Source organism: Arthrobacter sp. Bi26, from assembly GCF_918697925.1.
Lineage (GTDB): Bacteria > Actinomycetota > Actinomycetes > Actinomycetales > Micrococcaceae > Arthrobacter.
In genome coordinates this window covers 1-43305 of the sequence record NZ_CAKKMF010000039.1, presented here as the reverse complement: position 1 = coordinate 43305, position 43305 = coordinate 1, and the positions used below count along the sequence as shown (strand labels likewise).

Below are 43305 nucleotides of genomic sequence, written 5' to 3'. Positions count from 1 at the left end.
TGGCTGGCCCTGCCGCGGGAGGTCAGCGACATGCTGCGTCCCAGGATGCCCGGCATCGTCGAGGCGATCATCGAGGCCGTCCCCCAGCTCGTTCCGGCGTACGCCAGGCCGATTGAGGGGCGCTTCGGCAGGGGCCTGAGAAGGGGCGTGGCCGCGGCGCTGGACCGGTTCCTGCAACTGCCCGGGACCCGGCTGCCGGCGTTGTCCGAGGAAAGCCGGGAGCTGGTGGCCGGGCTGGGCAGCGGCGAGTTCCGGCAGGGGCGGAGCATGGACGCGCTCCTGAGCGCCTACCGGATGGGTGCCCGCGTGACCTTCCGGGAAATGTCCAAGGTTTCCGTGGAACACCACCTGGGCCAGGGCGTCGTGGTGGATCTGGGCGAATCGATCCTCGCGTACATCGATGAGCTGTCGGCGGTCAGCGCCGAGGCCTACGCCTTTGAACAATCCGAACGCGCCGGAGCGGTGGACCGGCGACGCACAGAACTGCTGGACCTGCTCCTGCTCGGCCAGGCCGACGAGGCGGCCCTGCGCCAGACGGCGGCGATGGCGGACTGGTCCCTGCCCCAGCGCATGGCGGTGGTGACGCTTCCGCTGGACCGGGCAGCCGGGCTGCGGCTGCGCCTCGGTCCAGGCACCCTAGTGATTGAGCGCGAGACCGACGTCGTGGCCCTGGTTCCGGCGCGGAAATCGCAGTCCGCCCGGGAGGACCTGGACCGTGCCCTGAAGGGGCGCGGCGCCTCCGTGGGGCCGTCCGGCGGCTGGGAGAGGGTTCCGGATTCACTGCGGCTGGCCGTGCTGGCGGCCGCGGCGCTGCCTCCGCGCGAAGGGCCGGACGATCCCCCGATCTGGGCCGACGAGCATTTGGCGCAGGTGATTCTCGGAGCGGAGCCCTCGGCAATCACCGAACTGGCCACCCGGCGGCTCGCGCCGCTCGAAGGGCTCCGGCCCGCGCAACGCGAGCGGCTCGCCGAAACGCTGCTCTCCTGGCTGCGGCACTGGGGCCAGCGGGCACCTGTGGCCGCCGAGCTCGGGATCCACCCGCAGACCGTGGGCTACCGGGCCGCGCAGCTGCGCGAGCTCTTCGGCGACGCCCTCGAGGATCCAACGGCGCGCTTCGAACTCGAACTGGCCCTGCACGCCGGCCGGCGGTAGGCGGCCGGGCGAGGCCGGCGTTCGACGGCGGGCCCCGGATTACCCGGCGAGCGCCCGCCGGCTGTGGAGCCGCAGCTCCAGGTCGTGCATCACGAGCGCCGCCAGGTCCTCCAGCGCAGCGGTGTCCTCATCGCTGAAGTCTCGGGGCTCACGGTCCAGGATGCACAAGGTGCCCAGGTTGTAGCCGTCCGGAGTGCGCAACGGCACCCCTGCATAGAACTGCAGGCCGAACTCGCCGGCCACGAGAGGGTTGGACAGCGTCCGGGGATCGTTGATGGCGTCCCGGACAATCCAGGCATCCCCTTGGAGGACGGCGGAGGCGCACAACCCGGGGTCCCGGCCGATCTCGGTAACGTCCGTGCCGTGGTGGGACTTGAACCAGATCCGGTCATGGTCCACAACACTGACAATTGCCACGGGCACCGAGAACATGCGTGCGGCCAGCGCCGCGATCCGGTCGAAGGCGCCATCCGCGGGAGTGTCGAGGATCCCGTACCGCCCGACCGCCTGCATCCGCCCGTCTTCGTCGGTCAGCAGCGCGGCCGCTTCCCTGCGGTGGCGACCCGCGCCATTGATGACTTCCTGGCGCAGGGCCAGGGACACTTCCCGGGCCGGCGGGCGGGCCGCCGGATCCCTGTCCAGCATGGAGGTCAGCAGGACCGACCACAGGGGCGCCAGCTCTTCGGGGATGTGCGGGTCCTGGAGCAGCCGGGCCAGGGCGGACTGGACCGGCGCGCCGGGGTACGCCATTTTCCCGGTCAGGCCTTCCAGCAGGACCAGCCCCAGCGAATAGACATCGCTGGCAGGGCCGGCCGGTTCACCGGCGGCCTGTTCGGGGCTGAGGTAGGCGGGGGTGCCGGAGCTGTCGTCGGGGTCGCCGCAGTGGCCCTCGCGGACGGTGATGGCCACGCCGAAGTCGCTGAGTTTGGCGCGTGGACGCCGGTCCTCGGCGCTGTAGTCCACCAGCAGGATGTTGGCCGGTTTGACGTCCCGGTGGATGATGCCGTGGTGGTGGATGTGCGCCAGTCCGTCGGCGAGATCGTGCCCGATCAGCGCCATGTGGGCCGCCGAAAGCGGGCCCTCGGCCGAGCGGCGCCGGAGGTCGGGGCCGCGGACGAGTTCCATCACCAGATAGCTGAGCCGGCGGCTCGGGTCACTCAGGTCGGTCCCGGCGTCGAACAGTGTCACGAGGGCGTGGTGGGCCATCCCTGCCAGGATCCGCACTTCCTCGCTTTGCCTGCGGGTCCGTTCCTCGTCCACAGTGCCGTCGCGGAAAAGTTTGACCGCCACTTCGCGTCCCAGGACCTCGTCCGTGGCACGGTACACACTCGATTGGCTGCCCCGGCCAATGAGTTCTTCGATCCGGTAGCGCCCGCTGAGCAGGAAACCGGGGTCCATGGTTGTCAAAAGGTCTACGTGGTCCCTCTAATGGGGCCGCCGCTGGAATCGGGCGGATCAGTCCAAAGCCGGAAAACTGATCCCGGCACCCGCATCATAAGCAAGCTTACTTATGATAGCGCGGAAACCGGATTTCGGAAGACGTCCGGGCGGTCTTCCGGCCCGGCGTCCTGCCGCTATTTCGCGGGGTTGTGGGTCCCGATCGGCACCAGGGTGAGGTCAGGGTGGTTCTTTTCGATCCGGCGCAGGGCCCAGACGTCGTTGAACAGGGCCAGATATTCCCCGTCAGAGCGCAACAGGACTTCGGCGCCGGGGACGTTGGCCAGCGCCGGCATGGCGTCGGCGGTCGAGATCCGGGCCATGGAATACGGGAGTCGTTCCAGCCGCATCGGGGCGCTGAAGTCGTGTGCCATGCGGTCTTCGACGACTTCGAACTGCATGGGGCCGACGGCGGCAAGGACGGGCGCCTGGTCGCCGCGGATATCGGAGCGGAGCACCTGGATAACGCCCTCGTGCTCGAGTTGTTCGATGCCGCGGCGGAACTGCTTGAACCGGCTAGGGTCCTTGGAGCGCGCCACCTGGAAGTGCTCCGGGGCGAACAGCGGGATCGCCGGGAACTCCACCGGCTGGTCCAGGAACAGGCTGTCCCCCACCCGGAGGGAGGAGGCGTTGACGAGGCCAACCACATCGCCCGGGAATGCCTCGTCGATCACCTCGCGTTCGCGGCCGAAGACCTGCTGGGCGTATTTGGTGGCGAAGGATTTCCCTGTCCGGCTCTGGGTGACCACCATGCCGCGCTCAAACATGCCGGAGCAGACCCGGATGAAGGCAACGTGGTCCCGGTGGGCCTTGTTCATGCCGGCCTGGACCTTGAAGACGAATCCGGCGAACGGGGCATCGACCGGGCGGGGCTCGCCTTCGACGTCGGGCCGCGGGGCAGCGGGCGGCGCAAAGTCGACGAGGGCGTCGAGGATTTCCTTTACGCCGAAGTTCAGCGCGGCCGAGCTGAAGAGGATCGGCGTCGCCTTGCCGGCATGGAAGGCCTGGACGTCGAACGCCAGGTTGGATTCGATGACCAGCCCGGCCTCGTCCACGGCGTTGGACCAGTCCTCGCCCTGGCTGGCCGCGGCCTCGTCCGGGGTGAAGTATTCGGTGAGGGCGATGTTGGCGCCGGAGTTGTTCCGCTTGAACTGCGCGAAGCGGTCGTTGCGCAGGTCCCAGACGCCCCGGAAGTCGCCGGAGATGCCCACGGCCCAGGTCAGCGGCATGGGCTGCAGTCCGGTGCGCTCGGTGATCTCGTCCATGAGGGCCAGGGCGTCCAGGCCGGGCCGGTCCCACTTGTTGATGACCGTGATGATGGGCAGGTTCCGCTGCTTGCAGACCTCGAAGAGCTTCATGGTCTGGGTTTCCAGGCCCTTCGCGGCGTCGACCAGCATGACGGCGCAGTCCACGGCTGCGAGCACGCGGTAGGTGTCCTCGGAGAAGTCCGCGTGGCCCGGGGTGTCCAGGAGGTTGATGACGGTGTCCCGGTAGCCGAACTGCAGGGCGGCGGAGCTGATGGAGATGCCGCGGTCCTTTTCCATCTGCATCCAGTCCGAGACCGTTTCCTTGCGGTTGGCCTTGCCGCTGGAGGCGCCGGCCGTGCCGATCACCTTTGCGTGCAGCGCAAGGGCCTCCGTCAGGGTGGATTTGCCGGCGTCGGGGTGCGAAATGACCGCGAAAGTCCGGCGCCGGGCCGCCTGCTTGTGAATCTCCTGGACTCGGGCGGGGCTGAGGACTTCTTGAGACACGATGCTACTTTCGCTGCGGCTGTGGACGGGTCACGGCGCGGAGAGCCCGCGGTACACCCAAGGACTCAAGTTTATCGCAGGCCGCGGACCGCGCACGAAGCGGCGGCCATTCAGCGCCAAAATGCCTTCGCGGACGGGACCCGGGACAGCCGTTCCGGGGGCTTCCGGCGGCATGCCGCAATGGACCACTTTAAGGCTTGCCTGTGCGGAAGTTGCGGTACTTTGCCCCTATCATGGGGAGAGCGGGGAACTGAGTACTTTTGATCCTGCCGGGGGACCCTGGAAACCGGCGCACTTGCAGGCTCTCGCCTGCACCTTTGAAGGGGAAATCTATGGCTCGGAGCCCTGAAGATGCGCTCAAGGCGACTCTGGCCAGGGTGGCACCGGGCACAGCCCTCCGCGACGGCCTGGAACGCATCCTCCGCGGACGGACCGGCGCGCTGATCGTGCTGGGCATCGACAGGACCATCGAGTCCATCTGTTCGGGCGGCTTCGAGATCGGCATCGACTTCTCCCCCACCCGGCTGCGGGAACTGGCGAAGATGGACGGTGCCATTGTCTGCGACAAGGATGCCAGCAACATCCTGCGCGCGGCGGTCCAGCTCGTCCCGGACTCGAGCATCGAAACGCAGGAATCGGGCACCAGGCACCGGACCGCGGAACGAGTGGCCATCCAGACGGGTGTCCCGGTCATCTCAGTCAGCCAGTCAATGCAGATCATCGCCCTGTACGTGCACGGACTACGCCACGTCCTGGAGGGCTCCGAGAAAGTCCTGGCCCGCGCCAACCAGGCCCTGGCAACCCTGGAACGCTACCGCTCGCGCCTGGACCAGGTGACCAGCTCGCTCTCCGCCCTGGAAATCGAGGCCATGGTGACGGTCCGCGACGTCGCGGTCACGCTTCAGCGCCAGGAAATGGTGCGCAGGATCTCCGAGGAAATCTCCCAGTACGTCCTGGAACTGGGCGAGGACGGCCGCCTGCTCTCCCTGCAGCTGGACGAGCTCACCGTGGGCCGCGGCCCGGGCAGCGACGTCATCATCCGCGACTACTCCGGCCCGGCCGCAACGGCGGAGGACATCGACGACGCGGTCAAAGCCCTTGTCAGCCTGGGCCCAACCGAGCTGATTGACCTCGGCAAGATCGCCGGGATCGTCGGCTTCGCCGGCGGCGAGGCCAACCTCGACGCCGTCGTCCAGCCGCGCGGCTACCGGCTGCTCTCCGGCCTTAAGGCCGTGCCGAAGGCAGTCGCCGACCGGCTCGTCGACCACTTTGGCGGCCTGCAGTTCCTGATGGCGGCAACGATCGATGACCTCATGACCGTGGACGGGATCGGTGACCAGCGCGCCAGGACCGTCAGGGAGGGCCTGAGCCGCATGGCCGAGGCCAGCCTGCTGGACCGGTTCCTCTAACCCTCTCCAATACCCGTTAACCCCCTCCAACACCCGTCGGTTGCTCCCCGCCGGCCCCCTCGCCTCGCAAGCTCGGCCAGGGAACCCTGCCGGCGTGGGCCCAGATGCCCTTTTGATCGCCCAAAAGGGCACCTACCGACGGGGGTTAGCGGGGCTGACTGGGGTTAGTTGAGTTGAAACACGGCCTTGGGGCTGGTCTTGTTCGCCAGCCGGGCGGTGAAGACATAGTAGGCGCCGCCGGCACCGGGCTCGGCCTCGACGGGTTCGCAGCCCTGCACCGTGCGGTTGCGCTGCCACGGGAAGTTGGCGGTCTCGCTCTTGCCCGGCGCAATGGTCTTCGTCAGGTCCGTGCTCTCCGCCTGACAGTCCTTGGAAGAGAAAATCCGGTCCGAGCCGCTGGTGATCATGTATTCCATCTGGGAAGTGCCGATGTTGACCTCGCACGGCACTTTGTTGTTGTTAGTCACCTTGAGGCTCAGCAGCGGCTTCTCCCCCGCGGCATAGACCTGCTTGTCGGTGGCAGCTGTGACTATCACCAGGTTCTGCTCGCAGCCATCGCCCGATGATGCGGCGGGTGACGCCGAAGGATCCCTGGACGCCTTGGGGCTACCGGACGCGGACGCGGCCGGCAGGCTCGCCGGCGCCGCTCCGGACGGCTGGTCGCCAGAAGACTGGCCGCCGCTCATGGCACTCGAGACCGCGACGAAGCCACCGAAGACCACGGCGATGACGAGCAGCAGGACCAGGCCAGCAAACAGCCGGCGACGGCGGTATACCGGGCGGAGTGGTGGCCGTCCGGTTTTCCGCCCGGATTGTCCTGGGGGCGAACCTTTCGTCCTCGAACCGCCCGTTCCTGAATTGCCTTGCCTGACCATTCTTCTAGCCTAGAGAACCGTGCGGGCTATGGCGCCCGACCACGCCGCGGGACCTGCCGCCGTCCCGATCCGTTACCCCGATCTATTACGCTGAATGGATCGAAACTCTAACCCCAACGCCCCCCGTATCCGCTCCGGCACAGCGGCAACCCCTGCCCGCCGGGCCGCGCGCCCGCGCCGCCGATCTCACCGCGCTTCATGCCGCCTTGGACGACTGGTTCGCAGCCAATGCAAGGGAACTGCCATGGCGGGCTGCGGAGTGCACGCCCTGGGGCGTGCTGGTCAGCGAGGTCATGCTCCAGCAGACGCCGGTGGTCCGGGTCCTGCCGGTCTGGGAGGAATGGCTGCGCCGCTGGCCGGAGCCGTCCGATCTGGCGCGCGAGCCCGCCGGGGAAGCCGTCCGGTCCTGGGGCCGGCTGGGGTATCCCCGGCGCGCCCTGCGCCTGCACGCGGCCGCCGTCGCCATCAGGGACAGCCACGACGGCGCCGTCCCCGACGCCTACACCGAGCTCCTGGATCTCCCCGGCGTGGGCAGCTACACGGCCGCGGCCGTCGCGGCGTTCGCCTACGGACGCCGCGAAACAGTGGTGGACACGAACATCCGCCGGGTCCATGCGCGGCTTCTCACCGGCTCGGCCCTGCCGGCGCAGGCCCTGACCGCTGCCGAAATGCGGCTGGCGGCGTCCCTGCTCCCGGACGACCCCGGCGCCTCGGTGCGCTGGAACGCCTCCGTCATGGAACTCGGTGCACTGGTCTGCACGGCGCGGGCCCCCAAGTGCGGCCAGTGCCCTGTCCGGGAGTCCTGCGCCTGGCTGGCTGCCGGCGAGCCGCCGCCAACGTACACGCCCAAGGGACAGGCCTGGCACGGCACGGACCGGCAGGTGCGCGGCGCCGTGATGGCCGTCCTGCGCGTAGCCGAGGACCCCGTGTCGCCGGTGCTGTTCCACGAGGCCCCTGCGGACCTGGGCTTCGAACCGCAGGGAATCGGGATCCCGCTCGCGGCCCTGCACCGGCTCAACGCGGCTCCCGAGCAGCTGGAACGGGCGCTGGCCGGCCTGCTGGGCGACGGCCTCGCGGAACTGCACCGGGGCGGCTTCCGGCTTCCGGGCTGAGGATCTACGCTGGAGCATGCGCAAGCTGGCGGCCGCGGCCGCACTGGCCCTCACCGCCGTCCTGGTAACCTCGTGCCGGCCGGAGGCCGCCTGCCCGGCGATCGCTCAGGCGCCCGTCGTGTCCCTGACCGTGGACCGGGAATACGCACCGTCGGTGCGGACCATCCACCTTTTGGCCTGCCAGGACGGCCGCTGCAAGGAAGCGGACCTGGAACTGGTTCCCGGGAGCACCACCGTGGACCAACGCTGCGAACCCGGCCGTTACGGCGGCGACGGCGTCTGTTCGGCCACGTCTTCGCCCGACGGCACCCTGACCGGCATGTTGATGATGGAGACGCTGACGGCCAGCCCCATCGGGGTGACGGCCACGGGCACGGATACCGCCGGGAACCCGCTGCCGGCACGGACCGCGGCCTTCACGCCCCGCGCGGCGCAGCCGTTTGGCGAGCAGTGCGGAACCTTCATCACGGCCGGCGTGGTGCTGGACGCGGCCGGCCTTCGGCAGGCACCCTAACCCCGGCACCCCGGAACCCCAGCCCCGGACGCTCGGCCAGCCAGACCCGCACGGCCCGCCAGGTTTGCCTGCGAAATCCAGGCCCCGCCTACGGTTCTCCGAACCCCGAACTGACCAGGCGCTCCAGGTAGCCGACCGCCTTGGCGGCGTCCGGGCCGCTGGCCTCCACATGCAGGACTGTTCCCTTGCCCGCGGCGAGCATCATGAGCTCGGTCATGGAGGCGCCATCGGCGCCGTTGACGGTCACGTCGGCGTCCATGGCGGACAGGCCGCCGGCAATCTTCGCCGCCGGCCGGGCGTGCATGCCAGCCTGGTTGACGAGCTCGAAGTCCCCCGTGGCGTCCGGCGGCTGCTGGTGTACGTGCTCGGCCTCCGCGGGGTGGGCCGGGGGCCGGTAGACGGCCTCGGCCGCGTCCTTCACCGCCGCCGCTTCGGCCCCCGCCTGGGCAGCCACCGCTGCTGCAACCAGTCCTTCCACCAGGGGTGCGTCCGCGAGCAGCACCGATCCCGGATCCGGCGCGAACTCCGCTGCGGACTCGGCCGTCATCACGGCGGATCCGAGGTCCGTGAGTACCACGACGCCGTCACCGGCGGCCTGCTCGAGCGCAGCCATGACCTTCTCCAGGCTCGTGCCGATCCGGCCGTCGTTGGTACCACCGGCGGGGAGGATCAGGACGTCGGGGGCCATCTGGGCAGCGAGCTCGGCGGCGCCGTCCGCGATCTTGGCGCTGTGCGAGACAACGACTAGCCGGACTGTCATTCGGCTGCCCCGGCGGCGGCGCGCAGGATCAGTGCGCTGGAGACCGCTCCCGGGTCACGGTGGCCGATGCTGCGCTCCCCGAGGTAGCTGGCGCGGCCCTTGCGGGCGAGCATCGGATCCGTGGACACGGCGCCGGCTTCGGCGGCCTCCGCCGCGGCAAGCAGCACCTTCCGGACGTCGCCGTCGCCAGCCGCGGCAGCGGCGGCCTCGATCGCGGGCGTCCACGCGTCCACCATGGTCTTGTCCCCGGACTCGGCCTTACCGCGGACGACGATGCCGTCGCGGGCGGCCTGCAGGGCGGCGGCCAAGGTGGCGGCGTCGACGTCGGAGGTGTTGCCCAGCGCTGTGGCGGCCCGCAGGAATGCCGTGCCGTACAGCGGACCGGCCGCCCCTCCCACCTTGGACATCAGCGTCATGGCCGTCAGTTTCAGGGCGGCGCCCGGGGTTTCCGGCGGTGTCTCGGCGAGTTTGTCCATCACGGCCTTGAAGCCGCGGTCCATGTTCTCACCGTGGTCCGAGTCCCCGATAGGCCGGTCCAGCTCGATCAGCTCCACCCGGTGATCCGCCATGGCCTGCGCCGAAAGGGTCAGCCAGCGCACGGCCCAGCCGACATCCAGCCCCACCGTCAGACGCCCCAGCGGAGGGCCGGAGTGTGGACGGGAGCGTCCCAGAGCGACGTCATTTCGTCATCGAGGCGCAGGACCGTGATGGAGCAGCCCTGCATTTCCAGGGACGTGATGTAGTTGCCCACGAGGGAGCGTGCCACGGTGACGCCCTGCTCCGCCAGTCTCTGCGCGGCCCGGCGGTACACGATGTACAGCTCGCTTGCCGGGGTGCCGCCCATGCCGTTGACGAAGAGGAGCACCTGGTCCCCGGAGCTAAGTCCGAGGTCGCTGACCACCGGGTCCAGGAGGCGGTCGGTGATGCCGTCGGCGTTTTCCATGGCAATCTTGTGCCGTCCCGGCTCGCCGTGGATGCCGATCCCGATCTCGATCTCGTTTTCCTCGAGCTCGAAGCTGGGGACTCCCGCGTGCGGAACGGTGCAGGCGGACAAAGCAACGCCCATGCTGCGCACGTTCTGGTTGACGCGGTCACCGATCGCGGCGACGGCGTCCAGGTTGTCGCCGCGTTCGGCGGCCGCCCCGGCGATCTTCTCGACCAGGACAGTACCGCCGACGCCCCGGCGGCCGGCCGTGTACAGCGAATCCTGCACGGCGACGTCGTCGTTGACCAGGACGGTGCGGACCTCGACGCCTTCTGCTTGCGCGAGTTCGGCGGCGGTTTCGAAGTTCAGGACGTCACCGGTGTAGTTCTTCACGATGTGCACGACGCCGGCGCCGGAGTTCACGGCCAGCGTGGCCGGCAGGATCTGGTCCGGGGTGGGCGAGGTGAACACGGCGCCCGGAACGGCGGCGTCGAGCATGCCCATTCCCACGTAGCCGCCGTGCAGCGGCTCATGTCCGCTGCCGCCGCCGGAGACGAGTCCGACTTTCCCCGCCACGGGCGCGTCTTTGCGCACGATGTATTTCGGGTCCGGAAAGACGGTCACGAGGTCGGCGTGTGCAAGCCCGAACCCTTCCACTGACTCGTCGACCACGGCTTTGGGATCATTGATGAGTTTCTTCATGGCGGTGCTCCCTGGATGGTGTCCTGGCTGCTTGCTTAGACCCTACTACCGGGGCACGGCCGGCGGTAGGCTCCCGATTCCCTCGGCCCGGGGGCTCCTGGCGGGGCTTCGAATCCCGGACCGGCGGGTTGTTGCGGTGCGTTCCTGCGGATGCTTCAGGCTTGTTTGTCGGCCCACGCCGGGAAATGCGGCCAGGCGTCGACGCCCAGCCATGAGAACGGCGGCGCTGCGAGCCGGCCTTTGCGGGCGCGGGACGTGGCCGGTGGCGCTGCGGCTGCAGGCGCCGGGCCAGCGGTTTGTCCCGTCACGGGAGCACCCGTGCCGGGCGAGGAGCGGTTGGTGGATTCTACCGGTGGCGCTTCCAGCGGCTGGCCGGGCAGCTGGACCGGCGGCACTGCCGGAGCGCTGGCTATTGTCCTGTGAACGGCGGAGAAATCGGGAAAAATCACGTCTTTATGCAATTTTTTGCCTCCGAAAGTATGGCGGCCCACCCCCTGGGCCGGGATCAGTTTATCCACCAAATTTATTGAAGGGAAGCCCCGGGCGGACGTCGTGTTCCAGGCGGCTGCGGGTGCCGGCCGGAATCCGCCGAAAGTTCCCCGGACGGGCACAGCCGGCGGGCGCTACAGCTCCTTGATCATCCTGGTGTTGCCGAGCGTGTTCGGCTTGACCCGGGCCAGGTCCAGGAACTCGGCCACGCCTTCGTCATGCGAGCGCAGGAGTTCGGAGTACACCACGGGATCGACCGCGCTCTGGTCAGCCATGACTTCAAAGCCGTGTTTCTTGAAGAAATCCACTTCGAACGTCAGGCAGAAGACGCGCGAGACTCCCAGCGCGCGGGCATCCCCCAGCAGACGCTCCACCAGCGCGTGGCCCACGCCCTTGCCGCGCCAGGCATCCGAAGCCGCGAGGGTGCGCACCTCGGCGAGATCCTCCCACATGACATGCAGCGCTCCGCAGCCGATCACCTCGCCGTCTTGCGATTCGGCGATCCGGAATTCCTGCAGGCTTTCGTAGTAGGCCACGGTTTCTTTGGCCATGAGGATCCGCTGGTCGGCCAGCGGCGCCACGAGCGTCTTGATGGCGCCAACGTCGCCGGTGCGGGCAGGGCGGATGCGGATCGTCTCAGTCGCGGTCTCAGTCACGGTCTCAGTCACAGCCCAATCTTACGGGTGCCCCGGGTCCGGCCGGCTCGCGGCCGGTCCCGGGGACGGAGTGTCAGAGACCCAGTTCGTCGGGGACGGGAATGTCCTTGTCCAGCAGGTTCCTGGCCAGGAAGTGCTCCACCACGCCGTACCAGACCTTGGCGTGCTGCGGCTGCAGGATCCAGTGGTTCTCGTCCGGGAAGTACAGGAAACGGTGGTCCGTTTCGCCGTTCCCGTCTGCCGCCAGTTGTGACTTGGCGAGCAGCTCGTACCAAAGCCGGAGCCCCTCACCGATCGGGACACGGTAGTCCTTGTCGCCATGGATGACCAGCATGGGAGTCCGGATGTTTTCCACGTGCAGATGCGGGGAGTTCTCCAGCGCCATCTCGGCCGTCATCTCCTTGAGCCAGTACTGCGCGGCGTCGGTGGTGGGACCGAACTGGTCGAGGGCCCAGAGGCTGGCGTGCGTGACGATTGCCTTGAAGCGGTCCGTATGCCCGGCTACCCAGTTGGCTATGTACCCGCCGAAGGAACCGCCCATGGCGGCGGTACGCGTCTCGTCGATGTCCGGGCGCTGCACGACGGCGTCGGTGATGGCCATCAGGTCGGTGAAGGGAGCCTTGCCCCATTCCCCCCAGCCGCGCTGGATGTGCTCCTGGCCGTAGCCGGTGGAGAGGGCAGGGTCCGGGAGCAGCACCGCGTAACCGCGGGCCACCAGCAGCCACGGGTTCCAGCGCCAGGTCCAGGCGTTCCAGGATCCCAGCGGGCCGCCATGGATCCACAGCAGCAGCGGGGCCGGGCTCGCGGCGGACGCGCCCTCGGGCAGGGCCAGGTACGCGGGCACACGGGCGCCGTCGGCCGCCGTCGTCTCCACGCGCTCCAGCGTCCCCGTGAAGTGCGGGCGCTCAGCGGGTGCGGGCAGGCGGACGACGCCGCCGCCGGCGAGGTCGATCCGCACAGGTTCGGCGGGGAATTCGTAGGAGCTGCGCAGGGCGTAGGCGCTGCGTCCGTCCGGCGAGACGACGACGTCGGTGTACGCGGCGGCGTCGTCCGTCAGGCGGAGCACCTGGCCAGCCTGGCCCGGGTCCCCCGCGACACCGATCCGGAATACCGGCGATGCGCCGTCCTCGTCGGCGGTGACCAGCAGGGCCGATCCGTCCGGCAGCCACGCGGCGGGGCGGGCCCAGCGGTCCCAGTCATGGGCGAGCGGCGTCAGGGCGGCCTCGCCTGTTGCCGGGCCGGCGACGTCGAGGAGGTGCAGCTTGACCTGCGGGGCCGCCAGCGGCGTGGTGTCGCTTTCACTGACCACCACCAGGCTCCGCCCGTCCGGACTGACCGGGCCCGGGAAGTAGCTCAGGCCTTCCGTGTCCAGCAGAACCGTCCGGGTGCCGGTGGCGACGTCGATGGCGACCAGCACGGAACGTGAATCGGCGTTCGCGAGGGGCTTGGCGAAGCTGCTGTAAATCATCGTGCCGTCCGGGCTGACCACCGATTCGGCGTCCCTGAGCCGGGTGCCGGCGTCGGGCGTCAGGTTGCGGAGCTTCAGCGGCGGCGCGGCGTCGACGGTGGTCGGCTTACCGGCCTCCACCGGCTCGCCGGGTTCGACCGCGAACAGCCGCGGCTGCGCCGGGCCCAGGTCCGCGTCCCAGTAGCGGACGGGGTAGCCGCTGTGCAGGATGGCCGCGACCTTGTTGTCTTTGCGCGCCTTGCGGCGTTCTTCGTCATTGTCCTCGTCCGTGGAGCCGGCCAGCACCGAGGCCGCGACCACCACGGTGTCGGCGTCCTTGGCGGCGTGGACCCCGCCGATTCCGCCGGCGCGGGACAGGGCCACCCGGGCTTCGCCGCCGTCGGCCGGGAGTATCCAGAGGGCGCTGACGGGGTCAGCCTCGGGGCTCTCCGGATCGGGACGGGCCGAGGTGAAGTAGAGGTCGCCGTTGGCGGCAAACACCGCACCCGCCTCCCCCTTGGCGCTGCGCGTGATCCGGCGGGCCTTTTTGACCCCGCCCGGGTCCACTTCCCACAGCGCGGTGCAGTATTCGGTGCCCTTCGCGCCGAGTGTCGCCACAGTGGTGACCAGCCGGTCACCGTCCGGGCTCAGCGTTAAACCACTCACTTTGGGGATGGCGAGGTAGTGGTCCAGATCATGGAAGGGGGTCTCGGGTTGTTCGCTCAGGGTCTCTGAGTCCTTGGCAGCCATGCACCGATTCAACACTGTATGTGGCATCGATCACAGAAAGTTCACTGAGAGTGAAACGGTGCTTTCAGAGTACGAGCGGGCACTCCGGTCTAAGCACGTGCGATCACCGCCGGGACGCGCAGGCGCCACAGACCCGCGTATGAGGCGCTACAGGTCAGCGAATTGACGACGATGGCCGCTACGCCCGGCCCCTTAGCGGCCATCTCTGGCAAATGGCCCAGACACGTGGGGCGCTGGCAGCCCCGGTCCCCAGAACCCCCACGGAGCGCGGCCCGGGAAGAGCAAACGCGAAGGCCCCGCCGTCCTTGACAGGACAGCGGGGCCTTGGTCTTGATGCTTAGACGCTCGGAGCGATCTCCGGGATGCGCGGCTTGGCGTTGCCGGCGAAGGTGAACTTCGCGTCGTCGCCTTCGCCCTCCACATCCACCACCACGATGTCGCCGGAGTGCAGTTCGCCGAAGAGGATCTTCTCGGAGAGCTGGTCCTCGATCTCGCGCTGGATGGTGCGGCGCAGCGGCCGGGCACCCATGGCGGGGTCGTAGCCGCGGGTTGCCAGGAGCACCTTGGCCGCGGACGTGAGCTCGATGCCCATGTCCTTGTCCTTCAGGCGCTTCTCGAGGCGGCCAACGAACATGTCCACGATCTCGATGATCTCGTCCTGGGTCAGCTGCGGGAAGACCACAACATCGTCAACACGGTTCAGGAACTCGGGGCGGAAGTGCTGCTTGAGCTCCTCCGTGACCCGGGCGCGCATCCGGTTGTAGCCGGTCTGGGTGTCCGTGCCGGACTGGAAGCCCGTGGCAACACTCTTGGAGATGTCCCGGGTGCCGAGGTTCGTGGTCATGATGATCACGGTGTTCTTGAAGTCCACCACGCGGCCCTGGGAGTCGGTCAGGCGGCCGTCTTCCAGGATCTGCAGCAGCGAGTTGAAGAGATCGGCGTGCGCCTTCTCCACTTCATCGAACAGGACCACGGAGAACGGACGACGGCGGACCTTCTCGGTCAGCTGGCCGCCTTCCTCGTAGCCAACGTAGCCCGGAGGGGCACCGAAGAGCCGCGAGACCGTATGCTTCTCCGAGTACTCGGACATGTCCAGGGTGATCAGCGCGTCTTCTTCGCCGAACAGGAACTCGGCGAGGGCCTTGGCGAGCTCGGTCTTGCCGACGCCGGTGGGGCCGGCAAAGATGAACGAGCCGCCCGGACGCTTGGGGTCCTTGAGCCCTGCACGGGTGCGCCGGATCGCCTGGGACAGGGCCTTGATGGCCTCGTCCTGGCCGACCACACGCTTGTGCAGCTCATCTTCCATCTTCAGCAGGCGCGAGGACTCTTCCTCGGTCAGCTTGAAGACCGGGATGCCAGTGGAGTTCGCCAGCACCTCGGCGATCAGGTCCTCATCAACTTCGGAGATGTCGTCCATGCCGCCGGTCTTCCACTGGCGTTCCTTCTCGGCGCGCTCGGCAATGAGCTTCTGCTCCTTGTCGCGCAGCGACGCGGCGCCTTCGAAGTCCTGCGCGTCGATCGCGGATTCCTTCTCCAGCTTCATGGCGGCGATCTTCTCGTCCATGACCTTGAGCTCGGGCGGGGCGGTCATGCGGCGGATGCGCAGCCGTGCCCCGGCCTCGTCGATCAGGTCGATCGCCTTGTCCGGCAGGAACCGGTCCGAGATGTAGCGCTCGGAAAGGGCCGCCGCCGAGGCGAGGGCGCCGTCGGTGATGGTGACGCGGTGGTGTGCCTCATACCGGTCGCGGAGGCCCTTGAGGATCTCGATCGCGTGCGCAACGGAGGGTTCCTTGACCTGGATCGGCTGGAAGCGGCGCTCCAGGGCGGCGTCCTTCTCGATGTGCTTGCGGTATTCGTCCAGCGTGGTGGCACCGATGGTCTGCAGTTCGCCGCGGGCCAGCATGGGCTTCAGGATCGAGGCCGCATCGATGGCGCCTTCGGCGGCTCCGGCACCCACCAGGGTGTGGATCTCATCGATGAACAGGATGATGTCGCCGCGGGTGCGGATCTCCTTGAGGACCTTCTTCAGGCGTTCTTCAAAGTCGCCGCGGTAGCGGGAGCCGGCCACGAGGGACCCGAGGTCCAGGGTGTACAGCTGTTTGTCCTTGATGGTCTCAGGGACGTCCCCGCGGACGATCGCCTGGGCCAGGCCCTCGACGACGGCGGTCTTGCCGACGCCCGGCTCGCCGATCAGCACGGGGTTGTTCTTGGTGCGGCGGGAAAGGACCTGCATGACGCGTTCCATTTCCTGCTCGCGGCCGATCACGGGGTCCAGTTTGTTCTCGCGCGCCGCCTGGGTCAGGTTGCGGCCGAACTGGTCCAGGACCACGGAACCGGCGGGGGTGCCCTCGGCCTGGCCGGGGCCGACGCCGGCGCCGGTGGCCTCCTTGCCCTGGTAGCCCGAGAGCAGCTGGATGACCTGCTGGCGGACCCGGTTCAGGTCGGCGCCGAGCTTGACGAGCACCTGGGCGGCAACGCCCTCGCCCTCCCGGATGAGGCCGAGGAGGATGTGCTCGGTCCCGATGTAGTTGTGGCCCAGTTGCAGGGCCTCACGCAGCGAGAGCTCCAGGACCTTCTTGGCGCGAGGGGTAAAGGGGATGTGGCCGGAGGGGGCCTGCTGGCCCTGGCCGATGATCTCCTGGACCTGCTCGCGGACACCGTCGAGCGAAATGCTCAAGGATTCAAGGGCTTTGGCGGCAACACCTTCACCCTCATGGATCAGACCCAAGAGGATGTGTTCGGTACCAATGTAATTGTGGTTCAGCATGCGTGCCTCTTCTTGGGCAAGCACAACTACGCGACGGGCACGGTCCGTAAATCGCTCAAACATTTCGCCACACTCCTAGCTACGACGTACTTTGATGCTACGTGGCCGGGTTCCAGATTTGGGGCTTGTTCGCCACAGGGGAAACCGGAGGGTTTGCGCGCCCCTGCCCGGACCCCGTCCCCGGACGGGGCGGGAACCGTCCGGAAGCCTTCCCGGCGGGCGCAACCGGATGTCCCGGGCGGGACCCTCCGCCCCTTCCCGGCGGGCGCAACCGGACGTTCCGGCCCGGCCCGTCGGCGGGCCGGCGTGCGGTACGGGCGCACGGGCGCACGGGCGCACCGCCGTCGGCATGCAAATGCCCCCGCCAGATAACGGGGGCATTGGCATTTGACTGCGACTTCATTGGGACTTGATTGCGACCTGTTACTGGGTCCTGATACGGCACCCTGACGCGCGGTCCCGGCTAGGAATTAGCCTTTTGGTACGCTTCCTGAATTTCAGCCTGGATACGTCCGCGGCTGTTTACCGCATAGCCGTTGTCCCGTGCCCACTGACGGATCTGGGCAGAGTCCTGATTCCGTCCGCTGGAAATTTTCGTACGCGTGGCGCGTCCGCTTGACGTCTTGCGTGCGTGCACCACAAAACGCTCCACCGCGGAGCGCAGTTCTGAAGCATTGCTTGACGACAGGTCTATTTCGTAGCTCACGCCGTCAAGGCCAAACCGGACAGTTTCGTCCGCGGATCCCCCATCCAGATCATCAACGAGGATGATTTTTACTTTCTGTGCCATAAAGGACTCTCTTTCCAAAGATCGAGCGTTTAGAAAAGCAGGATGTATCTGGAATAAGTATCCTCCGCGTTACAGCAGGGAGTCAAAGCGCAAAACTCTGTTCAAAGGAAAACCACAGGCGGCAATAGGGGACTATTACTTTCCCGGGTAATTAGCCCCCGAGGGCCCGGAATCCTGCTCCTTGGTTTGAGCTACCGCTCGCGTTTCCGCTTCGGCATGGGCGCGGGCTTCTGCCTGCCGCTCTGATTTGTCGGCATTGAATATGGATTTCATGGCAAACCAGAAAAGCAGGCCCACCACGATGGGGGGCAGCAATACGGCGATATAGTCCATGCTCAGTGTCCTTCAGGCTTCAACAGGGGGAAGAGGATCGTTTCGCGGATGCCGGCGCCGGTGAAGAGCATCACGAGGCGGTCGATGCCCAGGCCGATCCCGCCCATGGGCGGCGCGCCGTACTCGAGCGCACGGAGGAAGTCTTCATCCAGCTGCATAGCCTCCACGTCGCCCGCGGCGGACCGGCGGGACTGTTCGGTGAGGCGTTCGCGCTGGATCACCGGGTCGATCAGTTCGGAGAACGCCGTGCCCCGCTCCATGCCGCCGATGATGAGGTCCCAGGCCTCGATCAGGCGGCCGTCTTCGCGGTGCTGGCGGGCCAGCGGCTGGGCGGACGGCGGATAGTTGTAAACGAACGTGGGGTTGAGCAAAGTGGGCTCCACCAGTTCGCCGAAGAGTTCGACGACGAGCTTCTCGGCTTCCCAGCCGGCGTCGACCTTGACGTCGTGCTTGGCGGCCAGTTCCAGCAGTTCGGCAACCGTGGTGTCCGGGGTTACTTCCTGGCCCACGAATTCGGACAGTCCCGGGTAGACGGCCAGCCAGGTCCAGTCACCGTCGAGGTTGATCTCCCCGGCTTCGGTCTGCAGCACGCGGCCCACACCGGCGGCGTCGGCGGCGTCCAGGATGATCTCCTTGATCCGGTCCGCCATGACGAACTGGTCCGCCCACGCCTCGTAGGACTCCAAAGTGGTGAACTCGGGACTGTGCGTGGAGTCCACGCCTTCGTTGCGGAAGACCCTGCCCATGTCATAGACGCGGTCGATCCCGCCGACCACCGTGCGCTTGAGGTAGAGCTCGGTAGCGATGCGCAGCGTCATCTTCTGGTCGAAGGCGTTCATGTGCGTCTCGAAGGGACGGGCCGTGGCGCCGCCGTGAACCAGCTGCAGCATGGGGGTTTCGACCTCGACGTAGCCCTGGCGGTGCAGGGTTTCGCGGATGGAACGGGTGATCGCGGCGCGGGTGTAGACCATCTCGCGGGCTTCGTCGCGGACAATGAGGTCCACGTAGCGCTGGCGGACGCGCGTTTCTTCGTTAAGCCCGGCGTGCAGCACGGGCAGCGGGCGCAGCGCTTTCGAAGCCATGGTCCAGGAATCCGCCATGACGGACAGCTCGCCGCGGCGCGAGGAGATGACCTCGCCCTTGATGAAGACGTGGTCGCCGAGGTCCACGAGGGACTTCCACTCCGCGAGCGCCTCCTCACCGATGTTGGCCAGGCTCAGCATGACCTGCAGCCGCACAGCCTTCCCGTCCACTCCGCCCTCCTGGAGGGTGGCGAAACACAGCTTGCCCGTATTGCGGATGAAGACAATGCGGCCGGTCACGCCGACGACGTCGCCGGTGGTTTCATCGGCCTGGAGGTAGGCGTATTTCTCCCGGATTTCCGTGAGCGAGTGTGTGCGTTCGACACCCACCGGATAAGCCTCGACGCCGCGTTCAATCAGCTTGGCGCGCTTCTCCATGCGGATGCGGGTCTGCTCGCTGGCATCGTGCGGCTCGGCGGCGGTGTTCGGGGCGGGGGTGTTTTGGGAAGTCACAATCCCCAAGTTTACCGGGGATTCCACCGGGGCGGGTTCCGCCCGGCTATGGCCACGGCGGAATAGACTCAGGCTGTGGAGACGCGGAGGATCAGCACCGACGACGGCGAGGGGCACCTCGAGCTGCACTCCTTCCGTCCGGCTGCCGGCCCGGCTCCGGCGCCAGCACCCGCCCCGGGACCCGCGCCAGGTTCGACGCCCGGACGGCCGCCCGCGCCAGGCATCGTCGTCGTGCACGGCACCATGATCACCGCCGCGCTGTACCGCCCGTTCGCGCGGAAGATCAGCCGCCTGTTGGGCCGCCCCGTGCACTGCTACAACCGGCGCGGGCGCGCCGGGTCCTCCCCGCAACCGGCCGGTTACTCGGTGGCCACGGAGGTCGGTGATCTGGCGGCGGTGATGCGGGAAACGGGATCGAGCGACGTGGTGGCGCACAGCTACGGCGGCTTCGTGGCCCTGCAGGCGGCACGGACGGTGCCGATCCGCAGGATGGTGACCTATGACGCGGCCGTGTCCCTCTCCGGAAACCTCACCCACCGCTGGCGGCCCGAACTGGAGCGTTCAGTTGCTGCCGGGGAACTCGACGAGGCCTGGGCGCATCTGGTCCAGGGCATTGAGGTGGGCGGACCGGTATCCAAGCTCCCGCTGGGCGCGCTGCGGATGCTCAGCATCCTCTCCGCCCGGACCAACATGGGCGCCGAGATGCGCAAACTGCTGCCCACCGCCGTCGCGGAGATGCGGGCGGTGCTCGACGCCGACGCCGAACTGGACGACTTCGCAGCCGTGACCACCCCCACGCTGCTGCTCAGCGGCGGCTGGAGCCCGGAGTACTTTACCGAGACCGGCCGGCAACTTGCCGCCGCCGTCCCTTCCTTTGAATTTGCCGTGTTGCCAGGGCAGCTCCATGAAAGCCCGCTCCGGCCCGGGATCCGACTGCCCCGGGCAACTGCGCGTTTCCTCCTTGCCGGCGAAGGACACCTGCGGCCCCTCCCGGCGCCCAGGCGGCGGCTCAAGCTGGGCCACTGACGGGTGCGCCTTACAATCGGTGGGCGACCCTTTCGAAAGGACCCCCTTGGCCAAGCTCTACTTCCGCTACGGCGCCATGAACTCCGGCAAATCTACGGGGCTGCTGCAGGCGGCGTTCAATTATGAGGAACGCGGGCAGCACGTTCTGCTGGCCAAGCCGGACGTGGACACCAAAGGCGACTCCGACGTCGTGTCCCGCCTGGGCATGACCCGTTCGGTGGACTTCCTGATCCCCGCCGGCGCGTCGGCCCGCGAGCTCTTCACCGCCCAGGCCCACGGGGACGATCCCGACGCCCTGCTGCAGCACGTGGACACCCCGCCGGTGGCCTGCCTGCTGGTTGACGAGGCCCAGTTCCTCGAACCGGAGCAGGTGGACGATCTTTTCCGCATCGCGGTCCTGGACAACGTCCCCGTCCTTGCCTACGGCATCCGAACCGACTTCCGGACCCGCGCGTTCCCCGGTTCCCTTCGGCTCCTGGAGATTGCGCACACCCTCGAAGAGCTCAAGACCATCTGCCGCTGCGGACGGAAGGCCATCTTCAACACCCGCCGGATCGGGGACCAGGTGGTCTTCGACGGAAACCAGGTTGCGATTGACGGCCAGGACGTCTGGTACGAGTCGCTCTGCGGCGCCTGCTACCTCGAGGTCTCCGGCGGCCGCCTGGGCAACTAGCGCCAGCGCGCCGGCGCAATGCTGTACCCAATTGAACTGCGGCCTACTGAACTGCGGCCTACTGAACTGCGGCTTACTGCACTGCGGCCTACTGAGTTGCGGCTTACTGCACTGGGGCGCGGCCTCGGCTAGGCTCGGAGCATGACCCGCGAGAACATCAGAACCCCCGACGGCGGAACAATCGAGCTTTTCAGCACGGGCGCCGAGCTCGCCTCGGCGGGTTCGGGCATCGTCGTCGTGCCGGCCTCGATGGTGACGGCCGCCGACTACACGCGCTTCGCGCAGAAACTCAGCGCGTCACTGGGCCGGCCGGTGCACACCTTCAACCGTCGCGGCCGCGGCTCCTCCTCCCCGCAGCCGGAGGACTACACCCTGGACGTGGACATCCACGATCTCGACGCCGTCATGAAGCACACGGCCAGCACCGACGTCTTCGGCCATAGCTTCGGCGGGGCGGTGGCCCTGCACGCGGCCCGCACCCTGCCGGTGGAACGGCTCGCCGTGTACGACCCCGCCGTGTCCGTCAACCACAGCGTGACGGCGGACTGGACGCCCGAATACGAGCGGGCGACCGCAGCTGGCGACGACGACCGGGCCCTCGCCGTCCTGCTCAGGGGCTTGGAGACCGGCAGCGCCCTGTCCCGGATGCCGCTGTCCATGCTGACGCTGGCGAACAAGCTTTCGGCGGGCACTCCGATGGGCAAGCAGCTGCGCGACCTGATGCAGACCGGTGTCCGCGAGATTAAGGCGATCATCGCCGCGGACATGCCGGCCGAACCGTTCCTGGAACTGCCGCTGGAGACGCTGATCATCGTGGGCGAGAAGAGCCCGGCATACTTCGGCGTGGCCTGTGCCCAGATCCACGACGTCCTCTCCGGTTCCAGCTATACGATCCTGCCGGGCATGGGCCACGACGGTGTCAACAAGGCGCCGGACAAACTGATCGCAGAGCTCAGCGCGTTTTACGCGGGCTGAGCCTCTAGTGGGCGGCCGGGTGCGGCGCGCCTTCGGTCTTGCGCATCATAGTGGACAGCACGACGGCGGCGACCGCTATGACGGCCGCGGTCAGGAAGGCCGCATGCATGCCGGCAACCATGCCCGAGGCTTCGGACACGAAGGCATAGATCGAGACCAGGAGCGCCGTGCCGGCCGCGCCTGCCACCTGCTGCAGCGTGCTCATGATGGCCGACCCGTGTGAATACAGGTGCGGCGGCAGCGGGTTCAGGCCGGTCGTGAAGGCGGGGGTGAACAGCAGCGCCAGGCCCAGGCTCAGTGCCACATGCAGGGCAATGATCCACCCCACCGGCGACGCGGCGTCCAGCATGGAGAACTGCCAGAGGGACAGCACCATCATGATCGACCCCGTCACTGTCAGCGGCAGGGGCCCGATCTTGTCGAAAACGCGGCCGATGAAGGGCCCCAGCAGGCCCATGGCGAGGCCGCCGGGCAGCAGCACCAGGCCGGTCTCAAGTGAGGTCAGGCCGCGGATCTCCTGCAGGTACAACGGCAGCAGAATCACGGCGCCGAACAACGCGATCATGGCCACAACCAGCAGCAGCACGGACACCGTGAACATCCGGAAAGTGAAGGCGCGCAGGTCCAGCAGGGGTCCGTCGGTTTTCTGCAGCTTCAGCTGGCGCAGGACGAACACCGCCAGGGCCACCACGCCGACGGCCAGCGACAGCACCGCCGGGGTACGGGATCCGGCCTGGCCGCCGCCGATCTGGCTCAGGCCGTAGACGAGGCCGCCGAAGGCCGGGACCGTTAGCACCACCGAAAGGGCGTCCAACCGCGTTTTTTCGGTTTTGCCGATGTTGGTCAAATACTTGGCCCCGATGGCCAGCGCGGCGAGGGCAATCGGCAGCACGAAGACGAACATGAACCGCCAGGAAAAGTGCTGGAGGATCAGGCCGGAAACCGTGGGGCCCAGGGCCGGCGCTACCGAGATGGCGATGCTGACGTTTCCCATGACGGCGCCGCGGCGTTCCAGCGGCACGAGTGTGAGGATGGTGGTCATCAGGAGCGGCAGCATGATGGCGGTGCCGCCGGCCTGGACGATGCGGGCCAGCAGCAGGACTTCGAAGCCCGGCGCGAGGGCGGCCAGCAGTGTGCCGCCGGAAAAGAGTCCCATGGCCAGCATGAAGACGGCACGGGTGCTCAGGCGCTGCAGGATGAACCCGGTGGTGGGAATGACGACAGCCATGGTGAGCATGAAGCCGGTGGAGAGCCACTGCACGGTGGGCGCATCGATGTTCAGGTCCACCATCAGCCGCTGCAGGGCCACGTTCATGATGGTTTCGTTGAGGATCACCACGAAGGTGGCCACCAGCAGCGTGACGATGATGGTGACGGACTCCCGGGACATCTTCGCCGGCGCGGTGGGCGCCGTCGTCGCTGCTGCAGACGCGGCAGGCGCTGCGAGGGCCGGGGCAGCGCCCCGTGCGGGATCGCCGGCGGCGTTGGAAGAGATGTCTGTTGACATGGGAATTCCCTCAGGGAGTTGGGTGTGGGTCCGGTGAGCGTCGGCGCTGCTGCAGATTCCAACAGTCTAGGCCCCGGGGGCATTCCCGTCGCCGGAAAACCAATGTGGGGTATGTGTCAGGAGTTCAGGGGCGCGTTGTCGATGAGGCGGACGGGACCGACCTTGGCGGCGATGATCGCCAGCCCCTCGCCGCGGAACGGGGTGTCCCTGCAGTTTTCCGCAAGGGGCTCGAGGGTGCGCGGATCCACCACTTCGAAGTAGTCCAGTTCCACGAGCGGCTGGGACCGGACCAGGTCCTGCGCGGATTCGATGTCCAGCGGCTCATGCGCGTTGGCGCGCTCCCCGATGAGCCGCAACGCGCGGGAGAGCACCAGGGCGGCCTCGCGCTGGTCCTCGGAGAGGAAGCGGTTGCGGCTGGACAGTGCCAGGCCGTCGGCCGAGCGCACGATGGGCACGGGCACGATCTCCACAGGGAAATTCAGGTCCGCCACCATGCGCTGGACGAGCGCCAGCTGCTGCGCGTCCTTCTGGCCGAAATAGGCGCGGTAGGCCGGCTGTCCGCCGCCGGGCAGGCCGGTCCCCGGGAAGCCATAGTGGAGCAGTTTCGCGACGACGGTCAGCGCGCCGTCGAAGTGGCCGGGCCGGGACGCGCCCTCCCATTTTTCCCCCAGGGGTCCCGCCGTGATCCGTACCAGGGGTGCCCCGCCGGGGTAGACCTCCTCGACGCCGGGCGCGAACGCCAGGTCCACGCCCTCGGCGTCGAGCAGCGCGAGGTCGGCATCGAGCGCCCGGGGGTAGCGTTCCAGATCCGTGGCCTCGCCAAACTGCAGCGGGTTGACGAAGATGCTGGCCACCACGACGTCGTTCTGGGCGACGGCTGTCCGGGCCAGCTGGGCATGCCCCTCGTGCAGTGCGCCCATGGTCGGCACGAGCCCCTGGGACGTGCCACCTTTCTGCGCCAGCAGCCGGGCGCTTCCGGCGCGGAGCTGGGCGGCCGTGGTCACGAGTTGGATTGCCATGTCAGGGTCCTTCCGGGGCGTGCGTCCCGTTCTGGTCGGGGCCGCCGAGCGCCTGTTCGATGCCGTCGATTTGTTCCGGCTTCAGGAGTCCGCGGCTTCCTGCCCGGCGGGCTGTCGCCCGGGCCATGGCCAGGTACGCCTCAAGAATATCGCCGGCGGCCCCGCCGTCGTATTCGCGGAGGGCGCCGGCGTGCGCGGCAACCGTGCCGGCGTCGCCGCGGGCTACGGGCCCGGTCAGGGCCGATTCGCCGGAGGCGAGGGCGTTCTCGAGGGTGGCGCGCAGCAGCGGGCCCAGCATCCGGTCCGGGGCCTCGACGCCGACGTCGCGGAGCAGTTGCGAGGCCTGCGCCACGAGCGTGACCAGGTGGTTCGAGCCGTGCGCGAGGGCAGCGTGGTAGAGGACGCGGTCGGCCTCGGCGATCGCGACGGGCTCGGCGCCCATTTCGACGACGAGTGCCTGGGCGATCGGCAGCATCGCGGCGTCGGCCGTGACGCCAAAGGTGCAGTCCAGGAGCCTCGTGAGGTCCAGGCTCATGCCCGTGAACGTCATGGCCGGGTGCAGCGCGAGCGGCACGGCGCCGGCGGCACGGACCGGGTGCAGGATCCCGACGCCGAAGCGCCCGGAGGTGTGCGCCACGAGCTGGCCGGGTTGCCAGGCGCCGAGCTTGGCCAGGCCGTTCACGAGCGGGCCCAGGGCATCGTCAGGGACGGCGAGCAGGACCAGCTCGGCGCGCTCCACGATGTCCTGCACGTCCAGGATCGGGACGCCGGGCAGGAGTGTTTCGACGCGTTCCCGGCTGGCGTCCGAAACGGCGGACGCCCCGATGACAGCGTGCTCGGCTCCGCGCAGCGCCGCCCCCAGGACGGCACCGACCTTCCCGGCGCCAATGATTCCGACGCCGAGGCGTCCTGGTTTAGCCATGATGCGGGCCTTCCTGGGGGTCGTCTGCGGGTGGTGCGGCCGGCTTGGCCGCCGGCTCCATCCAGTGCTCGCTCTTCTGGCGCTTGCGCGCGGCGCGGGCACGGGACGACTGGGCATCGAGCAGGGCCCGGGCTTCGTCGAGGCCGGCCTGGATGAGCCGCGGGGCCACCGGACCTGCCGTGGTGTGCAGGACCAGGTCCGCCACGCGGAATCTGCGGGCGAGCGGGCCCTGCTGCAGGGCCATGGACTGGGTGCGCTGATGCGGCACCACCACGAGGTTCCGCCACCACCGGCCCGATCTCAGGAGCAGGGCGGTCTCCGTTGCCGTGAAGCCGTTGCGCCGCCAGCCCAGCGGTGCCAGGAACCGGGCCCGGCGCGGGCTGGTCACGAAGCCGCCGTCGGTGTCCTGCCCGCCTCCGCTGCCTGGCGTCCCGGCGGCGTCCGCGAGGCCGGTGATCCCTGCGGTGAACACGCCCAGCGGATCCGGAGTGCCTGGATCCGGGAGCACCAGGGCGAGGATTTCCAGGACGTCGGCGAGGGATCCCACCGGAAGCAGCGTGGTCCGGGCTGATCCTTCGCCGGCGCTGGCGGCCAGGCCGTAACCGGCCACATTGACCTGGATCCGGTACCAGCCGAACAGCCGCCACAGCGGCGGCTGGCTGACCTTCAGCGCCTGGATCCTGCCCGGCGGCACGGTCTGCGCCTGTGTGTCCAGCAGGCCGTAGCGCAGCCGGATGCCGTCCGGGGAAACGGCGGCGGTGAAGTTGTAGCCCTTGTTGAACGAGGACCAATAGGAGGCCACGAGTCCGATCGCGGCAGGGATCAGGAAGACCGCGAAGCTCCGGTTTTCGGTGACGGCGGAAAGCAGCACTGAGGCGATGCCGCCGGCCAGGATCACGACGCTTTGTTCGCTCAGGAGCAGCGAGCCCATCAGGCGTGGCGGCGGCACGGTCAACACCACCCGTTCCGGGGCCTCCACGGCGGCGGTCTCGGGCTGTCCCGGCTCCGGCGACGGCGACAGCGACCCGCCGGAGGTGCCTGAGGCGCCTGAGGCGCGGGCCAGGATTGTCGCGCGGAGCTGTCGGGCCTCGTCCGCGCGCAGGTACGCCAGGCGCACGGCGGATTCGCCGGCGTCGGCGACTTCGAACCTCAGTTCAGCGAGTCCGAAGATCCGTGCCAGCAGGGGCTGCACGACGTCGATTGCCTGCACCCGGTCCAGCCTGGCCTGCCGCTGCTGCTTGAAGAGGAAACCAGTGTTGACGCGCACGTAGCCGCCTGCGACCTGGTAGCGGGTGAAGTACCAGCTCAGGACGTAACCGAAGACAGTCAGCAGCAGCAGGATGCCGCCGCCGGCCAGCAGCCACGGCGCCCGTCCGGCCAACCGCTCGTCAAAGAGCGGGCCACCCTGAAGGAGACGTTCGAAACTGTCACGTCCAAAAAAGAACAACAGTGCGGCCAGCGCCACCCAGCCGCGGACAAAGGGGGACGCCGGGTGCACGCGCAGCCAGACGTCGTCGGCGGGTCCGCCGGCGTCTGCCGTTCCGGCGGCGATTCCGTCGCCGGCGGGTCCGGCGCCCTGCGGTGTCAGCGCCATCCCGTCACGCTCTTCCCGTCACAGCCCGGCCAGCCGGGCTTCGCCGCGGGCGGACAGCTGTTCGCGGAGCCTGGCCCCTTCGCTGGCGGGCAGGCCGGGAATCTCGGCGCTGGTCGCGGCTGCGGCGGTGTGCAATTTCAGGGTGCACAGGCCCAGCGGACGCTCGACCGGGCCCACCGAGATGTCCACGTACTGCATCCGCCCGTAAGGGACCACGAGGGTGCGCTGGAAGAAGATGCCCCGCCGGATCAGGAGGTCGTCCTCCCGCTCGGCGTAGCCGATCGAGCGCACCTGCCGGGGAATCAGCACGAGCCGCCACAACGCCAGAAGCAGCCAGGCGGCGGGAATGGCGATGCCCAGCCAGACCGGCGGCCAGGTCCACGCGCCGGCAAGCACCAGGACCAGGGGAAGCGACAGCAGGGACACCGCGATCAGGTTTCCCAGCGCCCACCCGGCGAGGCGCACCGTGACGTACTTCGGGGACACCCTGAGCCAGTCGATGCCCGGGGGATCAATCGCTTCGGTACGCATATTCGCCTTCCGCCGAGGGCTTGCTGCGCTTTCCCTGCACGCCGGGCCGGGATTCGGCCTCGCCGTCCTCGGGCGGAATCCGGCAGAACCGCTCGACGACGAGCCCCACGATCACCATGATCAGCCCGCCGCCGGCCATTGCCAGGGCCTGCCAGGTGAGGTCCTGGTTGCTGCGCAGGTTCCACAGCCGCAGTTGCTCCAGCACAATTCCCGCGTGCCAGCCCAGCAGGACCGTGCCGGTATAGGCGCAGGCCTGGGCGAGGACCAGGGTCCAGGCCGCCAGGATGGGGTTGAGGATTTTCTTCTTCTTGCCGTTGCGCCACCGGAGCACGCGGATGCCCAGCACCAGGGTGAGGGCCACGATCACGCCCATGGTCAGCAGCCCCGTCAGCGGCAGCACCGGGGTGGCCAGGCCGTAGCGGCCCGAGAGCATGGTGGCGAACCAGCCGGCCACGGCCAGGACCACGCAAATGGCCAGCAGGAGCAAGGGGCTGGTCAGCTTCACGGCCGCTCCGCCGCGCCGGACACGCCGGAGCGCCCTGTGGCTGCGATGTCCGCGCCAGCGGTGCTCTGGAAGCCGTCAAACGTGGCGAGGTCGCCGAAATCGGCGGCTTTCGCGGCGAGGTCGCCCACGCGTTCGCCGTTGAGCTCCGCCGCGGAATCGATCAACGACCACGGGTAGAGCACGAACGCCCGTTCCGCGGCCCGGGGGTGGGGCAGGGTGAGCTCCGGGTCGGAGCTCACCACGTCCCCGTAGGTGATGATGTCCACGTCCAGGGTCCGCGGCCCCCACCGGACCTCGCGCACACGCAAATGCTTCTGCTCCACGGCGTGGCAGTGCTCCAGCAGGGCGCGCGGCGGCAGGGACGTCTCGACGGCAATCACCATGTTCAGGAAGTCAGGCTGGCCGGGCGGGCCACCCACGGCCTTCGTCTGGACGATCGGAGAGATGGCCAGCAGGCGCACCTCCGGCGGGTCGACGAGGTCCGCGACGGCGGCAGAGAGCGTGTCGCTGCGCTCCCCCAGATTGCTGCCGAGCGCGATCACGGCGCGGGTGTAGAGCGGGCTCACGGCCGCCTCCGGTGCACGCTGACGGAAACGTCGCCGAAGTCGACTTCGATTGGGGCCTTGGGCTTGTGCACGGTGATGTCCACAGCGGCCACCGGAAATTTCTGCAGCACGTCCTCGGCAATCCGCACGGCGAGGGCCTCGATCAGGTTCAGCGGAACACCCGTGATCCAGTCCCGAATGCAATTGGCCACTTCGCCGTAATGCGCCGTGTCCAGGACGTCGTCGGAAGCCGCGGCCTTGCTGAAGTCCAGGTGCAGCACCGCGTCAACGACGAACGGCTGGCCGTCGCGGCGCTCGAAATCGAACACACCGTGATGGCCGACGGCGGTGACGCCGCTCAGCGTGATCTGGTCCATGGCGCCGGCCGGATCAGTTGGTGCCGGCGTCGGCGGAACCAGCCGTTGCCGGGGGCGTCGGGGGTGCCATGCGGGCGGCGACCTTGACGGCGTCGAGGCTCGCGCCGACGTCGTGCACGCGTACGGCCCAGGCGCCGCGGAAGGCGCTGATGGCGGTCACGGCGGCGGTCGCGGCGTCGCGTTCAACGGGCTGGGCGGCCTTGCCGGCGACGGTCAGGAGGCTGCCGAGGAAGCGCTTGCGTGAGCCGGCGACGAGGACCTTGTGACCCATGGCCTGCAGCACATCCAGGTGCTGCAGGAGCTCCCAGTTCTGGACCTCGTTCTTGGCGAAGCCCAGTCCCGGGTCCACAATGATCTGCTCCGGCGTGACGCCGGCGGCGTAGAGCTTTTCGCGGACACCGGCGAGTTCCGTCACCACTTCGCCGGCGACGTCACGGTAGTCCGTCAGGGAGTTCATGGTGCTGGCGTCGCCGCGGCGGTGCGTCAGGATGTAGGGGACCTTGGTGCGGGCGGCCAGTTCCGCCATTTCAGGCTCCATAGTCAGGCCCGAGACGTCGTTGATGATCGCGGCGCCGGCTTTCAGGGCCGCAGCCGCCGTCACGGCGTGGGTGGTGTCGATGCTGACGAGGGCGCCTGCCTTGACCAGGGCCTCGATGACCGGCAGGACCCGGCGCTGTTCCTCGTCAACGCCGACTGCCGTGGCACCCGGGCGGGTGGATTCGCCGCCGACGTCGATGATGTCCGCCCCGGCGTAGAACATCCGCAGTCCCGCCGCGATCGCCGTGTCCGGGGTCGCGTGCGCTCCGCCGTCGCTGAAGGAGTCGGGGGTGACGTTGAGGATTCCCATCACGAGTGTCCGGTCCGCGGGCAGGTCCTGGAACTTCGCCGCCGGGCGCGGTTTGCGCAGGATGGGCAGGGGCGAGGTGGCGGGCCCGGTCCCCGGGGCTGCAGCTAGGGAGTCCATAGTCTGTGTTCTTACCTTCCGAGTATGAGGCTCATGGCTTCGGCACGGGTGGCCGGGTCATGCAGTTGCCCGCGCACTGCGCTGGTGACGGTCTTGGCGCCGGGCTTGCGGATTCCCCGCATGGACATGCACAGGTGTTCACATTCGACGACGACGATCGCGCCGCGCGGTTTGAGGTGCGTGACGAGGGCCTCGACGATCTGGGTGGTCAGGCGTTCCTGTACCTGCGGGCGCTTGGCGAACATGTCCACGAGCCGGGCCAGCTTGCTCAGGCCCGTAACCTTGCCGTCATGAGACGGGATGTAGCCCACATGCGCCACCCCGTGGAACGGCACCAGGTGGTGCTCGCATGTGGAGTAGAACGGGATGTCCTTGACCAGCACGAGTTCCTCGTGGTCGAGGTCGAAGGTGGTGGCCAGGATCTCGGAGGGGTCGTGGTGCAGGCCGGCAAACATTTCCGTATAGGCCTTGGCCACCCGCTTCGGGGTGTCCAGGAGACCGCCGCGATCCGGGTCCTCGCCGATGGCCAGCAGGATTTCCCGCACGGCGGCTTCGATCCTGGGGCGGTCCACCTTGGACCGTGAATGCGGGGTTTCCCCGTCCCCCGCCGAAGCAGCAGCGGGGGCGGGAACGTCGTCGTCGAAGTTAGAAGTCACAGAAGAAGCCTAGCCGGGATGACCATCAGTCCCGATATCCGTTGCACCGCCCTGGAAGGACTCCTGTCCGGACACGCCCTGGGCATGCGGGGGCTGGGCATCCAGGGGCTCTTCGAGCCGGGCCTGCGTAGCTTCCTCCTGCGCTTCACGCTCCGCCTTTTCGCGGCGCGACTCCACCGGGCCGGCGGACTGGAGCGTGCGGGTCTCCTTGGAGAGCCAGACGTCGCGGAAGTCGCGCTTGCGGATGTTGGTGAAAACTTGCGCGATTTCGGCCTGGTTCAGCGTCTCGCGTTCGAGCAGTTCCAGCGCCAGTTCGTCCAGGACGTCCCGGTTCTCGGTCAGGATGGCGTAAGCCTCATCATGCGCGCCGTCGATCAGGCGGCGCACCTCTTCGTCGACGATGTAGGCGATCTGGTCCGAGTAGTTGCGCTCGTGGCCTGCGTCGCGGCCCAGGAACGGCTCGCCGCCGCCCTGGCCGAGGCGCACCGACCCGACCCTTTCACTCATGCCGAACTCGGTGACCATCTTCCGGGCGATTCCGGTGGCCTTCTCGATGTCATTGGAGGCACCCGTGGACGGATCGTGGAAGACGAGTTCCTCGGCGACGCGGCCGCCCATGGCGTAGGCCATCTGATCGAGCAGCTCGTTGCGGGTGATGGAGTACTTGTCGTTTTCCGGGACCACCATGGTGTAGCCGAGGGCACGGCCGCGGGGCAGGATGGTGATCTTGGTGACCGGGGCGGAGTTCCGCAGGGCAGCCGCCACGAGGGCGTGGCCGCCTTCGTGGTACGCGGTGACCTTGCGTTCGTGTTCCTTCATGACCCGGCTGCGCTTCTGCGGGCCTGCCATGACGCGGTCGATCGCCTCGTCGAGGGCGCGGTCATCGATCAGGTTGGCGTTGGAGCGGGCCGTCAGCAGGGCGGCCTCGTTCAGGACGTTGGCCAGATCCGCGCCGGTGTAGCCGGGGGTCTTCTTGGCAACAGCCTTGAGGTCGACGCCGGCAGCCATCGGCTTGCCCTTGGCGTGCACCTGCAGGATCTGGTCGCGGCCGATCAAATCGGGGGCCTCGACCGAGATCTGCCGGTCGAAGCGGCCCGGACGCAGCAGTGCGGGGTCCAGGACGTCGGGGCGGTTGGTGGCGGCAATCAGGATGACGTTGGTCTTGACGTCGAAGCCGTCCATTTCCACCAGCAGCTGGTTCAGGGTCTGCTCGCGCTCGTCGTTGCCGCCGCCGATTCCTGCGCCGCGGTGCCGGCCGACGGCGTCGATCTCATCGACGAAGATGATTGCCGGCGCGTTGGACTTGGCCTGCTCGAAGAGGTCGCGGACGCGGGAGGCGCCCACACCGACGAACATTTCCACGAAGTCGGAGCCGGAGATGGAGAAGAAGGGAACGCCGGCCTCGCCGGCAACCGCGCGGGCCAGGAGGGTCTTGCCGGTGCCCGGAGGGCCGTAGAGCAGCACGCCCTTGGGGATCTTGGCGCCGACGGCCTGGAACTTGGCCGGCTCCTGCAGGAATTCCTTGATCTCCTCGAGTTCCTCGACGGCCTCATCGGCGCCGGCGACATCGCTGAAGGTCACCTGGGGCATGTCCTTGTTGACGAGCTTGGCCTTGGACTTGCCAAACTGCATGACCTTGGACCCGCCGCCCTGCATCCGGGAGAGCAGGAACCAGAACAGGACGCCGAGCAACAGCACGGGCACCAGCAGGGAGAAGAGCCCGGAGAACCAGTTGTTTTCGAGCGGCTGGTCCGTGAAGCCGCCCGACGGTTTAGAGTCCGTGACCGCCTTGACGACGTCCTGGGCCCGGGCGTTTACGAAGTAGAACTGGACGTTCTTGCCCTTGTCCTGCCCGTCGACCTGCAGGTTGTCCTTAAGGACCAGGTCCACACGGTTCTCGGCGTCGAAAATCTTGGCCTGTTCAACCTTGCCGCCGGCCGTCAGCAGTTCAAGGCCTTTGTCGGTGTCGATCCGGCTCGCGCCGCCCGGTGCCAGGGTGGCAAATGCCAGCAGCAGCATGGCCACCACGACGACAATCCAGATGCCGGGGCCCTTGAAGAAACTCTTAGCTTTCATCTGTTCGGGGCTGGCCCCGTCCCTCCTGGTAGTGCTGCACGGCGACCGTTCTGCGCGCGTGTGGTGCTGCGTCAGGTTCTAGCTATACACCGTCGCACTAACTCACGCACGGCGGAGTGCAAAAGTTCCCTGTGGGCGTAGCGGGGCCGGGCCTCCCCGGCACCCGGGCGCCGGGCGGAGGGGTGCCTCTGCACGAACGATTTACTCGTAGACGTGCGGGGCCAGGGTGCCAACGAAGTCCAGGTTGCGGTACTTCTCGGCGTAATCCAGGCCATAGCCCACGACGAATTCGTTGGGAATGTCGTAGCCGACATACTTGACGTCGATCTTGACCTTGGCGGCCGTCGGCTTGCGGAACGCGGTGCAAATTTCCACCGACGCCGTGCCGCGGGATTCCAGGTTCGTCTTGAGCCAGGACAGTGTGAGGCCGGAATCGATGATGTCCTCGACGATCAGGACGTCCTTGCCCATCAGATCGGTGTCGAGGTCCTTCAGGATGCGGACCACGCCTGAGGACTGCGTGCCGGAGCCGTACGAGGAGACGGCCATCCAGTCCATGGAGACGTGGCTGTGCAGTGCACGGGCCAGGTCCGCCATGACCATGACGGCGCCCTTGAGCACGCCGACGATCAGGAGGTCACGGCCCGCGTAGTCCTTGTCGATCTGCGCCGCGAGTTCGGTGATCCGTTCCTGGATCTGTTCCTTGGTGTAGAGAACGTGTTTGAGGTCTGCCTGGACGTCGTTTGAATCCACCAATGGCTCCTGTGTAGATGCGGGGTGCGACTAATTTCGGGGCGGCTGTTGAGGCCGGAATACAAGCTTCCCACAGCGGGCGGCTTCGCGGGGAACACCGGAGGCCCCGGACGGCTCCGCAGCAAGGAGCTGCGCGAGCGAGAGCCGGTAGACGCTGACCGCACCGGGAAGCTCCACCGGACCGGCTGATCCCTGCCGGCGCAAGAGTGCTTCCGCTGCGAGCAGGCGCTGGTAGCTGGGCTGCTGGCCTCCGACGGCGGCGGCGGCCTTGGCGATCACCCGGAACCTCACGGCCGGGGCAAGATCGCGCAGCTCAGCTTCCGGGAGGCTGATCTCCTCCCCGGTCTGCTCGCGCAGCCGGTCGAAGGTGTCGTTCGCCACGTCCTCCAGGTAATCGGCGTCCAGCTGGAGGATCGCGGCCGTGCGGGCGAGCGATTCGGCGACGCCGGGGCCGAGCTTGTCCTCAAGCAGGGGCAGCACTTCAACCCGGGTCCGGGAGCGCGCGTACACCGGGTCCGTGTTGGACGGGTCGTGCCAGGGCACCAGGGCCTCCACCCGGCAGATCTCAAGGGTGTCCGCACGCCGCAGGCCCAGGAACGGGCGCAGCAACCTGCCCCGGGAAGGTCGCATCCCGGCGAGGGACCGGGTGCCCGACCCCCGCGCCAGGCCGAGCAGCACTTGCTCGGCCTGGTCATCGAGGGTGTGGCCGAGCAGGATCGCGCCTGCACCCGCCTCATCCGCGGCGGCCTCGAGGGCCGCGTGGCGGGCGTCCCGGGCTGCCGCTTCGGGGCCCACGCCGGTGGATGCGACGTCGACAGTCCGGATCTGCACGGGAGAGAGCCCGAGGTCCTCAAGGGTCCGGGCGGCGGTGGCGGCGACCCCGGCCGAGCCCGGCTGCAGCTGGTGGTCCACGACGACGGCGCCAATGGACACAGGGCGGCCGCCCACGTGACCGCGGCGGGCGAAGTAGGCGGCGACGGCGGCGAGAGCGAGCGAGTCCGGCCCGCCGCTGCAGGCGACCAGGACGCGCTCGGGGTAGCCGGCCCCGGCAAGGGCGTCCTGCAGCATTTTTCGCGCCGTGCCGACCACCGGCGCGAGGCGGCCGGGCCGGCGTCGTCCGCTGGAAACTGAGGTCGAACCGGCCCCGTTGCGGGCAGTCATGACGGTTAGAGGCCCATCCGGTCGAGCCAGAGCTTGGAGTCGTGGATCTCGGGTTCGCTGGGGAGATGCTCAGCGGACTCCCAGACCTTGTTGAAGCCTGCCATGCCGGCGGCGTCCACCACTTCCCGGACGAACTTGGCGCCGTCAGTGTACTGGCGCATCTTGGCGTCGAGGCCGAGCAGGTTGCGGATGAACTTCTCTATCATGCCGCGGTCCTGGCCGCGGGCATTGAAACGCTGCCGGATGGTCTTCACCGAGGGGACGATGCTGGCGTCCACGGCGTCCATGACAACAGTGGCGTGGCCCTCGAGCAGGCTCATGAGAGCCGTCAGGCGGGACAGGGCCGCCTTTTCCTCCGGGTTCTGGAGCAGGTCCAGGATGGCGCCACGTCCGGGCGCGGCGCCGGGTGCCGCGCGGTCCTTCAGCGACTTCGCGGCCGCGGAGGCCCGTTCCATCAGGGAATCGACGTTGCCCAGCAACAGCCCGCTCAGGTTTTCGATCTCTTGGAGCATGTGGTGCCGCAGCCACGGGGCGGCGGCAAACTGCACCCGGTGCGTCTGTTCGTGGAGGCAGACCCAGAGCCGGAAGTCCGCGGGCTCGACGTTCAATTCGCGTTCCACGGAGATGATGTTCGGAGCGACAAGCAGCAGGCGCCCGGATGCGGGGGCCGTGGAGTTTTCAGCCAACGCGGAGAAGGGATCGTACTGGCCCAGGACTTTGCTGGAAAGGAAGGCCAGGATGGCGCCGAGCTGGCTGCCCGTGATGGCCGCGCTGACGCCGGCAGCTCCGGGGCTGAGGGATCCGCGGCCCTCCAGCAGCTTTTCCATGGCGGGCTTGAGCATGACGGCGAAGCTTTGCGTGTTGGCCTTGGCCCATGAGGCCCTGTCCACCACGAGGACCTCGGAGTCGCGCAGGTCCCGGGCGGCGTCAAGGCCGGTGATGTCGTGGACGTGCGGCACGGAAATGTCCGCCATGAGCCGCAGGTTCTCGACGGCGGCGCCGATCTCGGCAGCGCTCAAAACAGGGCCCGCCGGGGTCAGGCGGGCCGCCGTGGACGCGGCGAGCTCCCAGTTGATGAGATCTTGGGCCTGGACCTCGCTTGATGTCCCACTCGGCGTCCTTGGTGATGGCTTGCTTGATGTCTCGCGTGCAGAGGGCTCCATGGGATCCATCAGAACACAGAGGCCCGACAATCCGCCTTAATTTTCGCTGACCGGCGAACCAGCCGGCCCAAGTCACGGGCGGGCACCGGGGTCCAGCCGGGCCGCCGACTGTCAGCGGCAGCCGCAGCCGGCGAGGACAGCGGCGGAGCGGTCCAGCGCGGCCTTGTTCGCGGCACCCGGGGTCAGCCCGTTGCCGACGAACGAAAAGACCAGAAGCCGGCCGTCGGCGTCGACGACGTAGCCGCTGAGCGCAATGACCGTGTTCAGCGTGCCCGTCTTGGCGCGGACCAGCCCGGCGCCCGCGGCCGAAGCCGCGTCCGTGTACCGGTCCCCCAGCGTGCCGGTGAGACCGGCTACCGGGAACCCGCTGAGGGCGGCGCGCAGCCGGGCGTCTGTCCCCGAGGTCATGGCCCGGACCACGTCCGTGAGCTGCCGGGCCGAGACCCTGTTGGCCAGGGCCAGGCCGGAGACGTCCGCGGCCCGGAGGGCGTCCGTGGGAACGCCCATATCCCGGACCTGCGCCAGCACGGCGGCAATGGCGTCGTCGCTGCTGCCGGGCCGGCCGGCGCCGAGGGCGGTCATCCGTCCCATCACCTCGGCGAGATAGTTGTCCGAGGTCTGCAGCATGAAGTCCACCTGCTGCCCCACCGTGGCGGACTGGACCTCGGCCAGGACCTTGGCGTGTGCGCTGTCGTATGCGCTGTCCGGTGCGCCGGCGCCGATCCGGGCGACCCCGGGGGCCACGGACAGCCCCGCGGCCGCCGCGGCCGCCGCGAGCCGGGCGGCGAACGCCTCGGCGGCGGTCATGGCCCCGTCCTGCGGGCGGGGTCCGGTGGTCTTGGCGGGATCGAACCTGGCGGAGTTCAGGGCCAGCGGGTACAGCGGGGCCATCTCCCCGGCGGCCACGTCCTCGGGGCTCCATGCCTGGCTGAGCGAGGGGCCGGTGAAGAGGGAGTCATCCAGCAGGACGCTCACGGCGCCGGTCACGCCGCCGGCCTGGAGGGCCTCGACCGTCGCGTCGGCGAGCGTCGCGAGCCCGGCACGGCCCAGAACGGCCCCGGGGGCGGATTCTCCGGAGCCCAGGAGGACGTCGCCCCCGCCGGTCAGGACCACCGAGCCGGGGGTTGGCCCCGCCACCACCCGGGTGCTGAAGCGGCGGTCCGGGCCCAGGACGCGCAGGGCCGCGCCCGCTGTGAGGAGCTTCATGTTCGACGCCGGAATGCGGGCCTCGTCGGCCGCGCGGTCAAAGAGCACCTGCCCCGTGGTGGCATCCTGGACGATCCCGGTGAAGGAGCCGGCGCCGTCGGGCTTTAGCGTCCCGTTGAGCTGCGCCGCGAGGGCAGCGCCGGCTGGGACTGGCGCGTTATCGCTGAGGGGCCCGATTCCAGCGGCACCGCTGCCGGGGGCGCTCAGCGTGGCGGGGATCTGCTGCCAGGGCGGGGCTGCCTGCGAGGCGCCGAAGGGCCGGTCAGGGCCGAGGAATGCCGGGGCGATGGCGATGCCGGCGGGCAGTGCCACCGCTACCACCAGGAGGGTCTGGAGCAGCAGTACGGGGATCCCGCGAATCCTGCCGGCCGCCTGTTCGGTGCCCGCGCGGCTGGTTCTCGGTTTCATGCTGCTGCTGGTCCTTAGTCCTGAAATGTCCCCACTAGTTCCTGAAACCAGCGCCTCTCGCTATATCCTCAATAGTAGTCGGCGGCACCGACAGCCCTTATGCACGTGCCGCGCACCCCTGAATTCGTCAAGGAGCATTCCATGAAGCATGACGTGACCATCGAGATCCCCAAGGGATCGCGCGTCAAGTACGAAGTCGACCACGAGACCGGCCGCGTCCGCCTGGACCGCGTCCTGTTCACGTCGATGCAGTACCCCACCCACTACGGTTTCTTCGAGAACACCCTGGGTGAGGATGGAGATCCGCTGGACGCACTGGTGCTCCTGCAGGACTTCGACCTTTACCCCGGCGTGATCGTCGAGTCCCGCCCGATCGGCGTTTTCAACATGACCGACGACGGCGGCGGGGACGCCAAGGTCCTGTGCGTCCCGACCGATGCCCGGTTCGACCACATCAAAGAGATCAGCGATGTCAGCGAGTTCCTGATCAAGGAAATCGAGCACTTCTTTACCCGCTACAAGGACCTGGAGCCGGGCAAGTGGGTCAAGGCCGAAGGTTGGGGCGACCGCGCCGCCGCCGAAGCCGAACTGGCTGCGTCCATCAAGCGCTACGTTCCGGCAGCCGGCCACTGACCGTTTCTGCGCTCCAACGCGGGGTCGCTTGCCGCCCATCCGGACCTCCGGATCGGGCGGCAAGTGACCCCGCGTTTCTTTATTTACTGATGGCGCAACGGTGAGGACCCTCGGCGTCGACCTCGCTGCCGCCGAGAAGAAAACGGCGGTGGCGGTCATCGAATGGGCCGACGGCGCGGCACGCCTGGCGCAACTGTCCCTGGACATTGGCGACGAGGAGATCCTCCGGCTCTTCGGCACCAGCGACATGACGGGAATCGACTGCCCCCTGGGCTGGCCGGACGCGTTTCTTCCCTTTATCGCCGGGCACCTGAACTTCGACGCCCATCCGGTGCTGGACCATGACGGGATCGAAGGCCGCCGGCTGCTGGCCTACCGGGACACAGACAGGTTCGTCACCGGCCAAACGGGCCTGATCCCGCTCAGCGTCTCCGCTGACCGGCTGGCCCACCCGGCGATGCGTTGTGCCGTCATCCAGGCAAAGATCGCCCGGGAATTCGGGGTGCAGGCCAGGGACGGCAGCGGCCGGCTCGCCGAGGTGTACCCGGCGGCTTCGCTGAAATTGTGGGGCCTGCCGACCCGCGGCTACAAGGGGCGGGGCGCACCGGAAACGGAGCGGCTGGCAGTGGCCCTGGACGCGCTGTCGACGGCCGCACCGTGGCTGGACCTGGCCGGACATGATGACCGGCTGGCCGCCTCCGATGACATGTTCGACGCCCTCATCGCCTCCCTGACCGCGCGGGCAGTGGCCCTGGGCAGGACGCTGCACCCCGATGACGGACATCGCCGGGCCGCCCTGACCGAGGGCTGGATCCACATCCCCCGGGGCGGGCTGCAAGAGCTCTCGGGCTAGCCCCGACGGAGGGGCTACTCTCGCAGCGACCAGTTGCTGATCGCGGCCGGGTCCTCGCCGTGCTCCCGGGTGTGGTCACGGGCGCGCATGCGGCTGTCCTGCAGGGACTGGCGCAGCAGCGAGTGCTTCTCGGACAACCCTGGGACCCGGTCGATCGCGTCAATTGCCAGCTGGAACCGGTCGATCCCGTTCAGCATGGCCATGTCGAAGGGGGTCGTGGTGGTGCCTTCCTCCTTGTAGCCGCGCACATGCAAACCCTCCCGGTTGGTGCGCCGGTACGTCAGCCGGTGGATCAGCGCGGGATAGCCGTGGTAGGCGAAGATCACCGGTTTGTCCGCCGTGAAAATGCCGTCGAAGTCCCGGGACGTCAGCCCGTGAGGGTGCTCGCTGGCGTCCTGGAGCCGCATGAGGTCCACCACGTTGACCACCCGCACTTTCAGCCCGGGCGCCCCCTGCTTCAAGAGCTCGGCCGCGGCAACGGTTTCGACTGTGGGGACATCGCCGGCGCAGGCCAGGACGACGTCGGGCTCCTCACCGCTGACTTCGGAGCCGGCGAACTCCCAGATGCCCAGGCCGCGGCGGCAATGGTGCGAGGACTCGTCCGGCCCGAGCCAGGTTGGCGAGGGCTGCTTTCCGCTGACCACGATGTTGATGTAGTCGCGGGAGTCCAGGCAGTGCTCCATCACGGCCAGCAGTGTGTTGGCGTCCGGCGGCAGGTAGACCCGGATGATCTCGGCCTTCTTGTTGACGGCGTGGTCAATGAAGCCAGGGTCCTGGTGCGAAAAACCGTTATGATCCTGCTGCCACACATGGGAGGACAACAGGTAGTTCAGCGAGGCCACGGGCTGGCGCCACGGCAGCTGCCGGTGGACCTTGAGCCACTTGGCGTGCTGGTTGAACATCGAATCGACAATGTGGATGAACGCCTCATAGCAGTTGAACACCCCGTGCCGGCCGGTCAGCAGGTACCCCTCGAGCCAGCCCTGGCAGAGGTGTTCGCTGAGGACTTCCATCACCCGCCCGGCGCGGGCAATATGCTCATCCAGCGCATCAATCCTGTACTGCCAGACCTTGTCGGTGGCGTCGTAGACGGCCTGCAGCCGGTTCGATGCGGTCTCGTCCGGGCCCAAGAGCCGGAAGGTGTCCGGGTTCAGGGCAATAACGTCCCGCAGCCAGGGTCCGAGCGTCATCATCGGACTGATCCGCTCGATGCCGGGTTCGGCGACGTCGACGGCGTGCTGGCGGTAGTCCGGCAGGATGAGCGGACGCAGCAGCAGCCCGCCGTTGGCGTGAGGGTTTGCGCTCATCCGCAGCGGGCCGGCAGGGGCGTTCCTGGCCGTCTCCGGCAGCAGCCGTCCGCGGCCGTCGAAGAGTTCCTGGGGCCGGTAGGACTCGAGCCACTGCTGCAGCTGGCTCAGGTGCTCGGGGTTGGTGCTGACCTCGCCCAGCGGAACCTGGTGGCTGCGCCAGGTCCCCTCCACCTGCAGCCCGTCCACCTCCTTGGGCCCGGTCCAGCCCTTGGGGGAACGCAGCACGATCATCGGCCACTGCGCTGCCCCGTCCTGCGCAGTGCCGTCCTGCGCCGTCCGGCCGCTGCGGTGGGCCTGCTGGATGGTCCGGATCTGGGCCAGGCAGGTGTCCAGCGCGGCCGCAAAATCCCGGTGGGCCGCGGCCGTGTCCACCGGATCGGCCACGGTGACGAAATGGGGGACGTGCCCGTAGCCGCGCAGCAGCTGTTCCAGCTGGGCTTCTGGCATGCGGGCCAAAATCGTGGGGTTGGCGATCTTGTAGCCATTCAGGTGCAGGATGGGCAGCACCGCGCCGTCGGCCGCCGGGTCCAGGAAGTTGTGCGAATGCCAGCTGGCGGCCAGCGGCCCGGTCTCGGCTTCGCCGTCACCGATGACGACGGCGGTGATCAGCTCCGGGTTGTCGAAGACGGACCCGTACGCGTGTGCGAGTGAGTACCCGAGCTCGCCGCCTTCGCTGATCGAGCCGGGGGTCTCAGGGGCGGCGTGGCTTGGAATGCCTCCCGGGTAGGAGAACTGCCGGAACAGCTCGGCCAGGCCGGCTTCGTCGTCGCCGACGTGCCCGTAAATCTCCGAATACGTGCCTTCCAGCCAGGCGTTGGCCACCAATGCGGGGCCGCCATGGCCGGGACCGGCGACGAACAGCATTTGCTGGCTGTCCCGGCGGATGGCCCGGTTCAGGTGGGCATAGACGAAATTCAGTCCGGGCGTGGTCCCCCAGTGGCCAAGGAGCCGGGACTTTGTGTGTTCTGCGCTGAGGGGTTCGCGCAGCAGCGGATTGGACCGGAGGTAGATTTGCCCCACTGAGACATAGTTCGCCGCCCGCCACCAGCGGTCCACCAGGTCCATGGCCGCACCGTCCGGGATCGGGTCGGCCAGAATCGGGCCGTCGGCCGGCATTTGAGTGCGGGTGCTTCCATTCAGGTCACTGCTGGACATGTCACTGCTCACTGGGGTCCTCGCATCCGTGGTCCTGCCTCGGCGTATTTTGTCCATCGCAACACGTCCGGCGGACGGGACACAACCCCGGTCCACGGGCGCTGCCGGCGACTTGCCCCCCAAGTGCCAGCAGGTAATGTGTCATCCAGAATGTTCACGCTGACCATCAATCAAACCGACAGCCGGCGCGACGGCGACCGCGTGCCGCAGCTCCTGAGGGACCTGCGGCACATTCCGGCGCGCCTCGATTTCGACCGTTCCGTGGAGGACGAGGTCCAGGGGATCGTGGACTGTCCGCATCAGGCGGTGGAAGCGGCCATGATCGCCCTGCGCAGCGGCAGCTGGTACGTCGGCATTGGCGTGGGACCGGTCAATGAACCCCTGCCGAACCAGATCAAGGACGCCTCCGGACACGGGCTGATCTATGCCAGGCGCGCCGTGGATCGCCTCCGGAACCACAAGGACCGCGTTCGGGTGGCCGTGGAGGGACCGCTGGCCGATATTGCGGCAGAAGCCGAAGCCGTCCTGCGCCTCCTGGGCCACATTGTGCACGACCGGAGCCACGCGGAATGGCGGGTGCTGGACCTGCTCACTCCGGGGGTGCGGGGTCAGCAGAAGGCAGTCGCGGAGGAACTCGGGATCACTACGCAGGCCGTGAGCAAAGCCGTGGCACGGTCCCAGTGGAACGAAGAGCACGCGGCCCGGCCGGGCGCGGCACGGCTCCTGGGCCTCATCCTGGACGTCCGCTAGCCGGCCCGGTCCCTTCCGGGAACCGTCCGCCCCGCGATGCCTAGAGGAGGCTGCGAAGCACGTGCGCGGCGCCGTCGTCGTAGACCGATTTCGTCACTTCATCTGCGGCGGCAATCACTTCAACGGGGGCCTGGCCCATGGCCACGCCACGGCGCGCCCAGGTCAGCATCTCGATGTCGTTGCGGCCGTCCCCGACGGCGATGGTGCGGTGCGCTTCAATGCTGAGCCGGTCCCGGAGCTGTTCCAGCGCGCTGGCCTTTGTGACTCCGGCGGCGGCAATGTCCAGCCACGCCGTCCAGCCCACCGAATACGTCACGCCGGCGAGCCCGATGTGGCGGATCGCGGTGTTGAACTCTTCGGGGGTGTTCTCCGAGCTGAAGACCACCACGCGCACGGCGGTTGCCTCAAGCATGGTCTGGAAGTCGACGCCGACCGCTTCGACGCCGAAGCTGGCGTCCTGGAAGCGTTCGGTGGACAGGAAGTTGCCGTCCGCGTCCTCGAGCGCGTACTTGGCAGTGGGCAGCCGCTTGCGCAGGGCGCGGAGCACCGGCCCGGGGTCAAATGTTGCCTTGTGTAGGATTTCATAGCCGTCCGGCAGCCCGGAGTCGACGCGCAGGATCACACCGCCGTTGGAGCACACGGCGTAGCCGTTGTCGATCCCGATGTGTTCGATCACGGGCAACGTGGCGTTGAGGGAGCGGCCGGTGGCGATCATGACGTGGTGGCCGGCGGCCACGACGGCCTGGGCGGCCTCGCGGACGGGAACCGACATGTGCCCGTCGTGGTCCACGAGGGTGCCATCGACGTCCAGTGCGATCAGCATCTTTTCGCCGGCGCCGTTCCGGCCGCTTCTGTCCCGCGCTGACTTGATCGGGGCTGACTTGATCGGGGCTGACTTGACCGGGGCTGCCGTGATCGGGGCTGCCGTGTTCTTGTCTGTCGTGTTCTGGTGTGTGGTGCGCCGGTCATCGTTGCCGGCGACTGAGGATTCAGTCATGGTTGTCATCTCACAAGTAGAGCAGACACCCCCGACGGCCGCTAGGACACACGCCACAGCAGCGTGTTAACTTGTGGTAAACACCCACAGCTTCTCCCCAGTGTGAATGTTTACCCGGCGGCCACCGGAGGCCTGGCTGGGG

At 68.2% G+C, this 43305-nt stretch carries 41 protein-coding genes; 11 read left to right on the top strand and 30 right to left on the bottom strand.

Annotated elements, in window-relative coordinates; translation table 11 throughout:
• On the top strand, positions 1 to 1152 hold a 1152-nt coding region (locus tag LQV16_RS12140; RefSeq protein ID WP_229994143.1), incomplete at its 5' end, for a helix-turn-helix domain-containing protein.
• 39 nt (positions 1153 to 1191) lie between these two features.
• On the opposite strand, the gene LQV16_RS12135 is transcribed toward LQV16_RS12140, so the two are convergent.
• Together LQV16_RS12135 and LQV16_RS12130 are read right to left on the bottom strand one after the other, a co-directional pair.
• Entirely contained in the window at positions 1192 to 2550 is a 1359-nt protein-coding gene (locus LQV16_RS12135; protein WP_229994142.1) for a GAF domain-containing serine/threonine-protein kinase, read from the bottom strand.
• Positions 2551 to 2726: 176 nt separating this feature from the next.
• Positions 2727 to 4340 (bottom strand): peptide chain release factor 3, encoded by a 1614-nt coding sequence (locus tag LQV16_RS12130; protein ID WP_229994141.1) that lies wholly within the window; start codon positions 4338 to 4340, stop codon positions 2727 to 2729.
• A 332-nt stretch (positions 4341 to 4672) separates the two neighbouring features.
• Between LQV16_RS12130 and disA the strand changes: the two genes are divergently transcribed.
• Positions 4673 to 5749, top strand: a complete 1077-nt coding sequence (gene disA, locus LQV16_RS12125) for a DNA integrity scanning diadenylate cyclase DisA (protein WP_229994140.1) — start codon at positions 4673 to 4675, stop codon at positions 5747 to 5749.
• 164 nt (positions 5750 to 5913) lie between these two features.
• Here disA and LQV16_RS23725 read toward each other — a convergent pair whose 3' ends face one another.
• Entirely contained in the window at positions 5914 to 6285 is a 372-nt protein-coding gene (locus LQV16_RS23725; RefSeq protein WP_356815750.1) for a hypothetical protein, read from the bottom strand.
• A gap of 614 nt (positions 6286 to 6899) precedes the next feature.
• Between LQV16_RS23725 and LQV16_RS12115 the strand changes: the two genes are divergently transcribed.
• The gene (locus LQV16_RS12115) at positions 6900 to 7736 is read left to right on the top strand and encodes an A/G-specific adenine glycosylase (RefSeq protein WP_356815756.1); all 837 of its coding nucleotides are present in this window, start codon (positions 6900 to 6902) and stop codon (positions 7734 to 7736) included.
• Between the two features lie 16 nt (positions 7737 to 7752).
• Positions 7753 to 8250, top strand: coding sequence for a hypothetical protein (locus tag LQV16_RS12110; protein WP_229994137.1), 498 nt, complete (start codon positions 7753 to 7755; stop codon positions 8248 to 8250).
• Positions 8251 to 8338: 88 nt separating this feature from the next.
• Here the strand turns inward: LQV16_RS12110 and dhaM are convergent, their stop codons facing one another.
• The 10 genes from dhaM to lysS all read right to left on the bottom strand — a co-directional run bounded on the left by dhaM (position 8339) and on the right by lysS (position 19404).
• Positions 8339 to 9010 (bottom strand): dihydroxyacetone kinase phosphoryl donor subunit DhaM, encoded by a 672-nt coding sequence (gene dhaM, locus LQV16_RS12105; RefSeq protein WP_229994136.1) that lies wholly within the window; start codon positions 9008 to 9010, stop codon positions 8339 to 8341.
• Positions 9007 to 9633, bottom strand: coding sequence for a dihydroxyacetone kinase subunit DhaL (gene dhaL, locus LQV16_RS12100; RefSeq protein ID WP_229994135.1), 627 nt, complete (start codon positions 9631 to 9633; stop codon positions 9007 to 9009). The genes dhaM and dhaL overlap by 4 nt, the downstream gene beginning before the upstream one ends.
• A 2-nt stretch (positions 9634 to 9635) precedes the next feature.
• Complete coding sequence (gene dhaK, locus LQV16_RS12095) at positions 9636 to 10637, bottom strand: dihydroxyacetone kinase subunit DhaK (protein ID WP_229994134.1); 1002 nt, start codon at positions 10635 to 10637, stop codon at positions 9636 to 9638.
• Between the two features lie 155 nt (positions 10638 to 10792).
• A complete protein-coding gene (locus tag LQV16_RS12090) occupies positions 10793 to 11086 on the bottom strand; it encodes a hypothetical protein (RefSeq protein WP_229994133.1) in 294 nt (97 codons plus the stop codon).
• 174 nt (positions 11087 to 11260) lie between these two features.
• Complete coding sequence (locus LQV16_RS12085) at positions 11261 to 11794, bottom strand: amino-acid N-acetyltransferase (RefSeq protein WP_229994132.1); 534 nt, start codon at positions 11792 to 11794, stop codon at positions 11261 to 11263.
• A gap of 61 nt (positions 11795 to 11855) precedes the next feature.
• Entirely contained in the window at positions 11856 to 13979 is a 2124-nt protein-coding gene (locus tag LQV16_RS12080) for a prolyl oligopeptidase family serine peptidase (protein ID WP_229994131.1), read from the bottom strand.
• A 337-nt stretch (positions 13980 to 14316) separates the two neighbouring features.
• Complete coding sequence (locus LQV16_RS12075; protein ID WP_229994130.1) at positions 14317 to 16809, bottom strand: ATP-dependent Clp protease ATP-binding subunit; 2493 nt, start codon at positions 16807 to 16809, stop codon at positions 14317 to 14319.
• A gap of 400 nt (positions 16810 to 17209) precedes the next feature.
• Positions 17210 to 17536: an Lsr2 family protein gene (locus LQV16_RS12070; RefSeq protein WP_229994129.1), complete on the bottom strand. Its 327-nt coding sequence runs from the start codon at positions 17534 to 17536 to the stop codon at positions 17210 to 17212.
• A gap of 135 nt (positions 17537 to 17671) precedes the next feature.
• The gene (locus LQV16_RS12065) at positions 17672 to 17869 is read right to left on the bottom strand and encodes a hypothetical protein (protein WP_229994128.1); all 198 of its coding nucleotides are present in this window, start codon (positions 17867 to 17869) and stop codon (positions 17672 to 17674) included.
• 2 nt (positions 17870 to 17871) lie between these two features.
• Positions 17872 to 19404: a lysine--tRNA ligase gene (gene lysS / locus LQV16_RS12060; RefSeq protein ID WP_229994127.1), complete on the bottom strand. Its 1533-nt coding sequence runs from the start codon at positions 19402 to 19404 to the stop codon at positions 17872 to 17874.
• A 75-nt stretch (positions 19405 to 19479) separates the two neighbouring features.
• Here lysS and LQV16_RS12055 point away from each other — a divergent pair, with 75 nt between their 5' ends.
• The 3 genes from LQV16_RS12055 to LQV16_RS12045 all read left to right on the top strand — a co-directional run bounded on the left by LQV16_RS12055 (position 19480) and on the right by LQV16_RS12045 (position 22078).
• Positions 19480 to 20430: an alpha/beta hydrolase gene (locus tag LQV16_RS12055; protein WP_229994126.1), complete on the top strand. Its 951-nt coding sequence runs from the start codon at positions 19480 to 19482 to the stop codon at positions 20428 to 20430.
• Positions 20431 to 20476: 46 nt separating this feature from the next.
• A complete protein-coding gene (locus LQV16_RS12050; RefSeq protein ID WP_229994125.1) occupies positions 20477 to 21103 on the top strand; it encodes a thymidine kinase in 627 nt (208 codons plus the stop codon).
• Positions 21104 to 21244: 141 nt separating this feature from the next.
• Positions 21245 to 22078, top strand: coding sequence for an alpha/beta hydrolase (locus tag LQV16_RS12045; protein WP_229994124.1), 834 nt, complete (start codon positions 21245 to 21247; stop codon positions 22076 to 22078).
• Positions 22079 to 22082: 4 nt separating this feature from the next.
• Here the strand turns inward: LQV16_RS12045 and LQV16_RS12040 are convergent, their stop codons facing one another.
• From LQV16_RS12040 to dacB, 15 genes are all read right to left on the bottom strand, one after another.
• Positions 22083 to 23585 (bottom strand): DHA2 family efflux MFS transporter permease subunit, encoded by a 1503-nt coding sequence (locus tag LQV16_RS12040; protein ID WP_229994123.1) that lies wholly within the window; start codon positions 23583 to 23585, stop codon positions 22083 to 22085.
• A 116-nt stretch (positions 23586 to 23701) separates the two neighbouring features.
• Positions 23702 to 24604, bottom strand: coding sequence for a pantoate--beta-alanine ligase (gene panC, locus LQV16_RS12035; RefSeq protein WP_229994122.1), 903 nt, complete (start codon positions 24602 to 24604; stop codon positions 23702 to 23704).
• 1 nt (position 24605) lies between these two features.
• On the bottom strand, positions 24606 to 25526 hold the full coding sequence (locus LQV16_RS12030) for a DUF2520 domain-containing protein (protein WP_229994121.1): 921 nt from the start codon (positions 25524 to 25526) through the stop codon (positions 24606 to 24608).
• Positions 25519 to 27120, bottom strand: a complete 1602-nt coding sequence (locus LQV16_RS12025; RefSeq protein WP_229994120.1) for a PH domain-containing protein — start codon at positions 27118 to 27120, stop codon at positions 25519 to 25521. Before LQV16_RS12025 ends, LQV16_RS12030 begins: the two co-directional genes overlap by 8 nt.
• Before the next feature lie 18 nt (positions 27121 to 27138).
• Entirely contained in the window at positions 27139 to 27651 is a 513-nt protein-coding gene (locus tag LQV16_RS12020; RefSeq protein WP_229994119.1) for a PH domain-containing protein, read from the bottom strand.
• Positions 27632 to 28156 carry a DUF3180 domain-containing protein gene (locus LQV16_RS12015; protein ID WP_229994118.1) on the bottom strand — a complete coding sequence of 175 codons (525 nt, stop codon included), beginning with the start codon at positions 28154 to 28156 and terminating at the stop codon, positions 27632 to 27634. The genes LQV16_RS12020 and LQV16_RS12015 overlap by 20 nt, the downstream gene beginning before the upstream one ends.
• Complete coding sequence (gene folK, locus LQV16_RS12010; protein WP_229994117.1) at positions 28153 to 28722, bottom strand: 2-amino-4-hydroxy-6-hydroxymethyldihydropteridine diphosphokinase; 570 nt, start codon at positions 28720 to 28722, stop codon at positions 28153 to 28155. The genes LQV16_RS12015 and folK overlap by 4 nt, the downstream gene beginning before the upstream one ends.
• Complete coding sequence (gene folB, locus LQV16_RS12005; protein ID WP_229994116.1) at positions 28719 to 29078, bottom strand: dihydroneopterin aldolase; 360 nt, start codon at positions 29076 to 29078, stop codon at positions 28719 to 28721. The genes folK and folB overlap by 4 nt, the downstream gene beginning before the upstream one ends.
• 13 nt (positions 29079 to 29091) lie before the next feature.
• On the bottom strand, positions 29092 to 30042 hold the full coding sequence (folP, locus tag LQV16_RS12000) for a dihydropteroate synthase (protein WP_229994115.1): 951 nt from the start codon (positions 30040 to 30042) through the stop codon (positions 29092 to 29094).
• 11 nt (positions 30043 to 30053) lie between these two features.
• Positions 30054 to 30698: a GTP cyclohydrolase I FolE gene (gene folE / locus LQV16_RS11995; protein ID WP_229994114.1), complete on the bottom strand. Its 645-nt coding sequence runs from the start codon at positions 30696 to 30698 to the stop codon at positions 30054 to 30056.
• A gap of 9 nt (positions 30699 to 30707) precedes the next feature.
• Positions 30708 to 32774 (bottom strand): ATP-dependent zinc metalloprotease FtsH, encoded by a 2067-nt coding sequence (ftsH, locus tag LQV16_RS11990; protein ID WP_229994113.1) that lies wholly within the window; start codon positions 32772 to 32774, stop codon positions 30708 to 30710.
• A gap of 201 nt (positions 32775 to 32975) precedes the next feature.
• Positions 32976 to 33527: a hypoxanthine phosphoribosyltransferase gene (gene hpt, locus LQV16_RS11985; RefSeq protein ID WP_091564803.1), complete on the bottom strand. Its 552-nt coding sequence runs from the start codon at positions 33525 to 33527 to the stop codon at positions 32976 to 32978.
• Positions 33528 to 33557: 30 nt separating this feature from the next.
• On the bottom strand, positions 33558 to 34595 hold the full coding sequence (gene tilS / locus LQV16_RS11980; RefSeq protein ID WP_229994145.1) for a tRNA lysidine(34) synthetase TilS: 1038 nt from the start codon (positions 34593 to 34595) through the stop codon (positions 33558 to 33560).
• 98 nt (positions 34596 to 34693) lie between these two features.
• Entirely contained in the window at positions 34694 to 35860 is a 1167-nt protein-coding gene (locus tag LQV16_RS11975; protein ID WP_229994112.1) for a zinc-dependent metalloprotease, read from the bottom strand.
• 102 nt (positions 35861 to 35962) lie between these two features.
• Positions 35963 to 37465 (bottom strand): D-alanyl-D-alanine carboxypeptidase/D-alanyl-D-alanine-endopeptidase, encoded by a 1503-nt coding sequence (gene dacB, locus LQV16_RS11970; protein WP_229994111.1) that lies wholly within the window; start codon positions 37463 to 37465, stop codon positions 35963 to 35965.
• A 141-nt stretch (positions 37466 to 37606) separates the two neighbouring features.
• Between dacB and LQV16_RS11965 the strand changes: the two genes are divergently transcribed.
• Both LQV16_RS11965 and LQV16_RS11960 read left to right on the top strand, forming a co-directional pair.
• Entirely contained in the window at positions 37607 to 38098 is a 492-nt protein-coding gene (locus LQV16_RS11965; RefSeq protein WP_018774943.1) for an inorganic diphosphatase, read from the top strand.
• A 100-nt stretch (positions 38099 to 38198) separates the two neighbouring features.
• Positions 38199 to 38951, top strand: coding sequence for a DUF429 domain-containing protein (locus LQV16_RS11960; RefSeq protein WP_229994110.1), 753 nt, complete (start codon positions 38199 to 38201; stop codon positions 38949 to 38951).
• Positions 38952 to 38965: 14 nt separating this feature from the next.
• Here the strand turns inward: LQV16_RS11960 and LQV16_RS11955 are convergent, their stop codons facing one another.
• Positions 38966 to 41377 carry a phosphoketolase family protein gene (locus LQV16_RS11955; protein ID WP_229994144.1) on the bottom strand — a complete coding sequence of 804 codons (2412 nt, stop codon included), beginning with the start codon at positions 41375 to 41377 and terminating at the stop codon, positions 38966 to 38968.
• A gap of 189 nt (positions 41378 to 41566) precedes the next feature.
• Here LQV16_RS11955 and LQV16_RS11950 point away from each other — a divergent pair, with 189 nt between their 5' ends.
• Positions 41567 to 42166 (top strand): hypothetical protein, encoded by a 600-nt coding sequence (locus tag LQV16_RS11950; protein ID WP_229994109.1) that lies wholly within the window; start codon positions 41567 to 41569, stop codon positions 42164 to 42166.
• 40 nt (positions 42167 to 42206) lie between these two features.
• Here LQV16_RS11950 and LQV16_RS11945 read toward each other — a convergent pair whose 3' ends face one another.
• A complete protein-coding gene (locus LQV16_RS11945) occupies positions 42207 to 43037 on the bottom strand; it encodes an HAD family hydrolase (protein ID WP_356815754.1) in 831 nt (276 codons plus the stop codon).
• Between LQV16_RS11945 and LQV16_RS23720 the strand changes: the two genes are divergently transcribed.
• Positions 42937 to 43233: a pentapeptide repeat-containing protein gene (locus LQV16_RS23720; protein ID WP_356815752.1), complete on the top strand. Its 297-nt coding sequence runs from the start codon at positions 42937 to 42939 to the stop codon at positions 43231 to 43233. The genes LQV16_RS11945 and LQV16_RS23720 overlap by 101 nt on opposite strands.
• Positions 43234 to 43305 lie beyond the last annotated feature (72 nt).

Bases quoted from the DNA above. Each gene is read 5' to 3' on its own strand.
- LQV16_RS12040 (WP_229994123.1), bottom strand. From the start codon at position 23,585: ATGTCAACAGACATCTCTTCCAACGCCGCCGGCGATCCCGCACGGGGC.
- folB (WP_229994116.1), bottom strand. From the start codon at position 29,078: ATGGACCAGATCACGCTGAGCGGCGTCACCGCCGTCGGCCATCACGGT.
- LQV16_RS12075 (WP_229994130.1), bottom strand. From the start codon at position 16,809: ATGTTTGAGCGATTTACGGACCGTGCCCGTCGCGTAGTTGTGCTTGCC.
- dhaK (WP_229994134.1), bottom strand. From the start codon at position 10,637: ATGAAGAAACTCATCAATGATCCCAAAGCCGTGGTCGACGAGTCAGTG.
- dhaM (WP_229994136.1), bottom strand. From the start codon at position 9,010: ATGACAGTCCGGCTAGTCGTTGTCTCGCACAGCGCCAAGATCGCGGAC.
- LQV16_RS11965 (WP_018774943.1), top strand. From the start codon at position 37,607: ATGAAGCATGACGTGACCATCGAGATCCCCAAGGGATCGCGCGTCAAG.
- folP (WP_229994115.1), bottom strand. From the start codon at position 30,042: ATGGACTCCCTAGCTGCAGCCCCGGGGACCGGGCCCGCCACCTCGCCC.
- disA (WP_229994140.1), top strand. From the start codon at position 4,673: ATGGCTCGGAGCCCTGAAGATGCGCTCAAGGCGACTCTGGCCAGGGTG.
- LQV16_RS11950 (WP_229994109.1), top strand. From the start codon at position 41,567: ATGTTCACGCTGACCATCAATCAAACCGACAGCCGGCGCGACGGCGAC.
- LQV16_RS12030 (WP_229994121.1), bottom strand. From the start codon at position 25,526: ATGGCTAAACCAGGACGCCTCGGCGTCGGAATCATTGGCGCCGGGAAG.
- LQV16_RS12070 (WP_229994129.1), bottom strand. From the start codon at position 17,536: ATGGCACAGAAAGTAAAAATCATCCTCGTTGATGATCTGGATGGGGGA.
- LQV16_RS11955 (WP_229994144.1), bottom strand. From the start codon at position 41,377: ATGCCGGCCGACGGCCCGATTCTGGCCGACCCGATCCCGGACGGTGCG.
- LQV16_RS11975 (WP_229994112.1), bottom strand. From the start codon at position 35,860: ATGGATCCCATGGAGCCCTCTGCACGCGAGACATCAAGCAAGCCATCA.
- tilS (WP_229994145.1), bottom strand. From the start codon at position 34,595: ATGCTGCAGGACGCCCTTGCCGGGGCCGGCTACCCCGAGCGCGTCCTG.
- LQV16_RS12080 (WP_229994131.1), bottom strand. From the start codon at position 13,979: ATGGCTGCCAAGGACTCAGAGACCCTGAGCGAACAACCCGAGACCCCC.
- ftsH (WP_229994113.1), bottom strand. From the start codon at position 32,774: ATGAAAGCTAAGAGTTTCTTCAAGGGCCCCGGCATCTGGATTGTCGTC.
- LQV16_RS12020 (WP_229994119.1), bottom strand. From the start codon at position 27,651: ATGCGTACCGAAGCGATTGATCCCCCGGGCATCGACTGGCTCAGGGTG.
- LQV16_RS12110 (WP_229994137.1), top strand. From the start codon at position 7,753: ATGCGCAAGCTGGCGGCCGCGGCCGCACTGGCCCTCACCGCCGTCCTG.
- LQV16_RS12135 (WP_229994142.1), bottom strand. From the start codon at position 2,550: ATGGACCCCGGTTTCCTGCTCAGCGGGCGCTACCGGATCGAAGAACTC.
- LQV16_RS23720 (WP_356815752.1), top strand. From the start codon at position 42,937: ATGTGCCCGTCGTGGTCCACGAGGGTGCCATCGACGTCCAGTGCGATC.
- LQV16_RS12025 (WP_229994120.1), bottom strand. From the start codon at position 27,120: ATGGCGCTGACACCGCAGGGCGCCGGACCCGCCGGCGACGGAATCGCC.
- LQV16_RS12045 (WP_229994124.1), top strand. From the start codon at position 21,245: ATGACCCGCGAGAACATCAGAACCCCCGACGGCGGAACAATCGAGCTT.
- LQV16_RS12065 (WP_229994128.1), bottom strand. From the start codon at position 17,869: ATGGACTATATCGCCGTATTGCTGCCCCCCATCGTGGTGGGCCTGCTT.
- dacB (WP_229994111.1), bottom strand. From the start codon at position 37,465: ATGAAACCGAGAACCAGCCGCGCGGGCACCGAACAGGCGGCCGGCAGG.
- panC (WP_229994122.1), bottom strand. From the start codon at position 24,604: ATGGCAATCCAACTCGTGACCACGGCCGCCCAGCTCCGCGCCGGAAGC.